Here is a 56,241-nt window from a genome sequence, read left to right as displayed (position 1 = left end):
GTGACCCCATCATTACGAATGATGTGCTCTACCAACTGAGCTAAAGCGGCATTCCAGCGCTGCCCTTTAGTGCCGCCGTAGCCGCTGGGCAACGGGGAACTGCGGGAAGGTGGAGGCCCGAGCCGGAATCGAACCGGCGTGCAAGGATTTGCAGTCCTCTGCGTAACCACTCCGCCATCGGGCCGGAGCGGCGCCAAGTAGCGAGTCGTTTCTCCATGTGCAACGGTTTCTTGGCCGATACGGGCGAGCGTCGGTCTGGACTAAGTCAACAAGTGTAGTCTAGGCACAGCTTCACGTTCCAGATGGAAGGATTAGCCCGTGGCCGACGACAAGCCGAAAATGCAACGGATCGAGGGGCACAGGGAAGAACGCTTCCTCGGCTCCGATGTTTTTTCCAGCGACAGCCGTAACCTGCCCCCACCCAACGGCAGCGGCACGGTGCGGGAGGACGCGCGCGATATCGGCATCTATCACAAGTGCGACGTGGCGGTAATCGGCGGCGGTCCGGCTGGCTGCGCGGCGGCATGGGCCGCGGCCAAGGCTGGTGCGGACGTGTGTCTGCTGGAACGGTACAATTGCCTCGGCGGGCTTTCCACCGGCGGCCTTGTCATGTGGATCGACCGCATGACCGATTGGCAGGGCAATCACGTGATCCAGGGCTATGCGCGCCATTTCATCGACCGGATGCCGCCAGAAGGGGTGGCAGGGCCTCCGCGCGAAGACTGGGGCAGCGCCGATCCCGTGAAGGCGGCCTACTGGGGACAGCGCACCACTGCATTCCACGGCATCGTGCAATGGGCGCCCACGCTGGACCCGGAGCGGATGAAGCTGAACAACCAGGAAATGCTGCTGGAAGCGGGCGTGCGGATCGTCTTCCACGCCTGGGCTGCGCGCCCGCTGGTGGAGGACGGCAAGGCCAAGGGCGCGATTTTCGAGAGCAAGATGGGCCGCCACGCGCTGATGGCGAAAGTGGTGATCGACACCACCGGCGACGGCGACATGTTCGCCCGCGCCGGGGCCGAGTACGAGGACGATATCGAGGAAGGCGACGTCCACCATTCCATGAACACCGGTTGGGTGCTGGGCGGGGTGGACATGGACCGCTGGATCGACTGGAAAGTCCATCATCCGGACGAGCTTCGTCAGTTCATGGAGCGGGGGCGAGAGGAACTGGGCTATTTCCAGACGCCATACGTCAGCTGGCGGCCCGATATCGCGCTGTTCCTTGGTCCCCGGCAGAGCGGCCTCTCGGCGCTGGACGTGGACGACCAGACCGAAGTGGAAATCCGCAGCCACCGGCTGATGGAAGGGCACTGCCAGTTCTTCCGCCGCCACGCCCCGGGCTTCGAGAACGTCTATTCGCTGCAAAGCGCCAGTCAGCTCGGCGTGCGCCACACGCGGCGGCTGGCAGGCGTGGGCAAAGTGCTCCGCAGCCACTGGGCGGAATCCGACCCGCTACCGGACGAAATTGGCGTGTCTCCGTCCCTCAGTCCAAAGTTCCCCGTGGTCTCGGTCGGCTATGGTTCGCTGGTCCCGCGGACGCTGGATGGTCTGCTGGTGGGCGGACGGCACATTAGCTGCGATGCCAACAGCCACGGCTTCATGCGCGAAATCCCGCAGTGCTGGCTTACGGGGCAAGCGGCAGGCGTGGGTGCGGCGCTGGCAGCGGACCAAGGCGTGCAGCCGCGCGACGTGGATGTGGATGCCATTCGCAAGGTGCTGCGCCAGCAGGGTGCGCACCTGCACGACGACGAGGTTGTTGCGGCCGCGCGCCATGCCGAGAGTGTTCCGGCGCAATAGCCAACAGCGCGGCAACCGTATGAGAATGTCTGCAATCACAACGAGGACGGTAACGTTCCGGTAAACTGCGTGCGCCTAGTCTGTCCATTCACACGAAGGGACCGGATTCACATGGCAGCAGGTTTGATGGAGCGTAACGATTTGAACGTGGTGCTTGTGAAAGTGCGCGCGCGAACCGGCGGATCAGTCGACCTGGAAGTCCTGGATGTATCCGCCGGCGGGTGCATGGTGGACTTTCGCGGTTCCGCTGCCCGTCCGGGGGAGCGCGTGCTGGTGACGCTACCCGGCCTTTCCGCCCTTCCGGCAGAACTGGTCTGGGCGGAGGACGGCAAGGCGGGCATTGCTTTCGAAGCCCCGCTGCACGAAACCGTGCTGGAGAGGCTGAGGGGTTTGCTGGGCGGTTAGCCGCAGCGCGTCACTTCTTTTCCGGCACCAGCACGCCGCCCGTTCGCATGGGCCGCACGCTCTCGCGAAAATTGCTGAGGTAGCCGGACGCCTCGATGCGTATGCCGGGCCCGGTGCGCCTGGCTAGTTCCTCGGGTAGCACAGCGAGATCGAGGCTTCGGTCCTTCACCGATACGCGCACGGTATCACCATCGCGCACGAGGCCGATAGGCGCGCCGTCCTCTGCTGCTTCGGGCGATACCTCGGCTACCGTCAGGCCCTTCAGGCACAGACCGGAAAGCTGCCCGTCGGTCACGAACGCGGTGGTCTGGGCAAGACCGGCCGCATCCAGCGCGAAGAGAATGAGCGATGCGCCGCCGCCCATGGCGGGGCCTCCTCTCAGGCCCTGGTTTCGGGCGATAACGACATCGCCGTCCTTGATATCCCCCGCCTCGATCGCGGCCATGCACTCCTTCGTATCTTCGAACACGCGGGCGGTGCCGGTGAATTCTTCCGGCCTGCTGCCATCGCGGATGCCGAGGCGCACGACGGCCGTATCGGCCATGGTGCCCGACAGGATGGCGATGGTCGGGCCTTCGCTGAACGGCTGATCGAGCGGCTGGATGACGTCCGGCCCTTCGATTTCGTAATTGGCCAGATTCTCGCCAAGTGTCTTGCCCGTGCAGGTGAGCGCTTCGGGACAGATGCGAGGCTCCAGGCGTTTCAGGACGGCCCGCGCCCCGCCTGCATCCTCGAACTGCTCGATCCGCACGTCGCCAGTGGGCCGGACGGGGGAGAGCAAGGGCACGTCGCTGAATTCTTCCATGAGGGCAAAAACGTCCACGCCGTTCTCTGCCTCGATGGCGGTTGCCTGCAGGTGTTTGATCGCGTTGATCGACCCACCAACCGCCAGCAGCGTGGCGACGGCGTTGCGGAAAGCCTCGGGCGTCAGGATCTGGCGGGGGCGCAGGTCTTCCCATACCATCTCCACGATTCGCCGCCCGGCGGCGCGGGCGTTGGCCTGCATCTTGGGGCTGTTGCCGCGAACAGGGGCGTTGCCCGGCAAGCACATTCCCAGCGCCTCGACCACGGTGTGCATCGTATTCGCCGTTGCCATCCCGGCGCAGACGCCGGGGCCGCGGATGGCGTTTTCTGCCATGTCGGGGATGGGGAACTTGGGTTCCTTGCCGAAGATCGCGCCGACCTGGCCAGACCACACGTCTTCCACGTCCACCGGCTCGCCGTCGATCTCGCCCGCCTGCTGGTAGCCGCCGATCACGAGGATCGTGGGAATATCCAGCCGCGCTGCCGCCATCAGGTGGCCCGGCGGGGTCTTGTCGCAACTGGTCAGGCAGATCATGCCGTCCAGCATCGCGGCCTCGACCTGCACCTCGATATCGTTGGCGATGATATCGCGCCCGGCAAGGATGTAGCTGCCCGCCCTGTTGGCGCCGGTAATGAAATCCGACGGGGCTGCCGTGCGCACCTCGAACGGCACGCCGCCCGCGGCGCGGATTTCCTCCTTCACCATCTTTGCGATGCCATCGAGGTGGGCGTAGCAGATCGCCAGCTCGCTGCTGGAATTCACCACCGCGATCTTGGGCTTCTCCATGTCCTCTTTCGACAGGCCCAGCGCTTTCCAGTTGGCGCGGCGACCGGGATTGTTGGCATCGAGGCTACGCAGTTTGACCATTCTCGGGAAATCCTATTCGGCAGGTTGGGCGGTTGCGGCGGTCTGGGACTGTTGCAGGCTGCGCGCGAAATAAGCGAGAAGCAGGATGCAGACGACGATCCCGGCAAGGCATCCGGCGGTGAAGATATAGCCTTCGCGCGCGCCTCGTGCTCCTTGCAGGAAGCCGGCGGTCGCGCCGATCCACGGGGCGGCGACAGCGCCGAACTTTGCCATGAAACTGGCCCAACCGCCGCCGAAGCTGCGCACCGCGCTGGGGTAATAGATGCTGGTGATGGAGATAACCGCGGCGTGGCCGGCGCCCACGAAGATCGCGCCGATCAGTAGCAGTCCTGCCAGCGGCGCGCCGCCGGATACGAAACCGAAGCCGACCAGAAGCACCAAGGGAATGCCGATAAGCGGCGCGATGGCAATCCAGCCGGGGCCGCGCTTCTCGGTCAGCGCCAGCAACAGCACGCCGCCGATGGCACCCACCATCCCGCTGGCCGCAGCCAGCCACGCAGCGTCGGTGCGGGCTATGCCCAGCGCTTCCATGAACAATACGCCGTAAGCATTCTTCAGGTAGATCGCGATGCTGGAGAAGAAGTAGGCGAGCCAGATCAGCGGCGTGACGATGAACAGCGCGCCGACGAACAGCTCGCGGAACTTGAGGAGCGGATTTTCGCTGGTGGTGGCCTTGCGTTCGTCGCCAAGTTCGAAGCGCTCGTAGGCTTGCGCTTCGAATGCAGGGTCCAGCCGCGAGAGCATCGGTACGATCTGCGCACGTGGGCGCTCCTTCGCTACCATCCAGCGAGTGCTTTCCGGCAGCATGAAGATAAGCATGAGCGAGAACACACCGGTCATCGCGCCGCAGACCCAGAATATGCCTTCCCAGCCAAGGTAGGGCGCAGTCCAGTTGGCGATGGGCGCGGCGGAGGATGCGCCGAAACTGAAGCCCAGCATGATGATCGTTACCGAAGTCGAGCGCATGGCCTTGGGCATGGATTCGATGCTGAGCGCCCAGACGGGCGCAAGCAGGCCGCCGATTGCAAGGCCGGATATGAAGCGCAGCACGATCAGCATCTCCGGCGTGGAGGCAAAACCCACCAGCGTGGTGAGGATTGCGCTGCCCACCGTGCAGGTAATGATGACCGGGCGCCGCCCGAAAACATCGCCGAGGTAGGCACCGAACAGCGAGCCTACCATTTGCCCGACGAAAGCGGCCATGGTGACATAGGCAGTCATGTCGTCGCTGATGCCCCACTCGTCACGGATGTAGGGCAGGGCATAGGGCAGGGCGGTGAAATCCTGCCCGTCGAAAAAGGTGACGAGGCTGCACAGAATCAGGATGCGCAGCTGGAAACCGTTGAACGGCAGTGTCACACTGCGTCCGCCAAGCGAAAAGCGCGTGCGGCGCACCTCGCCAAGGAAGCTCGCTACGTCCAGAGTGCGTCCGCCGCCATTTTCGGGCGTGCTCGCCATTGCAATCCTCTCCCAAGATTGATTTTGTCCGGGCGAGACTAAACTGCAAGCGAGCCGCGCGCCAGCCCTCGTTTTACCAGTCTGTCAGGCGTCCTCTTCCGCCCAGCCGAGATCGCGCAGATAGTCGTCCAGCGCATCCTGCTGCCGAAAACCGCTGGCCAGTAAGAATGGCTTCGGCGTCGCGAGGCGATAACCGCCCTCCGGCACGGTCTGCACGTAATCGTCACAAGCGGCGCTCGCCAATTTTGCGCGCAGGCGCGACACGTGAACCTCCACGCTGTTCGTCTCTGGCTCGTGGTTGAGACGCCATACGTCGGCTATCAGTTGCCTGCGTGTCACTCGCTCGCCAGGCGTGTCGGCCAGTCGCCAGAGGACCCCGAATTCGCGCGGATGCAGGCCCAGCCAGCGGTTGCCCTTGCGCGCGTCGCGATGGAACAGGTCCAGCGTCAGCGATCCGACATCGCGCCAGCGTGGCAACATGCCAAACATATCGGCGACGCGGCGCGAGCGCGCCTCCAGTTCATGCAGCGCGGTGTCGGCCGACAAGACCTCCGCACATCCCAGCGATAGCAACGCAGCGCGTTCCGCAGGATTCTCGACCCCTAGCAGTATGAGCCGCCATGCAGGACGGTCTGATTCGGCGAGGGCGTGGCGCTGAAGTGGCGAGAGGGCGCGGGTGTCGCAGACGAGGACGTGGCGGCATTCGGCTCGCCAACCTCTCCTGCCGTGGCAGAGGGTCCAGCCGATCCGGCGCAAGTCCCACTGCGCGGGAGGCTCCGGCTCGCCCGCGATCCAGCCGAAATTGGCCATTGTTGCCCCGTCCTACCCACCCTGCGGAGCAAGCCAGCAAGAGTGGCCAGGCACGCCCGCTCGCGCGCGTCATTTCCCCGAAGTGTTGATGCCCATTTCCTGGAAATAGCGTTTTACGTTACGCGCGGCCTGGCGCAGGCGCTGTTCGTTCTCCACCATTGCAATACGAACGTAACCTTCGCCATCCTCGCCATAGCCAACACCCGGGGCCACGGCGACTTCCGCCTTGGTGAGCAATTGCTTGGAGAATTCGAGGCTGCCCATTTCCTTCAGCGCGGGCGGCAGCGGAGCCCAGGCGAACATGCTGGCAGGCGGCGGCGGGATTTCCCATCCGGCACGGCCGAATGCTTCCACCATCACGTCGCGCCGCTTGTGATACATCTCGCGGTTCTTGCCCACGAAGTCCTGCGGTCCGTTCAGTGCTGCACAGGCAGCGGCCTGGATCGGCGTGAAGGCGCCATAGTCGATGTAGCTTTTCACGCGGGCGAGCGCGGAGATCAACGTCTGGTTGCCGACTGCGAAGCCGATGCGCCACCCGGCCATGCCGAATGTCTTGGACAGGCTGGTGAATTCCACCGCCACGTCCTTCGCGCCCGGCACCTGCAGAATCGAAGGCGTCGGCTTGCCGTCGTAGTAGAGTTCGGAATAGGCGAGGTCCGACAGGATCCATACCTTGTGGAATTTCGCCCAGTCGACGAGCTTCTTGTAGAAATCCAGATCGACCACTTCCGCTGTCGGGTTCGACGGGAAATTCACCACCAGGATTGTCGGGCGCGGTACGGTGAAGTTCATCGCCGCTTCCAGCGCTTCCCAGTATTTCTCATCCGGCGTGGTCGGCACTGACCGGATCGAGGCGCCAGCGATGATGAAGCCGAACGTGTGGATCGGGTAGCTGGGGTTGGGCGCCAGGATGGTATCGCCCGGCGCCGTGATAGCAGTCGCGAGGCTGGCGAGCCCTTCCTTGGAGCCTAGGGTCACGACCACTTCATTGTCGGGGTCGAGGTCCACGCCGAAGCGCCGCTCGTAATAACTGGCCTGGGCCTTGCGCAGGCCCGGAATACCCTTGGATTGCGAATAGCCGTGGGCATCGGGGTTCTGGGCCACTTCGCACAGCTTGTCGATCACGTGCTGCGGCGGCGGCTGGTCCGGGTTTCCCATGCCGAGGTCGATGATGTCGCGCCCTTCCGCACGCGCGGCCGCTCGCATCGCGTTGACTTCGGCGATGACATAGGGCGGGAGGCGCTTCATGCGGTAGAATTGCTGGTCCATCTGATCCTTCTCTCGGGTACAACCGGGTTAATAGTGGCGTCTATCTGGCGCAAAGGTGTTGCCAGCGCAACGCAGCAAACGGCCTGGCGTCGCTTCAAGGGCCGGTTTGCCTCCCATTTGCAGCATTTGGCTCTATAAGGGCCGGCCATGGCCAAAGATACCGACACTGGCGAGGAAGCCGCCGACATCTTCACCGAGATGCTGCGCATGCAGGGCGAGGCAGCCCGGCAAATGATGCAGACCTTCGCTCCGCAAGCCGCCCATTCCGTTCCGGACGAGACGGCTATCGATGCAATGGGCGAGGCGATGATGGAGTTCCAGAAGACCTGGCTGCAATTCTGCCTACCGCCCGAACAACGCGGTGCCCCGCTGCTGAGCGATCCAGCAAGTTGGATGGAGGCGCTGCAAAAGTGGTCTTCCGCAAACCCGCTTCTGGATGCCGAGGCGCAGCAAAAATTATGGACCGACGGCCTGCAGCTCTGGAACGACGTGCTGTCGCATTATTCGAATGAAAGTGAAGGCGAGAAGGGCGCAGCGCTGCCTTTCAAGGATCGACGCTTCGCCGATCCGAAGTGGCGCGAGCAGCCGGTTTTCGCGCTGATCCACCAGACCTACCTTTTGTTCGCCGAACGGCTTTCCAAAAGCGTCGACACGGCAGAGGGATTGACCGAGGAAGACCGCGAGAACCTGCGCTTTGCCACCAAGGGCGTGCTCGACGCCATGAGCCCTGCCAACTACCCGATGATGAACCCCGTGGTGCTGGAGCGCACGATGGAAACCCAGGGGGAGAACCTGGTGCGCGGGTTGGAGCGACTGACGCACGACCTGGAGAAGGGCCAGCTAACGCATACCGACACCAGCAAGTTCGTGGTGGGCGAGAACATCGCCTCGACGCCCGGCAAGGTGATCCACGAGACCGAGCTGTTCCAGATCATTCATTACAGTCCCACCACCGACGAGGTGCTGGAGGTGCCGCTGCTGATCTTCCCGCCGTGGATCAACCGGTTCTACATCCTCGATCTGAACGAGAAGAAGAGCTTCGTGCGCTGGGCGCTGGACCAGGGCATCTCGGTGTTCATGGTCAGCTGGAAATCAGCCGACGAGAGCCTCACCCACATCGACTGGGACGATTATATTCTCGCCCAGATCGAGGCAATCGACTTCGTGCGCGAACGGCTGAAAGTGCTGAGCGTCCACACGATCGGCTACTGCGTGGCGGGCACGACGCTGGCGGCGACGCTCGCCGTGCTGGCGCGCCGTGGGCAGGCCGAGAAAGTGAAGAGCGCCACATTCTTCACCGCGCAGGTGGATTTCCGGCACGCGGGCGAACTCAAGCTGTTCGTGGACGAGGGCAAGCTGGAATTCATCCGGCAGGCCAGCAAGGGCGGCTATCTCGACGGGCGATACCTTGCGGCCACCTTCAACATGCTGCGTGGCAGCGACCTGATCTGGAACTACGTGGTCAACCACTACCTGCTGGGAGAGGACTATCCGGCCTTCGACCTGCTTTTCTGGAACGGCGATGTCACCAACCTGCCGGCAAAGTGGCATGCGGCGTATCTGCGCGATCTCTACCGTGACAACCTGCTGGTGGAACCGGATGCCCTTGGCGCGGACGGCACTTCGATAGACTTGCGACGCGTTGCGTGCCCCACCTACATCCAGGCGGGGCGAGAGGACCATATCGCTCCGCCGGAAAGTGTGTTCGAAGCGCTGAAGCATTTCAACGGCCCCAACCGCTTCGTGCTGGCAGGCAGCGGCCACATCGCGGGCGTGGTCAATCCGCCTGCCGCGAACAAGTACCAGTACTGGACCAACGACGGAGAGTTTTCCTCTCTTGAAGAGTTCGTCGAGGGCGCGGTCGAGCATCCCGGAAGCTGGTGGCCGGACTGGGCGCAATGGCTCGCCACGCTGGATAGCACCAAGGTCAAGGCGACGGGCCGCCGCAAGCCCGGCAGCAAGGCCAATCCTGCAATCGAGGACGCGCCGGGCAGCTTCGTGAAGTTGCGCTAGATCCGGTCAAGTACCTGACAACACAAGATTCAGTGCCGTTGTGCACTGCAACATTTTTCCTTGACTTCGCGCCTGCGAAGGTCTATTTGTGCATTGCAACAAGAGGTCGCGGTAGAACGTGATCGCGAACGAATGCAGTGAGACACAAGCGAGGAATTATGGCCGAGTCAGCGTCCAAGACCGAAGACACAGCCGAGAAGGCGCCCGCCGCCGCTACCAAGCCGGCAGAGGTCGAGGCGAAGACGGCTGCCCCCGCCAAGGAGGCTCCGGTTGCTGCCAGGAAGGCAGCACCGAAGAAGCGCGCCGCCAAGAAGGCTGCGCCCAAGAAAGCCGCTCCGGCCAGGAAGCCGGTGGCGAAGAAAACCCCCGCTCCCAAGGCCCGGACTAAGGCCGCTGCGAGCGCCAAGTCCGAACCCACAGTTACCCAGCTCAAGGAAAAAATCATGGCTACCCCGAACTTCGACTACAGCAAGCAGATCACCGAAACGATGACCGAAGCGGTCAACGAAATGCAGGCTCGTACCCAGGCCGCTTACGACAAGAGCACCGAGGCCATGAGCGAGATGACCGATTTCGCCAAGGGCAACGTCGAAGCCATGGTCGAAACCGGCAAGGTGTTCACCGAGTCGCTGCAGGGCATGGGCCAGACGATGGCTGACGAAGCCAAGATGGCCTACGAAACCGCCACTGCCGACATCAAGGACATGGCCAGCATCAAGAGCCCGACCGAGCTGTTCCAGCTGCAGGGCAAGATCATGCGTCGCAACTTCGATGCCATGGTCGCCATGTCGTCCAAGACGACCGACGCGACCATGAAGATGGCGAACGACGTCGCCGCTCCGCTGTCGGCCCGCGTGAACGTGGCCGCCGAGAAGATGTCGAAGGTTGCCTAACGGCTTTCAACAGTTACCGATCGCCGAAACCTCTCCTCTCCCACGGCGATCAGTTGACGGGCCGGGCAGCCAGGCTGTCCGGCCCGAATGCTGTCCGGACCGGATGCAAACCGCGGCGAAATTGCAAAACCGCACTTGCAGCCAGCACATTCGATACGATATTCGCGCAGGAAATGACCCGCACCGATCCCCTTTCTACTGCCCACCGCTGGGCCGTTGTCGCCGCTGACGAGGATGGTGACGAAGGCGGCGTGGGCGACGGCCAGGGGCAGGTCGGCGTCGCTACCAAGACCCGCGCGAAGCCCAAAAAGCCCAGCCAGTACAAGGTGCTGATGCTGAACGACGACTACACCCCGATGGAGTTCGTCGTGATGGTTCTGAAACGCTTTTTCCGCATGGACCTGGAGCAGGCGACCCGCGTCATGCTGCACGTTCACCAGCGCGGCGTGGGCGTTTGCGGCATTTTTCCTTACGAAGTGGCCGAAACCAAGGTGAACCAGGTGATGGATTTCGCTCGGGAAAACCAGCATCCGCTGCAATGCACGCTTGAGAAGGCCTGAGCCTTCGCTCGCCCAAGGCCAAAGCCTGTACAATTCAATACATGACCGCGACAGGATTTGTCGCTAAGGCGCGGGAACCCTAACCCTTCCGCAGCGTCAGACTGGCACGTGTCCCGCTTCATCACCGCTACAGACCGCTATATCTTCCGGCTCGTGATCGTGCCGATGATCGGCGTGTTCGTGCTGGCCGCCAGCCTGCTGCTGCTGGAAAAGATGCTGCGGCTATTCGATTTCGTCAGTGTGGAAGGCGGGCCGATCAGCATCGTGTTCGAGATGCTCATCAATCTCGTGCCCGAATATGCCGGGCTCGCCATTCCGCTGGGATTGCTGCTCGGCATCCTCTTCGCATTCCGTAAACTCGCCATTTCCAGCGAGCTGGACGTGATGCGCGCGGTCGGCTGGTCCTACACCCGGCTGCTGCGCGTGCCGTTCCTCATCACCTTCGCACTCGTCGCGCTGAATTTCGCCATCGTCGGTTTCATCCAGCCGCAGGCGCGTTTCGCCTACGAGGAGATGGAGTTCGAGCTTCGATCCGGCGCGCTGGGCGCTTCGATCAAGGTGGGCGAGTTCAACACCATCGAGGACCGCATGGCCCTGCGGATCGAGGAGAGCGAGGACGAAGGACGCCAGCTGATGGGCATCTTTGCCCGCGTGTCAGACGATGCCGGTCAGGTGCTTTCCATCTCTGCGCGCGAGGGCCGCTTCCTCGCCAACCGGGAAGATCGCAACACCATCATCCTGCGGCTGGTGGACGGGGTGATCGTGCACGACGTGGCCGAGGGGAGTCCGCGCGTGCTCAGCTTCAGCCAGCACGACCTGCCGATAGACCTGCCCGCTATCGAGGAATTCCGCGCTCGCGGAGAGGACGAACGCGAATATGTGCTACCCGAACTGCTGGAGATCGGCTGGAGCCCCGACAGCACGGCGGAGGAACGCGCGGGCAGTCAGGCCAACTTCAACTACCGGATGGTCGAAGTGGTGATGATGCTGATGCTACCGTTCCTTGCCGTGGCGCTGGCCGTGCCGCCCAAGCGCAGCACCTCCGCCCTCGGCGTGTTCCTCTCCATCGTGATCGTCGTCGCCTATCACAAGATCAACCAGTACGGTTCGGAGGTGGCGGAGATCGGCCGGATCGACCCCTTCCTTGCCTTGTGGGGGCCGTTTGCGGTGCTGTTCGCGCTTATCAGCTGGATGTATTATCAGGTCGCCTTCGTTCCCGGCGGACAGGCTATCGGCTTCCTCGAAAGCTTCTATTCCAAGATTGCCCGCCGCCTGAAAAAGCTGATCGGGCGCGACAAGCTGCGCGGGCTGGTGCCGGAAGAGGACCTGCACGAGCAGCAGGAAGAGAACATGCAACGGCAGGGGGGCGCGCCAGGTGCTGCTTGATTTTTTCCCCTCCCGCACGCTGACGATCTATCTGGCGAAGATGTTCGCCGTGCGCATCGTGGCGGTGCTCGCCATGCTGGTGCTGGTGCTGCTGGCGCTCGACATGCTGGGCAAGACGGGAGACATCCTCGCCGTGCCGGGGAACGGCGATTCTGAGGTATGGCTTTATGCCAGCCTGCGCGCGCCGCAGCTTGTCGCGCGGTTCCTGCCCTACTCGGTGCTATTGGCGACGATTATCACGCTGGCCGGGCTGAACCAGAACTCCGAAGTAATCTCGATGAAGGCGGCTGGCCTGTCCGCGCACCAGATCCTCGCGCCGCTGCTGTTGATCGGCATGGTGGTGGCAGTCATTTCTTTCGCTTTCAACGAACGCATCGTCACCCGCGCCACGGCAACGCTCAAAGTGTGGGAGGACGTGGAATACGCTGCCATCCCCGAGGACCGGGAGGCGCGCAGCAATGTCTATTTCAACGACGGCAACGACGTGCTGATGGGCAGCACGCTGTCGGGCCGCGGGGCGGAAACGGTGCTGACCGACGTCACGTTCTACGAGCGGGATGATGGCGGCATGATCACCCGGCAGATCACAGCCGATCGCGCCTCGTTTGCGTCCCCCGGATGGCTGCTGGAAGATGCCTCCGCATTCACCGTGGCGAGCGCGCAGACGCAGGCGATCGACAGCATTACCGTCGCGCCCGGCGTGGAGATCGCGCAGGTCGAATTGCGCCGTGTCGACGCCGATGCGCAGCCGCTCGCCAGCCTTTCCGAAAGTATTGAGGCGCTGCAGGGCGCGGGCCGCCGGACAGGCGAGCTGGAAGCCAAGTGGTGGCACAAGATTTCGGGCCCGCTTTCCGCCGTCCTCATGCCGCTGCTGGGAGCAGTCGCGGGTTTCGGCCTTGCGCGTTCGGGCAAGCTGTTTGCGCGCGCGGTTATCGGCATGGCGCTGGGTTTCGCCTATTTCGTGGTCGACAATGCCGCGCTCGCCATGGGCAGTTTCGGCGGCTACCCGCCGCTGCTGGCGGCATGGGCGCCATTCTTCCTGTTCCTGCTGGTGGGCGAAACTGTCCTGGTCCGCACCGAGGAATGACGGCTGCGGACTGGTCCTTGCGCCTCGCGCGCCCCGAAGATGCCGAACAGTTTGCGGAAGTCGAGGAGGACGCAGCCCGCCTGTTCCTGACAGAGCCGTCGCTGGTGGACATCGCCATGCCCGCTCCGCGCTCGGCAGAGCAGTATCGGGCGATTATCGCCCAGCGCCAGAGCCTGTCCGCTACCAGCGAGGACAATGTGGTTGGTTTCGCCGCCGCGCGGCCCGCCGGGCGCGAATTGCACCTGCACGAACTCAGCGTTGCCCGCGCTTTCCAGCGGCGTGGCATCGGTGCAACCTTGCTGCGCGCCTTGCAGATCGATGCCCGCAACGCAGGCTTCCGGGCAATTACGTTGCACACCTTCCGCGACATTGCGTTTCATGCGCCGTTCTATGTTCGGCACGGCTTCACCGTCATCGATGCACTGGACGAGCATCCGCGTCTGGCCGCCGGACTGGAGGCCGCAACGGAAGCGGGCCTTCCACCGGAGCGGCGGTGTGCGATGATTTGCGAACTGGACTAGGGTCTAGCCTTCGCGCCGACCCATCGTGCTGCGGGCGATGCGGCCGACAAGCGGGATCATCCCCGGATGGCTCGCCTCGGCAAAGGTCGAAGTATCGCCCAGCTTCGCCGAGATGCGCTTATGCGCCTCGTGCAGCGAGTGGTAGGGCATAGACGGCACGAGGTGGTGCAGCGCATGATAACGCAGGCCCACAGGCGCCCAGATGCCCGCGATGAAGCTGGGCACGTTCACGCTGTCGAGATACTGCGCGGTCACGGTCATGGCCTCGCCATCGTTCTCCCACAGGTGCGCCACCAGCGTGCGAAGCTGGTTGAACACGGCGACAGCGGCGGTGATGCCAGCAGCGATCAGCAGCGGCCGCCAGCCCAGCCAGAACGGCGTGGAAATCAGGAACATCGCCCACAGGCTTGCGCCGACCTGCTGGAACAGGAACCAGCCGCGTTCCCTGTCTTCCGCCGGGCGGCGACGGAACGAGGGGTTGATGGAAAGCGCAGACAGGCGCTCCCAGGCGAAGCGGCGCAGGGGCGGCACGATCAGCCCGATGGGCGCGATAATGCCCCAGCGCACGATCAGCGCGACGGGTGCGAGCGCGGCGACCAGCACGAACAGCGGCAGGCTCCACGGCTTCATCAGCGCCAGCGGCATGTATTCCGGGTCCTCGATCGTGCCGTACTTTGTTCGCGCGTGGTGCAGCGTGTGGACGTTCTCGTACATCAGGCTGGGCGTCAGCAGCGGAATGCCGACCAGCAGGTTCCACCCGGCGCGAAAGCCCGGCAGGGCATCGCGGTGCAGGTGACTGATCTCGTGAATGAACAGCAGCGCCCGGTAGAGCGCGAAGACCGAAACGATACCCAGCGCGATGGCAAGCCAGGTGCTTTCCACCAGGATGGCACCAGCCATCGTGGCATAGCCAACGAGGGCGGAGACGATCATGTCCGGCCAGTAGATTTCCGGGCGAGCGGTATTGATGTCGCGCGTCAGTTCAGCCGCCGCGCGAAGCATCGCCTTGTCGTCGGGAATCTGCGCATGCACGCGCCGGCGCTGCACGGGGGCAGCGGCGCTGTCTTGCTCGGGAATGTTGCTCGTCGCTTCCATGGGGCGGCTCTATACTGCAAATTGTCGATAAGGGCGATGGGCCGGGGGTCTACGTTCCGACGCGGGTGGCCAAGTTCTCTTGAGCCGGATTACTTGACAGGGCCTTGATGCATATCAAGAGCGAACGCGATATGAACGAAAGGCCAAGTGTGTGAGCCAGAAGATAGATATTGCCCCGGTTTCCGGCAAGGGCGACCTCGATGCATTCATCGAAATCGCCTTCGAACTGAACAAGGGCGATCCCAACTGGGTGCCGCCGCTGCGCATGGAAGTGCGCGAATTGCTGGACGAGAAGAAGAACCCCTTCTTCGAACACGCCAAGGTGCAGCTGTTCCTGGCACGGCGCGGGGACAAGGTGGTTGGCCGCATTTCCGCGCATTACGACGAACTCGCGCTCGCGCAGCCGCCAGAGCAGGGCAGCGGTCCGGGAACGGGCAACTGGGGCCTGATGGAGGCCTTTGACGAGGCCGTTATGGCCGCGCTGATCGCCCGCGCGGAGGACTGGCTGCGCGAACAGGGCATGACGCGGGTTCTGGCGCCGATGAGCCTTTCTGTCTGGGATGAGCCTGGCCTGCTCACCAAGGGTCACGACCATCCGCCGATGATCATGATGGGCCACCACAACGCGGCGTATCAGGGCTGGGTCGAGGCACAGGGATACAAAACGGCGAAGCGGCTGCTGACCTACGACCTCAGGATCGAGGATGGCTTTCCGCCGCTGATCGACCGGATCGTCGCATCGGGCGAAAAATCCAGTCGCATCCATGTGCGAATGGTCGATACCAAGAATTTCGAGGACGATGCCGCGATCTGCATGGATATCCTCAACTCCGCCTGGTCCACCAATTGGGGCTATGTGCCCTTTACCGAGGCAGAGAAGGTCTATGCCTCGAACAAGCTGAAGCCGCTGACGAAGCAGGGCGCGAACATGATCGCCTTCGTCGACGGGGAGCCGGCTGCCTTCATGCTTTCCTGGCCGGATATCAACCTGAAGATCAAGGATTACGGCGGCAAGCTCTTCCCGTTCAACTGGCTGAAGCTGCTGTGGTGGCTGCGCAACCCGGACTCGCTCAACTGGCGCGTGCCACTGATGGGCGTGGTACCCAAATACCAGAACAGCCGCATGGCCAGCCAGCTCGCTTTCATGATGATCGAGTACATCCGCCGCTATTCAGTGGGTCGCTTCGATGCCGAGAGGGCGGAGGTGGGCTGGATCCTGGAGGACAACCAGGGCATGGTTGCCATCGCCGATGCCATCGGGGCGAAGGTCAATCGCGAGTACCGGCTCTATCATAAGAATCTTTGATTCTGTCCTTTACGTCACGGGGAACTTGGCGGCGTGGAGCAGCGTTGCTTCGCCAGGGTCGTTTCCGAATTCCGGAGCGCCAGCACCCCCTTCGGAGGCCAATGAGCAAGACTGCCGTATCCAGCGCCCGTTCCGGCAAGCCGCGCAAGCAGCCAAAGCTTGGCCGCGTTCTGCTGGTGGAAGACGATGCCGTCCTGGCGATGTCGCTGGAGGATGCCTTGCTGCGTGGCGGTGCCGAGGAAGTGATCATCTGCCACACCATGCAATCGACGATGGAGCAGCTGGAGGACGGCGAGAAGCTGGACGCCATCGTGCTGGACGTGCACCTTGCCGATCGCGACGACGGCTGGGCGTTGGCCGAACTGGTCGATCTGCTCGGCCCGAAGCGGCCCTGGATAGCATTTTCTACCGGCTCGCCCGACGACATCCCCAAGGAAATCGCGCTGATGGGCCCGGTGTTCGAAAAGCCCTACGACCCCGACAAGCTGGTCGAGGTCATGGCCGCAGGGCGCAAACGCGGCCTGTTTTCCCGCCTCCTGGGCTGACACGCAACACTTCGACATTTCAAAGCCGTGTTGGTGCGTGCCACAAGTGTGCCTCTGCACAGCTACTGTCATCCATCGCGAGGCTAAAAAAAAGGCCTCCGATCTTGTGATCGGAGGCCTCTTGGGATCGTATCACCAGCCGCTTGGACGGGAGGGGGGTCTCGGCGGTGACATAGACTAAATGACCGCTGCGAAAAGCGGTTCCCCGCACTTTCAAAAAAAACCGAAAAATGTTCGGGCGACTTTGAAAATCGAAAACAGGCTGTCATTGGATGCGGGTCATTCACAGCTGGAAAATCACGTTGGAAGTGCCACTTGGAACCCAAGCGCATCGCGCGCGTTCACGTGACACCTACAATCGGGAAGGGTTTCTATGAGTATTGGTGCCGAAGTTGCTGCACACCTGCCGTTTCTCCGCCGCTACGCGCGCGCTCTCACGGGCTCGCAGTCGACTGGCGATGCGTTTGTCCAGGCCACGCTGGAAGCTGCACTGGCGGACGAAAGCGTCGCCGACAGCCTGCGTGGCGGACGCGTTCCTCTTTACAAGACATTCAACAAGGTCTGGTCCAGCGCCTACATGGAAGTGGAAAGTGCCGAATCCATCGGCAGCACCCACGAGATTGCCGCGCAGGACCAGCTGAAGCGGATCACGCCCGTCAACCGCCAGGCATTGCTGCTCACCACGGTCGAGGATTTCTCGACCGAGGAGGCAGCCGAAATCATGGACATGAGCGCGGACGACGTCGAGTCACTCGTTCGCGAGGCGATTGCAGAGATTGAGCGCGAAAGTGCAACCAGCGTTCTCATCATCGAGGACGAGCCGCTGATCTCCATGCAGCTTGAAGACCTCGTGAAGTCGCTCGGCCACGAAATCTGCGGCACGGCGGCAACCCGCACGCAGGCGCAGGACGTGGTTGCCGACAAGACGCCGGGCCTCGTGCTGGCCGATATCCAGCTTGCCGACGGTTCCTCGGGCCTCGATGCGGTGGACGACATTCTCGCCATCCAGTCGGTGCCGGTGATCTTCATCACCGCATACCCGGAACGCCTGCTTACGGGAGACCGTCCGGAGCCGACCTACCTCATCACCAAGCCTTTCCAGGAAGACACGGTGCGTGCGGCGATCAGCCAGGCGCTGTTCTTCGGTTCCAGCCGCCCGCTGGACTAAAGGCTTTGCTTCAAGCGTCCCCGGCGGCTTTTTCGCCGGGGCGCTTCCACAGCACCAACCACGCGATCGCCGCAGCGGCAAGGCCGCCCAGCAGGTTCGCCGTCAGTTCCGCCAGGTAGACGGCCTGGGTGCCCAGTGCGCCCCGCAGCAGCCAGGCGAACGGCACCATCACCAGCATCACACGGCTGATCGAAAGGGCTAGCGCGTTGCTGGCCCTGTCTATCGCGTTGAGAGCACCGTTGACGACGATCAGCACGCCGTATCCGGCATATCCCCAGACGGAAATCGCGAGATAGGCGCTTGTAGCTTCCAGCGTCTGAGCTTCGTCGCTGAACAGTTCGGCGAACCACTCCCGCGAAGTATAGAGAACCAGTGCTGCGGCCAGCCCGTAGCCCACGCAGAACAGGCCCGCCTGCACCAGTGCGCGGCGCGCCCTGTCGTACTGGCGCGCGCCCCAGTTCTGGCCGACGATCGCGCCGATGGAGCCGGACAGCGCCAACAATGGCACCACCGCGAAACTTTGCAGGCGGCCGCCCGCGCCGAAACCGGCGACGGCTGCCGTGCCCTCCGCGGCTAGCAGCGAGGTAAGGATGGCAAGACCTGCCGGATTGATCGAATTGGTGAAAGCCGCAGGCCCGGCGACGCGGGTGAGCGCCCTGAGCTGCACACCGATGCGGCAGTTCTTCACAGCCGATGGGCGGAATGGCAGGTCGTGCCGTTCCAGCAGCCAGAAAGCCGCGACGATGCCGACGATCCAGCCGCCGATGGTGGCATAGGCCGCGCCCGCGACGCCGAAGCCCTCGATCCCGAAGGCACCGGTGATCAGGATCGGGTCGAGTATCCAGTTGGCGATGGAGTAGATCACAAGCACGGCCGTGTTGCTCTTGGCCGCACCTTGTCCGCGCAGCACGCCGTTCGCGCCCATCATCGTCATCATCAGCACGAAACCGAAGGCGTAGGGCTTCATGTACTGATCGATCAGCGGCAGTATTTCGGCGTCCGCCTGCATCAGCTGGAACAGCGGCTGGCGCAGCACGAACAGCAGGAGGCCAAGCGTAATCCCGGCGGCCAAGCCCAGCATCAGGCCGAGGTTCGCGCGGGCCAGGGCCCGCTCGTAATCGCCTTCACCCAGCGCGCGGCTGACCACGGAATTGATCCCCACCATCACGCCTACGCCGAGGCTCTGGAGCGCGGTGATGACCGGGAAGATGAAGCTGATCGCCGCCAATTCGTTCGCGCCGAGCTGGCCGATGAAGTAGGCGTCGATCACGCCGACGGACATGATCGCTGCAACGCCGACAATGGCGGGCGTCGTCTGCTTGACGAGGTGACCCGCGATCGACCCGCGCACCAGTTTGGCGCGCGGATTCTCCGGTGCGTCCAGGTTTTCTGCTTCGCTCGCCATGGGCCCCTAAGTGGTAGTCAGCCGTCCAGCGGCAACATGGCCCTAAGCCCCCGTCAGGGTGCGATCAACACCTTGCACTGATCGGTGCGTTTCTTCAGGCTTTCGAACACGTCCGGCGTTTCCGACAGGCTGATGGTGTCCGTCACCAGCAGGCGCGGGGCGAAGGCACCCGCATCCAGGGCGGCAAGCGCGGCCTCGTATTCCGGCACGGTGAAGAATGCGCTTGTCACCAGCTTCACCTGTTTCGACAGCATCACGAAAGTGTTGAGCGTGTCGGGCTTCGTGCACAGGCCCAGCAGAACGATGGTGCCGTCGGGGCGGACCTGCTGCACCGACTGGTCGATCAGGCCGGGAATGCCGACGCATTCGAAAACGATGTCCGCCTCTCCGCCCAGACCCTGCTTCGCGCTTTCAATGGGGTTTTCGGGGTCGACCACGAAGACGTCTGCGCCCATTTCCAGCGCGCGGCCCTGCTGGAACGTGGCAATGTCCTGCACCGCCACTTTGCCTGCGCCGAAACGCTTCGCCCAGAAGGCGACTGCAAGGCCGATGGGACCGGCGCCCAGAACCAGCACCCTGTCGCCCGTTTTCATTCCCGAGAGGTTGATACCGTGCAGCGCCACCGCCAGCGGTTCGATGATCGCGCCGTCGGCCAAGGTCAGGTCGCTGGGCAGCGGCACGCACTGGTTGGGACGGGTCACGGCGTATTGCGCGTAGCCGCCACCCTGCAGGCCGAATTTCTCGCACCATTGCACCGTGCCCTTGCGGCAATGTTCGCATTCGCCACAGCTCATCAGCGGGATCACGGAAACGAGGTCGCCGACCTTGTGGCCCTTTGTATCCTTGCCCAGCGCAACCACTTCGCCGGCAAATTCGTGGCCGAGGATATCGCCGTGCTTGCAGCCGTAAGCGGCGTCCTCGGTCATGTGCAGATCACTGCCGCAGATGCCGCAGCGGCCCACCTCAACCACCAGTTCGCCTTCGCCGGGCGTGGGATCGGGCACGTCCTCGAACGCGAGCGGCTGGTGCAGTCCCTGGAAAGTGACGGCTTTCATCGGTTTCTATTCGGTCCAGATCGGTTGTTCGCCCATGGCGACTTCGGTGGAATTGACGAGGATGAAATCGTCCAGCACGTCAATCGTAGTGGGGAAGGCCGCGCGCACCTTTGCCTGCAGGTCGTCGGAATCGGCGGCATCGGCAACCAGCCCCGGCCACGCGTCGAGATAGCGGTAGGTGAATTCTATCCCGCTGATGTCGTCCGGCAGGCCCGGGCGTGCGTGACCGGCGACAACGATTTCGGGCTGCAATTCTTCCAGACTGTCCATGCTTGCGCGCCAGGCGGCAACGGCGTCGAGGTCATGTTCCCCCAGCCACAGGTGGACCTCGTTGAATACGAGGTCACCCGGCAGCAGGGCGCGGATTTCCGGCACCCAGAGCGCGGTGGAATTGCGGTGATCGCCCTGCATCGGGCCGAGCACGCGCAGTTCGTGGCCCTCCAGCATGATCGTATCGCTCGTCAGCGCGTGCGGGGCACTGGGATAGGCGGGGCCGTTGCCCGCCAGAATAGGACTCCAGCGTTCCACCTTGAACGGCAGGGAACGCCAGATATCGGCCACCACGGTCTCGTGCGCTACGATTTCCGCGTCGGGGAAGGCTTCCTCCAGCACCTCCATCGCGAAGAAGTGGTCGGGATGGTCGTGGGTGACGAAGATGTGCGTCAGATTCTTGCCGCTATCCAGCACCATCGCTGCCACGCGGTGCGCATCGGCGAGGGTGAAGGGCGGGTCGACCAGGACGGCGTCCCGCTCCCCCATGATGAGCGCGGAATTGACGTGGAGCGAGCCTGCACTGGTGCGCAGCACTTCCACCCGAAGCGGCGGTTCCTCGTGGTCGTCCGCAAGGGCAGGGGTGGCAAAGGCCATCGCCAGGCCTGCAATCATGTATCTCAACATTTATTCCCTCCCCTTCTTACGCGCCGCCGACAGTTACTCAGGCGAAATGCGCAGCACAGGCTTCACCACGCTGCCGTCCTCGCTGGCGTGGATCGCCTCGTTGATCTGGTCGAAATCGAAATAGCCGATCAGCTTCTCGAACGGGAACTGGCCTTTCACGTGGTAGTCCAGCAGTTCGTTGAGGAACGGGCCGACATCGCTGTCTCCGCCGAGAATGCCCATCACGCGGCGGCCGCCGCCCATGAATTCGGCTTCGTTGAAGGTAAGGTTGTCGGACGGATCGGACGCGCCGACGATGCCGCAGATGCCCATCGGGGCCAGCAGGCCCCATGCCTCCTGGATCAGCGTGTTGATCCCGGTCGTATCGAATGCATAGCCGAGGCCCTGCGGCACCAGCTCGCGGATCTTGTCCATTGCGCCGTCCTTGCCGTTGAAGGCGTGGGTCGCGCCCAACTCCTTCGCCAGTTCCAGCCGCTTGTCGTTCACGTCGACGGCGATGATCGGGTTCGCACCGGCAATCTTTGCCGCCATGATCGCGGCCATGCCCACCGTGCCCGCACCAAACACGGCGATCGGCATACCCTTGCGCACCTGCATGGAACGCAGCACTGCACCCGCCCCCGTCATCAGGCCGCAACCGATGGGGGCGATGCGTTCGAGCGGGATATCGGCGGCACTGTCGGCGATCTTCACCGTGTTCGCCTCGTGCGCGATGGCGTGGGTGGCGAAGCTGGACTGGCCGAAGAAGTTGGCGTTCATCGGCTCTCCGCCCTTGAACATGACGGGCGAGCCGTCGGCGCGCTTGCCGCTCCAGTTGTGCGGGAAGAAGTTGTAGCAATAGGTCGGCGCGTCGATGGAGCAGCTCGGGCATTCGCCGCAGGAGTTGAAGCTCATCACCACGCGGTCGCCCGGCTTGGCGACCGTTACCGCGCTGCCCACTTCCTCCACGATGCCCGCGCCCTCGTGGCCCAGCACGACAGGGTGAGGGACGGGCAGCTGCTCGTCCCGCACGGCCATGTCTGTGTGGCAGACCCCGCAGGCGACCACGCGGATGCGCAGTTCGTCAGGGCGCAGGTCGTCCAGTTCCACGTCCTCGATCTTGAAGGGTTCGGAATTGCCACGGCAGATTGCGGCGCGTGCGGGGGTGGTCATCGCTTCTCCAGAAATTTACATATTGTCAAATGCACTCGTAACGAGCGCGGGCTAGTCGTTCAATGGCTTGATCGGGCCAAGCTGCATGCCGCCGTCAATCATCACGTGCGCGCCGGTCATGTAGCTGCCCGCGTCACTGGCCAGCAGCAGGGCAAGAGGTTTGATCTGGTAGGTTTCGGCCATGCGGCCCACGGGCACCAGCTTGTCCCAGGCCTCTTTCGCTTTCGGGTTCTTCTTCACCCAGCCATCGCCGATATTGGTGACGAAAGGGCCCGGCGCGATGGCGTTCACGCGGATGCCGAACGCAGCGAGTTCGTAGGCGGAATGGCGCATGAAATGCTTCACGCCCGCCTTTGCCGCCATGTAGGGCACGCCGACGATGGCCTCGTTCACTTCCGCGGCGTTGGAGGAGGTGATGACGATGGAGCCGCCCCGGCGATAGCCGTTGCCCTCGTTCGCCTTCATCACCCGCGCGGCCTCGCGCACGGTGTGGAACACGCCCGTCAGGTTGATGGCGATGGACTTGTCCCATTTGTCCTTGGAATAGACGTCGATCTGGCCATCTGGGTTGCGCTTGTCTTCCGGGCTCCAGAACCCGTCGCCCACGTCGAGGCCGGCATTGGCAAAGGCAATGTCGCAGCCGCCGTAGGCCTTTACGTGGTGGTCGAAGGCGCGGGCCACCTGGTCGAGGTCGGACACGTCGACAGTGTCCCAGCGCACTTCGTATCCTTCGTGCGAGAGCCGGTCGGCCTCCCGCGCGGCACCCTCGGCATCGATATCGGTGATCGTCACCTTGGCGCCCGCTTCGGCCATGGCCTCGGCATAGGCGAGGCCGATGCCGCTTGCGGCGCCCGTCACCAGCGCCGAGCGGCCCTTGATATCGAACTGGTCTAGCGTTCCCGGGGTATCAGACATGCTATTCCTCTCGCGTCAGCCCCGGATCGGCGATCCGGGGAAATTGTCCTGATTACAGATACAACTGACGATTGATCGGTATGCCTTGTTCCTTGCAGTAGCTTTCGTAGTGGTTGATGAACCACCACACGTCGAGCGTTTCCACGTGTTCGCCGTTCTCGTCGTAGAACTCGTTGGCGCCCTGCATCCAGAAGAAGGCCTTCATGCCGTCTGGCTCGTCCGTGACGAGGGTGTGCGCGTGGCCGGGGAATTCGGTGATGAAATCGCCCGGACCGCAAACCCAGTCGTATTCGAGGTAGCGGAATGTGCCTTCCAGCCCGATCGCCCACACCATGCCGCGGTGCTTGTGCGTGCCGATCACGCCCGCGCTCTTGATCCACAGCACGTTGGCGTAGACGTTGTTGCGGACATCGAAAGCCAGGTGCCGGATCGCGGCGTTGTCGCCGAAGGGCACCCACGGGCTCTCCGCCTCGTCGGTGGAGACGTAGGTGCCATCGCGCACGTATTCGTCGATCACGTGCTTGTAGGTCTCGGGCACGTTCACAATCCTGAACGCACCCGCCTCGGCAGCCGTCTTCGCCCCCAGAGACGATTTGGGTTTGGGCTTTTCCTGTGTGGCCACGTCGCTTGCCTCCTTAAAGGTAGAGCTTCTCGTTGATGGGCAGGCCGTTTTCGCGGCAGTATGTCTCGTAGTGGTTCATGAACCAGAACACGTCGGTCGTTTCCACGTACTTGCCGTCGCCGTCGAAGAAATCGATCGGGCCTTGCATCCAGCCGAACAGTTTCACGCCGTCGGCATGTTCGGTCACGAGAGTGTGACTTTCGCCCGGAGTTTCCAGGATCACGCCGTGCGGCGTCGCAACCCAGTCGTATTCCAGATAGCGCACGCTGCCTTCGAGGCAGACCATCAGGATGGTGCCGCGGTGGAAGTGCGTGCCGATCACGCCGGGGCTCTTCACCCACAGGATGTTGGAGAACAGGTTCTGCCGCACGTCGAAAGCGATGTGTTTGATCGCGGCGTTGTCGCCGAAGGGCACCCAGGGGCTTTCCTCGTCGCTGGGCGCATCGATATAGCGGCCGCCGGGGGACGTACGCTTCACAAGGTCGGCGTAGGGGTACTTGATGTCAACGATTTCCTTCTTGTCGGAAGGCGGTGCTTTCATCTGCGTGGCCATTTACTCTCTCCTTTGTTTGTGTCGGTCCCGCTTTGCCGGGACTCGCGTTATCCTGATCCTATACTAACGCGCGTTACGAAGCGACCGCGTCCTTCGTCCGCATCGTGGTGGAGCTCTCCATCAAGAAACCCTCGTAGCCCTTGGCCGCGACCTCGTCGCACTTTGCGCGATAGGCGCCCACGCCGCCGACGTAGGGCATGAACACCTGCCGCCCGTCCTTCGTGTGGCCCTGATACCAGCTGCTGGCGCGGGGAAAGAGCGTGGAGTGGGCGACTTCGTGCGCGTGCTCCATCCACGCGGTTTCGGCCTCGGCCGTCGCCTCGATCACCTGCTGCCCGGCACTGCGCATGTGGGCCGTGCAGCGCGCTACCCATTCCACGTGCTGTTCGATGGAAACGACCACGTTGGACAGCACGGAAGGGCTGCCGGGACCGGTGATGGTGAACATGTTGGGAAAGCCCTCGACAGCAAGGCCGAGGTAGGCGCGCGGGCCGTTGTCCCATTCATCGCGGATGGAGCGTCCGTCGCGGCCGCGAATGTCGATCGCCTTGATCGCGCCCACGCAGGCATCGAAGCCCGTGGCCAGGATGATGACATCGGCAGGATACTCGCCCTTCTCGGCCTTCACCGAACGGGCGGTGACATCGACGACAGGCTCCTCGCGCACGTCCACCAGCGCCACGTTGTCGCGGTTCATCGCCTCGTAGAAATTGACCTCGGTGCAAAGGCGGCGCGATCCCATCGGGTATCCGTGGGGCGTGAGTTTTCGCGCTGTCTCCGGATCGTCGACCAGTTCGGCGATCTTGCGCCGGGCGAAATCGGCAGCGTAGCTGTTCGATTCCTCGTCGAACAACAGGTCTTCGTAGGCTTGCAACAGGCCGGTGGTGCCTGCCTTCCAGGCCTTCTCCAGCCGCTTCTCGCGCGCTTCGGGATCGTCGGCCTTGGCACTGCCTTCCCATGCGCCGTGGAACCAGCCGAGCGGCGATGTGCGCGCCCTCTCCCGCAGTTCGGGATAGCGCGGCAGCAGGTCTTCCAGGTAGTCCTGCGGCAACGGGTGATTGCCCGCAGGCACGGCGAAGTTTGGCGTGCGCTGGAAGACGGTAAGCCGTTTCGCGACCTTCGCGACCTCGCCCACAACCTGGATGCCGGTGGAGCCGGTGCCGAAATGGCAGACGTTCTTTCCCGCAAGGTCGGCGCTGTCGTCCCACATGGCCGAATGCAGCACCTGTCCCTCGAAATTCTCGAGGCCGGGAATGTCGGGCTGCTTGGGCTCGGACAGGGCGCCCGTTGCGAGGATCAGGAACTGCACGTCGTAGGCATCGCCGCCATCGGTTTCGACCAGCCAGCGGCCTTCTTCCTCTTGCCAGCGGGCCGAGGTCACGAGCGTTTGCAGCGCAATGTCGCGGCGGAGGTCAAATCTTTCGGCCACATGTTCGAGATAGCGCAGGATTTCCGGCTGGGCGGCGTAGCGTTCGCTCCAGCGCCATTCGGCCTCCAGCTCGGCATCGAAGCTGTAGCTGTATTCGATGCTGGGAATGTCGCAGCGTGCGCCGGGATAGCGGTTCCAGAACCACGTGCCGCCAACGCCGCTGCCTTTTTCCACCACCTGCGTGGTGAAGCCGTCCTGCCGCAGCTTGTGCAGCATGTAGAGGCCCGCAAAGCCTGCGCCGACGATCAGCGCGTCAAGGCGGCGCGGCTTCTTCATCCGGCATGTCTCGCGAGGAATGCGCCCGCCTCTTCCAGCGCGGCTTTCGCCTGCGGCAGCATGAAGTGAAAGGCATGGAAGACGTGGGGAAGGCCGGGGTGGACCTCCAGTCGCACCATCGTGCCCGCAGCACCGGCGCTGGCGGCAATCGCCAAGGCATCGTCCAGCAGGATCTCTATGGAGCCGACCTGCACCAGCAGCGGCGGCAGGCCGGATAGGTCTGCCTTGGCCGGAGAGGCGAGCGGGTGCGCAGCATCGGCCCCGCCAAGATATCGCTGCGCGCACACCTCGATACCGTGCTTCGTCAGCGAGGGGTCTTCTGACGCCTTGCTATCCAGCGATGCGGCGGTGCAGGTGGCATCTGCCCACGGCGAAATCAGCAGCGCGGCGGCGGGCAGATTATCGGCTTCGTCGCGCAGTTTCAGCATTGCGGCCAGCGCCAGCCCTCCGCCTGCGGAATCGCCGGCAAGCACGATATTGGAGGCGTCTGTCACGCTCGCGACAAGCGCGCGGTAGGCGGCAACGGCATCGTCCACGGCGGCGGGGAAGGGATGTTCGGGGGCGAGGCGATAGTCGAGCACCAGCGCGGGCATCCCGGCGGCGCGGGAAACCTCGCCCGCAAGGCCACGATAGCCCTGCGCGCTGCCGACCACGTAGCCGCCACCGTGCAGGTAGAGCACGGCCTTGCCCGTATCACTGCCGGGCGCGGCCACGCGCAAGGCGGGCACACCGCCGAGGTCGAGCTGCTCGATGGCGAGATCGTCCGCCACCGGCATGGTGGCGAACAGCGCCTCGTAATCGGGGCGCAGGGTGGCAGGATCGGCTGAAAGGTCCGGCCCTCCTGCGCGAAGCCCGGCGATCAGTTCGGCAAGGACGGGATCGGACATGTGCGCTCGCCTCAGGCCGGCTGGGCCACTTCGCCGCGGCGGCGCAGCGCAGCGGGCGCGGTTTCCTTCAGGCCCATCGCGACAAAGCCGCTGATCACGGCCAGCACCATAAGGACGTAGAGGAAGGTCTCAGGCCCGTAGGCGTCGTTGAGCACGCCTGCGAGCGGCGGGCCGAGAACACCGCCCAGCACCTCGCAACTGCCCATCGCCAGCCCCAGCACGGTGGCGTGGTGGATGGGCTTGAAGCTTTCGGAAGGGATCGTCGCCATGAAGATCGGGAAGACGCCGTTCACCATCCAGCCGATGAAGAAGATCGGGATCAGCACCGTGGCATACCCGGAAAGCCCCAGAAGGCCGTCGCCAGCAAACGTCGCCGGATCGAGGTAGATCACGCCGAGCGGCCCGATCAGCGACAGGAACGGCAGGAACACCATCACCGGCTTGCGCCCGATCTTGTCGGAAATGCCTGCCACCACGAAGCTGTAGATCGCGGCTGCAATGCCCAGCGAGCCGACGAGCCAGCTCATCGAGAAAGCGTCCATCCCGCGCGTCTGGACAAGGAAGTTGGGCATGAAGGCCCAGGTGATGACGAAGTGCGCCACCAGCAGCACGCCCACGACCACGCAAATCCACATGTTGCGGACTTTCAGTGCCTCGAGAAAACCGATGCTGGAATGGTGATCGCCCGCCTCGCCCACTTGCGCGGTGACTTCGGCGGCAGGTTCCGGCTCGCGCAGCATGAACCAGATCATCGCTGCGGAAACGAGGCCGGGCAGGGCGGCAAGGTAGAACGCCTCGCGCCAGCTGAAGGCGGTGGCAAAGGCCACCAGCACCACTGGCGCGGCAAAGCTACCAAGCAGGTTGGAGCCAAGGTTCTGCGCCACGCCTTGCGCCAGGCCGCGCCGTTCCGGGTTCACTTCGCTGGCGACCATCGCGTGGCTGATCGGCATGACGCCGCCTTCCGCCGCGCCCATCAGCAGGCGGGCCGCGAAGAGGAACAGGAAGCTGGTGGCAAGGCCGGACAGGAAGCTGCACAGCGAAAACGCGATGGTGGCAATCACCAGCAGGATCTTGCGCTTGCCGAGGCTATCGGACAGGCGGCCCACGAAGAATGCCGCGATCGCCCAGCTGAAGGAAAGGCCGCCTGCCAGCAGGCCGATCTCGGTTTGCGACAATTGCAGGTCCGGCTGCACGAACGGCATCAGCGCGTTGAGCGCCTGCCGGTCGAAGAACACGATACCGAAATTCAGGCTGAGCAGCAGGACCAGCAATGTCTGGTAGGCAGGCGAATTTGTAACCCAGTTGCCCGTTTGCTGCTCTGCGCCCAGCGAATGTGCCTGCTGCGTGGCCATTTTTGTAACAATCCTCTCCCGTGCCGCTTTTCGCGGCTTGCATCGGGGTTTGCCAAGACCTGTGACAAAGTCAATCTAGCGGTGCTATGGGAGCGCACGAATAAAGGGAGAATAGCGATGGCCACGCAGTTGAAGCCGCAGATGGATTGCAGCGCGGAGGAATGGCAGGCGCGGCTGGACCTTGCTGCCGCCTACCGAATCTTCGCGCACCTCGGCTGGTGCGAGAGCATCTACAACCACATCACCCTGCGCGTTCCGGGAACCGATAACCACTTCCTCATCAACCCCTACGGCCTGTTGTGGGAGGAAGTGACGGCATCCAACCTCGTCAAGATCGACGAGGACGGCAACAAGGTTGGCGACAATCCCTATCCTGTGAACCTAGCAGGGTTCACGCAGCACAGCGTGTTCCACAAGAACCTGCCGCACGCCCACGCCATCGTGCACACGCACACGCCCGACACCATGGCCGTCTGCGCTACCGAAGGCGGCCTGCAAGCCAGTAATTTCTATTCGTGCTTCTTCGAAGGAGCCATCGGCTACCACGACTTCGAAGGCATCACCGTGCGTTCAGAGGAAGGCGAGCGGCTGGTGCGCAATGCCGGGAACAACCAGATCCTGATGCTGAAGAACCACGGCCCTGTCGTGATGGGGCGCACGATCTACGAGATGTTCCTGCTCTACTACATGCTCCAGCGCGCGTGCGAAGTGCAGGTGAAGACCGCCGCACTCGGTGCGCCCATTGTGGTGCCGCAACAGGTTATCGAACAGCACCAGCGCGACCGCGACAAACAGTTGACGGACGACTTCGGCAAGCTGGACTTCCAGGCCTGGACGCGCAAGATCGATACGATTGATCCCAGCTGGCGCAACTGACGAGTAACCCCAACCCATGACAGCCCCTATTCCATGACAGCCATGACGGTGAACGAGCGTCCGGTCGATTTCGACATGGACCCCGACACCCCCCTGCTGCACGCCTTGCGCGATGCGGCCAATCTCACCGGTACCAAGTACGGCTGCGGCGTGGGCGACTGCGGGGCCTGCATGGTGCTGGTGGACGGGGAGGCGCTGCGCAGTTGCCTTGTCACCATCGGGGAGGCCGAGGGGCGCTACATCACCACGATCGAAGGGCTGTCGCGCGATCGTTCCCATCCGGTGCAGCAGGCGCTGGTGGCGGAACAGGCGATCCAGTGCGGGTTCTGCACGCCGGGCATCGCCATTGCCGCTGCCAGTCTGCTACGCTCCAACCCGGACCCGACCGAGGCGCAGATCAGGGAGGCGATCCCCAACCTGTGCCGCTGCGGCGTCTATCCGCGCCTTGTCCGCGCCGTGCAGCGAGCAGGGCGCGTTGGGCGCAGGCGCGAAACCATCAGCGCCGCGCCTGCACCGGGTATAGACCCTGCAGACGCGGCGCGTGCCGTTCCGGGAATGCGGGGGGAGGCGCCCGCCCCGGAAGGAGAGGCTACGGACTAGAGTCCCTCCTGGGCCGCGGTCAGAACCGCAGCCGTGCCCCGAGCGAAGCGTTCAGCGGAGCGCCCGGCTGGATGTTGTTGTCGCCGTGAGCGGAGGGGTAATAGTCCTCGTCGAACAGGTTCTCAACATTCAGCTGCAGTGACAGCGTGTCGGTCGCCTCGAAGAACACCGCTGCGTCCACGCGGGTATAGCTGGGCAGCACCACGTCGTTGCTCATGCTGGCGAACTGGTCCGACTGGTGGATCACGCCTGCGCCAAGACCCACGCGGTCCGTCAGGTCATAACGCGCCCAGGCAGTGATCTGATGGTGCGGCACCTGTTGCAGCACCGTGCCGATATCGGTGGCATCGGCGCTGTCGGTGATCTCGCCGTCGAGATAGGTGTAGCCGAGGCTCAGCGAGAGGCTGTCGGTCGGCTTGCCCACCATTCCCAATTCGAAACCTTCCACCTGGCTTTCGCCAACAAGCGTCGTCAGGCTGGTGACCGGATCGACGGACGGCGTGTTGGAGCGGGTGAGGCGGAACACCGCCGCTGTCAGCAGCAGTTCGGTATGCGGAGCCCACTTCACGCCCAGTTCGATGTTCTCGAACGTCTCGGGCTCGATCCCCTCGTCCTCCTGGCCGAGCACGGTGAACTGGTCCCCGGCGGATGGGAGGAAGCTTTCGGCATAGCTGGCGTAGATCGACAGGTTTTCCTGCGGCTTCAGGATCGCGCCGAACCGGGGGCTCCAGCGTTCGTCCACCCGCGCACCGTCGAAACCGGTTCGGATGTCGGTGCTTTCGAGGTCGAACCGGTCGTAACGCACGCCCGCCACAAGTTGCAGGATGCCGATATCGAGCTGTTCCTGCGCATAGAACGACAGGGTGGAAAGCTCGCTGGTGCTGGCGCGCTGGGGCGTCAGCGTGAAGGCAGGCACGGTGATCGTATCCTCTAGGGCGACACTGACGCTGGTGTCCGTGCCATTGTTGAAACGGGCCTGGTCGCGCACCGAATCGGTATCCTGCGATCCGGCTTCGGCGCCGATCAGCAGGGTGTGGCCGAGCGACCCGGTTTCGAACTGGCCGACAAGGTTGACCTGTCCGATCAGGTTCTGCCGGTCCGTTCCGCTTTCATATCCTGCCAGCCGCACCGTATCGGTGGCCACATCGACGCCGGCAGGCACGATGTTGGAATAGAACTTGTCATAGTCGGCGAACATCACGCTGGCGTTCACGCTCCACGCGCCGCTGAAATCGTGCTCCAGCCGTGTGCGCGCCACGTGCACCGCGACATCGCTGAAGTTGTAATCGGCATCGCCGAAGAAGGTCTCGTCGAAGCCGCGCAAGGGTCCGCCGTCGACGCTGGGAAGGCCGCGGTCCACCACGCGCTCGTCATCGTCGTAGGTGTAATAGGCGTAGAGGCGCGTGTCGGGGCCGAGGTTCGCCGTTACCGTAGGCGACACGCCGAAGAAGCGGCCATCGTAGACATCGCGGTGATTGTCGAATTCCTCGTAGGTGCCCGTTACGCGCAAGGCGAGGCTCTCGCTGGCGGGCAGGTTGGCATCGCCGGTGAGGGCGAAGGCCCCGAAGGTGTCGACCTGAGCGCCCACGCTGTATTCGGACATGCCGAACTCGGCAGTCTTGGATACGCGGTTGATCGCACCGCCACCCGCGCCCCGGCCGAAGATCAGCGCATTGGCGCCCTTCAGCACTTCGACCCGGTCCACGTTATACAGCGGGCGGTAGTACTGGGCATCGTCGCGCAGGCCGTCGATATAGAAGTCCGCCGTGGTTTCCTGCCCGCGGATGAACACCTCGTCGCGGTGGCCCTCGCCGGTTTCCAGGCTGACCCCGGGCACGAAGCGCAGCGCATCGTTCAGGGTGGTGACGCCCTGGTCCTCCAGTTGGTCTGCCGTGATCACGGTAACGGCCTGGGGCACGTCGATGATCGGCGTCGGCGTCTTGGTGCCGGTGCTGCCGTCTTCATTGACGTAGGTATCGCGCTCACCGGTTACGATGATGTTGCTGGGCAGGTAGTCGCGCTGTGCCTCTGCCTCGGCGGCTACGTTGGCCAGGGCGGGGGCGGGCAGGGCGGTGACACTGGCAAGCAGGGCGAAGCGGCTGACGGTACGGATAAGAAATTCCCTCACGACTCTATTGAGATTGATTTGCAAGAGCAGCCTCTATTGAGAATGATTATTAGTGACAACAGCAAATGTGGCGTTGGCCCGAAAAAGTTTGCGCGCTAGGGCGTGCGGGCAACGAGACATGGAGGAAGACCCTGTGAAAGCGACCATCTGGCACAACCCGAAATGCAGCAAATCGCGCGCCACGCTGGCGATCCTGCAGGAGCGCGACGGAGTCGAGGTCGAAGTGGTCGAATACCTGAAGAACCCGCCAGCGCGCGAAAAGCTGGCGCAGCTCTATGCCGATGCGGGCATGTCCCCGGCCCAGGGGCTGCGGCTCAGCGGTACGGACGCGAAGGATCGCGGCCTGCCGGAAGCCGATGCCGACACCGTGCTGGACGCGATGGCCGCCGATTCCAGGCTGATCGAGCGCCCGCTGGTGGAGACGGAGAAAGGCGTGCGCCTGTGCCGGCCCGTGGAGAAGGTCGAGGAAATCCTCTGACCGCTATTCGCCTCTGACCGTTATTCGAAGGTCTTGCCCACCGGTTCGCCATCGGTGCCGGTAAGCTGACGGTGAACGGCCGCCAGCACCAGCAGCATGACCGTGGAGAAGCCCATGCTCATCAGGCCGCTGCCGATGGCCATGGCGAACAGGCCGATCTCCTCACCCATCACGCTGAACAGGCTGAGCACCATGCTGACGACAAGCCAGAGCACCATCACGCAGATGACGAGCAGGGCGTAAAAGGCCAGCAGGCGAAAGGAATTACCTTTCGTCAGTCGCCACGAACGCGCCAGCGCGCTGATGGGGTTCATCACCTTCTCGATGGCGATGACGGGAGAGATCAGCGAGAACTTGATCCAGATGTAGACGGCAAGGATCAGGCCGACGAAGGCCAGCAGCGCGGCAAGCGCGGGGTTGATAAGCGCCCCGATTGCCACCAGCAGCAAGGGCACGGCAACCATGACGAGGCCGAAGAGGATCTGTGCGACAAGATACGGCACCAGCGCCTTCAAGCCGAAGCCCAGTGCCTCGCCAACCGTGGGGCGGGATCTGTCAGTCAGCAGCGCCAGCAGCCCCATCACCCCGACCGCCTGGACCAGCCCGAAGACGATATAAATCCACCAGCTCTGGCCGAAATAGTCGCCGAAGACCGCCATCATGTCTTCCGGGCTGGGAGTCTCCCCAAGCGCCTCCAGCTGCATCGTCAGGGCATCCTGGGAAGGCAGCACCAGCGTGGCGATGACATTGGGCAGGAAGAAGAAAACCGCCGCGACGATCAACACCACGTCCTTGTTGGCAGAGAGCAGCGCCATCGCCTCGTTCCAGGCACGTCCAAGGTCCAGTTTCGTCGCCATATTGTCCTCTGTTCCGCAAATGCCCACTTGATAAGCGCCTTCGCACCCGCCACGCAATCGCCAAACCATGACTGACAACAGCAATCTTCCAGATCCATCAATCGAATGGCGCCGATCGCTGGGCCAGGTGCCCTATCGCGAGGCGCTGGCCGAGCAGGAGGCGCGCAACGCGGCGCTGGCTGCGGGCGAGGGGCAGGAACTGGTGTGGATGCTGGAACACCCGCCGGTCTACACCGCCGGAACCAGCGCCGATGCGGCCGAACTGGTCGATCCGCGTTTTGACGTGGTCGATACGGGGCGGGGGGGGCGCTACACCTATCACGGCCCCGGCCAACGTGTGACATACGTGCTGCTGGACCTGAAGAAGCGCACGAAGGACGTGCGCCAGTTCGTCCACGCGCTGGAGAGCTGGGTGATCGCCACTCTCTCCGATTTCGATGTGGAAGCCTTCGCCGTACCCGAACGCGTCGGAATATGGACGCACGATGCCAGCGGCGCGGAAGCCAAGATCGGCGCCATCGGCGTGCGCGTGCGGCGCTGGGTGACGATGCACGGTTTCGCCGTGAACCTCTCGCCCGACCTCTCCCATTTCACCGGCATCGTGCCCTGCGGTATCTCGGAATACGGCGTCACCAGCATGGAAGCACTTGGAAAGACTGTTGCGCCGGAGGAATGGGATGAGGCATTGCTGGCGCGCGCCGGCCAATTCCTCGGCGCCATTTCGCAACCGGAGACCGCCTAAACCATGACCACGATCCGCACCCTGGCCCTTGCCGCGCCTGTGCTGCTTGCCCTCTCGGCCTGTGGGGACGATCCGGCAGTCGATGTGGAGAACGACGGGCGCGAGGCATCGGGGGAAGTGCTGGAGGGCACGATCAGCGACGAGATGCTGCCGCTCGACCAGGTGCGCTCGCAGGCTCCGTTGGCAGAGCCGGAAAAAGGCGTGGAAGGAGGTGCAACTCCCGCTGCGGCTCCCCAGTCGGTTACCGAAGAGGCCCAGCCCGCCGAAAGCGAAGAGCCGGAACCGGCCGAAGAGGCCGAGTAGGTTCCTCCCATGACCGGTCCCCAAACCGGTGAAGACCAGCCCCTGCGCGCGAAAGCCTTGGCACTAGCAGCACTGCTGCTGGGTAACGTGGCGCTCGCCTGCGGTCCTTGGCTGGTGCGACTGGCCGATACCGGCCCGGTCAGCGCCGGATTTTGGCGTGTGGCGCTGGCGCTGCCGTTCCTGTTCCTTCTCGCGGGCATCACCGGCGAACGGCTGGGCGGCATTCCGCGAAAGGCTGTCCTGCTGGTACTGGCGGGCGGCGTCTTCTTCGGCCTCGATATCGCCGCCTGGCACGTCGGCATCGGCGATACCCGGCTGGCGAACGCGGTGCTGTTCGGCAATGCGGGCAGCGTTATCCTGATGGTCTGGGGCTTCGTGGTGCTACGGCGTCTGCCGATTGGGCGCGAGTGGCGGGCGATCATCGCGGCCTTTGCCGGGTCAGCCGTGCTGCTGGGTCGATCGCTCGAACTGTCGACCGCGAACTTCGTGGGCGACCTGTTCTGCCTGCTCGCCGGCCTGCTCTATGCCGGATACCTGCTGCTGTTGCAGGACGCGCGCAAGAGCTTCGGCAGTTGGAGCGTGCTCGCCCTGTCCAGTAGTGCCAGCGTCGCCGTGCTGTTCGTGGTCGCACAGTTATCGGGCGAGCCCTTCTGGCCTACCGACTGGACACCGGTGCTGGTGCTGGCTTTCTCCAGCCAGCTATTGGGACAGGGCCTGCTCGTCTATTCGCTGAAAGCCTTTTCGCCGCTGGTGATCGGCATTGCCTTGCTCACCCAGCCTGCGGTCGCCGCGCTGATCGGGTGGCTGGCATTCGACGAGGTGCTCGTGCCGCTCGACCTTCTGGGCATCGTGCTGGTTGGCAGCGCGCTGGTGCTGGCGAGAATGACCGCGCCAAGGGAACCGCCGCGTCCGCGCGTCAATCCGGTATAGTTCAAGCCTGCTTGAAATCCATCATTACCGCGTCGAACCGGTCCTCCACCTCGCGGCGATCCGGCCCTTCCAGCGCCAGCCGCGCCTGTTCGCGCAACTGCGCCGCTTCTCCCAGCAGCAGCTCGCGCCGCTCCTCGCCCTCGATCGTGAGAGCCGCGTTGCGCAGAGTGTCGAGCATGATCTTGGATGCAATCGGGCTGCTCGCCACCGCGCTGCGGATCGCGCCGAAGCCGCGCTGGACGAAGTGCTTGAAATCGTCCGCCTTGGGGTAGACCGGGCACTTTTCCGCATCGCTGCTGCACACGTCCTTCACCAGCCGCCGCTTGCCAAGGTCCGCCGTGGCCGCGCCCAGCCAGTGGAGCGAGGTGACAGCGGTGAAGGGATCGTTGATGCCCGGTGACAACGCGCGCAGGCCGATTTCCACCAGTTCGTCGATCAGGAATTCCGGGTCCTGCTCCGGCGTGCGGCTGGAGCCTTGCGTGAAGCACTCTCGCAGTTTCTCCATGCACCCCTCGTGGCAGGAGCCGTTGGCGATCTCGAGAATGGGCAGGCCCTTGTGCACGAAGTCCCCGGTGCGCACCAGAAGCGTGATCTCGCACTCGCATTCGCGCGCCAGCTTTTCCATGTCGCCGAAATCGATGAGCTGGATGTAGCCGGCCTTCTCCGCCCGCATGGGGCAGCCGCGCGGCGCACCGTCCGGCGCGTCGCGATCACCGTCGTTGGGATAGGTTTTCGCGATTGCCCCCAGCAGTCGCTCCCCGATATCCTTGATCACATTGTTGATACGGATGCTGGACGGCACGTGGTTGAGGAAGAACACCAGCACCGCGACCGATATCACCATCAGAATGAAAGCGATCAGCAGAGAGAGTTGTGGCACGAAACCGGGCAGGGCCGTGGCAGCAGCATCGGCGGCTGTGGCGGGCTGCTCATCCTCCGCCCGCACGGTGCGCAGCACGGTGAGCGCGAAGACAAACGTGCCGATGAAGGTCGCCAGCGAAAGCTGGTTGCCCTTGTCCTCCATGAAATTGGTGAGCAGGCGCGGGCCATATGTTCCGCTGGCATAGCTGACCGCGACGATAGTGATGGAGAACACGGTGGAGGCGACCGCGATCATGCTGCCCGCGATCACCTGCAACATCGTGGACGCGCCCTCGGGCCGGGCGGGCGCCAGCCACGAGACATCGTTCAGCCACTCGGCATAGCCTGCGCGGTCCGCCGCGATGCAGACGAAGGCCAGCAGCAGCGACGTGAACGCGAACACCGCCGGATAGAACCAGTAATTGGCGTTGAGCCTACGCCACGCCCACAGGATTTCGGCTTTCATGAAAGGGGTAACGCGCGACGCAAGGCGCGGTGCCCCATCCCGTCAAACCCGCCCCAGGTCACCCTTGCCGATCGTGCCGCTGGCCATTTCCAGCATCTTGTCGAGGCTGGCCTTGGCTTTCAGGCGAAGTTCCTCCTCGATTTCGATGCGCGGCTCCAGGTCGCGCAGGCAGAGGTAGAGCTTCTCCATCGTGTTCAGAGCCATGTAGGGGCAGATGTTGCAGTTGCAGTTGCCGTCCGCACCCGGCGCACCGAGAAAGGTCTTTCCCGGCAGTGCCTTTTCCATCTGGTGGATGATGTGCGGCTCGGTCGCCACGATTAGCGTATCGCCTTCGAACGTCTTTGCGAACTGCAGGATCGAGCTGGTGGAACCGACGTGGTCGGCATGGTCGATGATGTGCGGCGGGCATTCGGGATGTGCGGCGATGGGAGCATCGGGATGCTCTGCCTTCAGTTTCATTAGCTCGCGCTCGCTGAACGCCTCGTGCACGATGCACACGCCCGGCCACAGCAGCATGTCGCGGTCGAACTTGCGATTGAGATAGCCGCCCAGGTGCCGGTCCGGCCCGAAGATGATCGGCTGATCTTCCGGGATCTGTTCCAGAATGGTCTCGGCAGAAGAGGAGGTGACGATCACGTCCGACAGGGCTTTCACCTCGGTCGAGCAGTTGATGTAGGTGAGCGCGATGTGGTCGGGGTGCTTGGCGCGGAAAGCGGCGAACTTCTCCGGCGGACAGGAATCTTCCAGGCTGCAACCCGCTTCCATGTCGGGCAGCACCACGATCTTCTCGGGGCTGAGAATCTTGGCGGTATCGGCCATGAACTTGACGCCGCAAAAGGCGATCACGTCGGCATCGGTTTCCGCCGCCTTCTTCGAAAGTTCCAGCGAGTCCCCGACGAAATCGGCAAGATCCTGCAATTCGGGTTTCTGGTAGTAGTGGGCGAGAATGACGGCGTTGCGTTCCTTGCGCAGGCGATCGATCTCTTCGCGCAAGTCAATGCCTGCAGGGATTGCTGTCTGGTCGGTCATCTCTCATGCCCCATTTAGATTGGCGTTTGATCAGGCATATAGAAGCCATGGCGGAATTTGCGAGGGGCTAGCCCGGCACAAGTGCCCGGCTCGCCCGTTTGCAATAGCAGGCCAGTTCCCTATGCTTGCGGCAATTCCCGGCATCGGTGGCCCTGGCATGCGCTTTCTGCGCCGGGCCGTCAGCGTGGCGAGCGAAACAGGAGATACCAGATAGTGACCGAACAGGTACCGACAGCGAATACGGACGATGCGCCGATAAACCCTCCGCTGGTGGACTTGCCGATCAGGACGCACAATCGCGGTTTCTACGACGGCTTCAGCCGATCAGTCACAATTCCGGCCAAGATCATCGTCTCGCTCATCATCATGTGGGCGATTTTCTTCCCCGTCAGCGCGAACGAAACGCTGAACGCGGCCAACAGCACGATCATTTCCACCTTCTCCGGCTGGTATGTCTACGTCACCGCGGCGGTGATGCTGACGGCGCTGGTGCTGGCGGCGCTTCCGCAATCGGGAACCCTGCGCATCGGCAGCCCCGGCGAGAAGCCCGAATTCGGCAAGTTCAGCTGGTTCGCGATGCTGTTCGGCGCAGGCATCGGGATCGGGATGCTCACCTATTCCACCGGCGAGCCGCTCGCGCATTTCCAGAACAACCCCGATATCATTCGCGGCACGGTGGAGCCGCTGAGCGCCGAGGCCGTGCGCCCGGCCTATATCTATACCTTCCTGCACTGGGGGCTGGCGCCCTGGGCCATCTACGGCCTGGTGGGGCTTGCCATCGGTTACGTGTCCTATCGCCGCAACCTGCCACTGACGATCCGGTCCTCGCTTGCCCCGCTGTTCGGCAAGGCCATGTCTGGGGTGCCCGGACACCTGGTGGATATCGTCGCTGTGGTGGCGACGATCCTCGGCGTTGCAACGACGATGGGGCTTGGTGTGGAGCAGTTCGTGGCCGGGCTGAACCGGCTGGGCCTAGGTGACTGGCTGGTCGATACAGAGGGCAGTTCGACCCCTGTCGCCATCATTGCCTCGCTGGTCCTTCTGGTGGGCGCATCCACCATCAGCGCGCTTTCGGGCGTTGGAAAGGGGATCAAGTGGCTCTCCAACATCAACATGGGCCTGTCGTTCGCCTTGCTTGCCCTGTTTGCGGTGGCAGGCTCCGCGCTGCTCAGCCTCGAACTGCTGGGCGTGGGGATTTACGATTACCTCCGCACGCTGCCCTACAATGCCCTCACGCTGTTCTCCGGCGGCACGGAGATCGGCGACGAGCTGGTGCAGTGGCAACTCGACTGGAGCGTATTCTACTGGGCCTGGTGGATAGCCTTCGCGCCATTCGTGGGCATGTTCATCGCCCGCATCTCGCGCGGACGCACGGTGCGCGAATACGTTCTCGGCGTGCTGCTGGTCCCCTCGCTGATGTGCTTCGTCTGGATGACGCTGGTGGGCGGCACGGCCATCGACCTCGAACTGAGCGGTGTGGCTGACGGGGCGATCGTGAACGCGGGCATTTCGGATCAGCTTTATGCCACGATCGCGGTGCTGCTTGACCCCGGTTTTGCATGGGTCGTGTCCGGCCTGGTGGTGCTGCTGCTGATGACCTACCTCATCACCAGCGCCGACAGCGCGATCCTCATCGTCAACACGATCAACGGCGCGGGTGATACCGATGGTCAGCGTCGCCGCCATATCCTGTTCTGGGGTGCAGCGCTGGCTTTCATGGTCGGCTCCATGCTCATCATCGGCGGAATCGACGCGATCCGTATCACCATGATCATCGGCGCATTGCCGTTCTCCGTGGTGGTGGCCCTGATGGCTATATCCATCGTGAAGGCGGTGGTGTTCGACGTGATCCGCAAGCGCCACGGGGTTCCCACTACTGCCGAGGCTTGCGAGGAATGGGAAGCCACGAAGTAGTCCTGAAGAAATAGAGGCAGTATGTAAATCGGCTGTTCGGAAGTTTATCAAGACAAAAGTTATCCATTTCCCGAACGTTACCGGACTATTATAGACTGCGCATAAAGTAAAAAATGGCATTCATTTGAGAACAGAGATTATATCAAATTCGTATTTGACTTATTCTTCCGCTTGTTAACAATTGTTGTTATTATGCAACAAGGATTTTTACCATCCCCATAATCCGCCCGCTAGCGGTGGAAACTTTGACATTATCCCTCTAATCGGATCTCGCACGCGCGCATTTCACAGACCCATGCCGCGCGGCACGCATTTTCGTATCGCTAAGCGCTATCCTGCTGCTGCGCGATCACCCGGAACAGAGGGAAACCCCAAATGTCGAAATACATCAGTGGTGCGTCCATTGGCGCACTAGCTATAGCCATTGCCGCGCCCGTCGCGGCCCAGGAAGCCCAGCCGGCTCCCGCCCCTGCACCCGCTCCCCAGGCCCGCCAGGGCGGCGTTCAAACCATCGTTGTCACCGCCACCCGCCGTCAGGAAGACCTGCAGGATGTGCCGGTTTCCGTGCAGGCGCTCGGTGAAGAAGGCCTCGAAGACCTCAACATCGATACCTTCGAGGACTACCTCGACCAGCTGCCGACAGTCACGGCAGGCGGCAGCGGACCGGGCCAGTCGACTATCTATATTCGCGGCCTCGCCTCGACCACGCCGAACCTGACGACCGCCGGGGTCGCCGGCCTCGCGCCGAATGTCGCACTCTACCTTGACGAGCAGCCGCTGACGCAGCCGGGTCGTAACCTCGACGTATATGCCGCCGATCTCGAGCGTATCGAGGTGCTCTCCGGCCCGCAGGGCACGCTGTTCGGTGCCAGCTCGCAGGCCGGTGTTGTCCGCCTCATCACCAACAAGCCCAGCCTTGCCGGGTTCGACGCAGGCGCCAGCGCTGGCGTCAGCTTCACCGATGGCGGCGACACGTCCTACAAGACCGAGTTCATGCTGAATGTGCCGGTGACGGACACCATCGCCGTGCGCGGCGTGGCCTATCTCGATCACCAGGGCGGCTACATCGATAACGTTCAGGGCACCCGCGACCTCAGCGAGAGCGCGCGTTTCCGTCCTGCGGGTACGGTGCGCGCCAACGGCGTTCCGGTCAGTGCCCGGCGCGCAGGCTTCCAGTCCACCTCCGACCTGTCTGCCGTCGAGTTCCTGCAAACCGACAACTCCGGTCTGGTCGAGGAAGACTTCAACGACACGACCTACGCCGGTTTCCGCGCCACGGCATTGTGGGAAGTGACGCCCGACTGGACGATCACAGTCGCCCATTCGCGCCAGAACCTGGAAAGCGATGGCGTCTTCTTCGCCGATCCCGAACTGGACGGCCTCGACGACCTGGAAATTCAGCGGTTCGAGGACGACCGCCTGGAAGACAATTTCAGCAACACCAGCTGGACCGTCGAAGGCCGTCTCGCCATGCTCGATGTCGTCTACACCGGTGCCTACACCGATCGTGAGACGCAGCAGCGCATCGACTACACCGACTACCTCTTCGTCGGCCAGTACCTGCCCTACTACATCTGCGACGGTTCGGTTTCCTATCCGGGCGATAACGATCCGTCGGGCACCTGCCAGCCGCCCAACAACTACGTCACGTCGGACAGCGATACGACCGTATTCACGCAGGAACTGCGCTTCAGCACCCCTGAAGACTGGCGTTTCCGGGCCACGGCAGGCGGTTTCTATTCCGACCTGCAGCTGGAAGAGCGCAACGACTTCAACTATCCCGGCAATATCGCTGCGGCACCGTTCGGCGGTTTTGCGCCCAACTTCCCGCAGGAAGGCTTCACCAGCGCTCCGGGACCGTTCCCCGAAGCCACGATCTTCCGCAATGATATCCGCCGTACGGATGAACAGATCGGCATCTTCGGCGAAGCCAGCTTCGACATCGTGCCCGACCTGCTGACGATCACGCTGGGTGCGCGCTACTACGATATCGAGGTGGATTTCGAAGGCAGCGCCAACGGTTCGTTCTGTAACGCAGGCGCGGCACAGGATGCCAACGCATTTGGCACCGACCTGAACGACCTGTACGATGGGGACGGTGAATACACCTTCATCGGCAGCTGTAACGCCGACCTGCGCCAGACCTTCACGCTGGAAGACACGCTGGAAGATATCCAGGCGGCCGGTCTCTCCCCAACGCAGGCGCAGCAGGTTTTCAACGCGGTTCGCGCACCTGATGTCGCAGCGACGGACGGGTTTATCTACAAGGGTTCGATCCAGCTTACGCCGACGCCGGATACGCTGATCTACGCGACCTATTCGGAAGGTTTCCGTCCCGGTCTGCTCAACCGTCCGGGCGGTGCCACCACCGCAATCGGCAACGGTGCCACTTTCACCGTGCCGTTCGAGCTGGATACCGACGAGGTGCAGAACTACGAACTGGGCTGGAAGCTCGACCTGATCGACGGCCAGCTGCGGTTCAACGGCTCGGCTTTCTACGTCGACATCAGCCGCCTGCAGACGACGATCTTCGATCCCAGCATCACCAACCTCTTCTTCTCGGACAACGCGGCGAATGCAGAGATCTACGGCATCGAGGGCGATTTCACGGTCGCGCCCTATGCGCTGCCGGGCTTCACCTTTGCCGGAGCCTTCTCGATCCTCGATACCGAAATCACCGAGGTGCTGACGCCGACGGACGACGTGGTGGCGGGCGAGCCGCTTGCCTATGCGCCTGAATTCCAGGGCAACGCGCGCATCCGGTACGAGTGGGACCTGTCGAACACGCTGGAAGCCTATGTCCAGCCGCAGGTGACCTACTCGGCATCGAAGTTCACCGACATCATCGAGATCAACAAGCTGAAGCTGGACAGCTACACCGTGGTAGACCTTGCCGCGGGTATCGTTGCCGACCAGTGGCGCTTCGAAGTCTTTGGTGAAAACCTGTTCGACGAGCGCGCCGAGATTTCCGGCAGTTTCGTGTTCGACCGGGAGCGGATCACGACGAACCGCCCGATGACGGTCGGCGTCAGGGTCTCCTACGACTACTGATCCGCAATGACGGACTGAAATGAAAGCGGCGGGAGCGGACGACGGGTTCGCTTCCGCCGCTTTGCTTTGTTAAGGGCACGCGCATGGATAACCGCGACGAACAACTGGCTCTGGCGCAGAAGGCGATGCAGTCGGGCGACTTCGCGCAAGGTCTCGCGCTGGCCGAAGGCGTACTGGCCGGCGATCCCGGCGACGGCGAGGCGCTATACATGGCTGCCGTCGCCCTGCGTTATTGCAATCGCCACGCAGAAGCCGCGGACATGCTCGCCCGCCTGCACGCCGCCATGCCCGAATACGGCCGCGCCTGGCAGGAGGCTGGGCACCTCGCCCGTTCGCAGGGCAACAGCGCGCAGGCCATCGCCGCCTTCCAGCGCGCGGTGCGGTTCAACCCGGCACTCGATGCCAGCTGGCGCGCGCTTGGCGAATTGCAGGACGGGACGGCGGCGAGGGCCGCGCAGGCCCAGGCGCAGCGCCTCGCCAGCCTGCCGCGAGAGCTGGTGGCCGTCACCCACCACCTGCACGAAGGCCGCGTTCTGCGGGCCGAGGAAATCTGCCGCCATTACCTGCGCGCCAACCCAAAGAGTGTCGAGGGAATGCGGCTTCTGGCGCAGATCGGGATCAAGCTGGGCATTCTCGACGATGCGGAATTCCTGCTGGAAAGCGCCCGCGTGTTTGAGCCCGAGAACGTGCAAGTGCGGCTCGACTACATCGACGCGCTGCGCCGTCGCCAGAAGTTCGACCGGGCGCGCGAGGAGGCGCAGAGCCTCTATGAGAGCGACCCCGACAACCCGCTGTTCCAGTCGCACCTCGCCATCGAATCCATGCAGACCGGCGATTACGACCGCGCCTTCGCCCTGTTCGACAAGGTGCTGGAAAAGGTGCCGGGCGATCCCGCCACGCTCACCAGCCGCGGTCATGCGCTGAAAACCACGGGCGAGACCGGGAAGGCCATCGAGAGCTACCGCGCCGCCTTTGCCACCAAGCCCGACCACGGCGATGCCTGGTATGCGCTCGCAAACCTCAAGACCTATCGCTTCAGCGACGCGGAAATGGCGCAGATGGAGGAGCAGGCGGCGCGGCCCGATCTTGCATTCATGGACCGCGTTCACCTTTCCTTCGCGCTCGGCAAGGCGCACGAGGACCGCGAGAATTACGAGGCCAGTTTCCAGCATTACGAGCGGGGCAACGCCCTGAAACGAGCGCAGACGCGTTACGATGCCGATGCCATGAGTGCCGAATTGGCGAAGCAGCGCGAGGTCTGCACGCCGGAACTGTTCGCGAAGCACGAAGGGGAGGGCCATGACGCGCCTGATCCGATCTTCATTCTCGGCCTGCCGCGCGCGGGTTCCACCCTGCTGGAGCAGATCCTTGCCAGCCATTCGCAGGTCGATGGCACGATGGAACTGCCCGATATTCTCGCACTCGCCCACCGGCTGCGCGGACGCAAGGCGGGGCAATCGAACTACCCTGAAGTGCTGCACGACCTGACGGGCGAGCAGCTACAGAAGTTCGGCCAGCAGTATTTCGAGAATACGGCGATCCACCGTCAGGGCGCGCCCTTCTTCATCGACAAGATGCCGAACAATTTCAGGCACATCGGCCTCATTCACCTGATACTGCCGAACGCGAAGATCATCGATGCCCGCCGTGCGCCGATGGATTGCTGCTTTTCCGGCTTCAAGCAGCTGTTCGCAGAGGGGCAGGAGTTCACCTATGGCCTGACCGAGATCGGTCGCTACTTCGCCGACTATGTCGACCTGATGGAGCACTGGGACGCGGTCTTGCCGGGCAAGGTTCTGCGCGTGCAGCACGAGGACGTGCTCGACGATCCCGAAGGCCAGATCCGCCGGATGCTCGACTATTGCGGGCTGCCGTTCGAGGAAGCCTGCCTCAACTTCCACCAGACCAGCCGCGCGGTGCGCACGGCCAGCAGCGAACAGGTGCGCCAGCCAATCAACCGCAGCGGGCAGGGGGCCTGGGTGCCCTACGATCCGTGGCTGGGAGACCTGCGCGCCGCGCTGGGATTTCCCGGCTAAGCGAGCCGCGCGCCGTCGGGAAGGTCGAAGCCTTTGTCCGGCCCTGCCAGAACGATCGCGCCGTCTGCATCGGGAAAGCCCAGCACCAGTATCTCGGACATGAAAGGCCCGATCTGGCGCGGCGGGAAGTTGACTACGGCCATCACCTTGCGCCCGATCAGCCCTTCTGGCGTGTAGTGATCGGTGATCTGGGCCGAAGACTTCTTCACCCCGATCTCTGCGCCGAAATCGACCCACAGCTTGATCGCGGGCTTGCGCGCTTCGGGAAAAGGCTGCGCATCGACAACGGTGCCGCAGCGGATGTCTACCGCCATGAATTGTTCGAAAGAGATCGTGTCCATGGCCCGTCCCTATGCGGGCGGGAGAGGCGTGTCCAGCAGCGCGCAGGCAGCGGCGAATACGGGGTGGAAACACCGCCGCAAGGGGCCTAGAGGCGGCCAATGATCGGCTCGCTCAATTCGGTGCGCACATTGTTGCTGGCGATCTTCGTCCTGATGGCGGGGAGCGGATTTCTCAGCACGCTTATCGCCATCCGGCTGGAACAGGCGGGGCAGGGCGCGCTGCTGATCGGCCTTGTCGCCACCAGCTATTTCGGCGGGCTGACGCTCGGCGCACTGCGCGTGTCCCCGCTGATTGCGCGCGTCGGCCATATCCGCGCCTTTGCCGCTTTCGTCTCGTTCTATTCCGCCAGTTCGCTAACTTACGCGATCATCGATGCGCCGATGCTGTGGGTGGTGCTGCGCTTTGCCGACGGCTTCGCCATGAGCGGGGTGTTCGTGTGCCTGGAAAGCTGGCTCAACCGCGTGGCGAAGCCCGACAACCGCAGCGCGATCCTGGCAGCCTACATGATCGCGCTCTACGCCGGGCAGGCTGTCGGCCAGTTCCTTCTCAATCTTGGCGACAATTCCCCCGCCCTGCCGTTCATGGCCTCGGCGGTGCTGCTCTCGCTCTCGGTGCTGCCGGTGGTGCTGACGAAGATTCAGCAACCGGTGTTGGAGGAAGTGGCGCCCTTCAGCTTGAAGCGGCTCTACGAGGCATCGCCATTGGGCGTGGTCGGCACGCTGTCCAACGGCGTGATGCTGGGCGCGTTCTATGCCCTTGGCGCGGTGTTCGTGCAGCGCATGGGCCTGCCGCTGTCGCAGATCGCGCTTTTCACATCGTGCGTGATCACTGGCGGCGTGGTGCTGCAATATCCGCTGGGCCGCCTGTCAGACAGGTTCGACCGTCGCCGCGTGATCATCGCCTGCATGTTCGTCACCACCGCGCTCTGCGGCGCGCTTGCTTTCGTGCAAGAGCCGCTGGCGATCTTTGCCGTGGGCGCGCTGTTCGGCGGCTTCTCCTTCGCGCTTTATCCGCTGTGCATTGCCCACTCGAACGACCACCTGGACGAGAGCGAGCGCGTGGGCGCGAGCAGTGGTCTGGTGCTGGTCTATTCCGTGGGCGCGGCGGGCGGACCGATGCTGGGATCTGTCGGCATGGCGACATTGGGACCGCCGGGGCTGTTCGGCGCCATCGGCGTGGTGGCGCTGGGCGGCGCGCTGTTCGGGCTGTGGCGCATGGCGGTCAGCCAGCCGGTGCCCGAAGCGGACCAGCAGGATTTCCAGTCTCTGCCGCGAACCACGCCCATGGCCGCCGTTCTGGAGGACGAGGGCGAAGGCCCCGCCTGATCGCTACCCTTCGTCGGGAAAGCGCACCCGCACTTCCACTTCGCCGAATCCGGCGACTTGCAGCGGAATGGCAAGGTTCTGCCGCACCGCGTCTCGCGCGGCGCTACGGGCGAGGCCCATCACTTCGGGATTGCGGGCAAAATCGTTCGCACGCTCCGCCGCCTGCCGCGAATTGTTGCGGCTGAGCGAGACGGACGCATCGCGGCTGACGTAGAGGCCATCGGTGAAATAGCGCGCCTCGGCCTCGTTGAGGTTGGGCTGCGAGACTTCGAGCGGCGGCAGCGTGACGGACAGGCTCTGGGCCGCTTCGTCCCAATCGAAGTTCCCGCGGTCCATTTCCGACAGGTCCAGGCGGTATTCCACCGTAGCGGGTACGATCATGGCCTGGCGCGATTGCAGCGATTCCACCTCGAACGGGCCGACGCTGGGCGTACTGACGCTTTCGGCCACCACGTCGAACCGGCTGGAAAAGACCGTGAGGGCGTTCTGCTTCTCGAACGCGATCATCGAGGTTGCAACGATATCGCCGCGCTCTTCCGGTCCCCATTTCTCGTAGGCGAGCCAGGCCAGCGCGGCGATCAGCAGCAGGACCACGATCCAAGGCGCGCCTTTCGGCACCGTGCGGGCCGGGGGCGGACCTGCGGGAGGGGGTGCTGCGCCGATGCGCGTGCTCTCGTCGTGTTTCAGGTCGCCTGCCATATGTCCTCAGAACGTTGCACTTCGCCGCGGCGTTCCAGATCGAGCAGGTGGGCGAGCACACTTTGTCCTGCGGCGGGCCAGAGCTTCTCCGAAACGCCCTTGTACATCACCGGAACCAGCGCTGCGATGGAGCGCGCTTCCTCGCCCAGCAGGCGCAGGATCTGGCGCTCGCGCTGGCGGCGATGGCCGATCATCCCGCGCACGAGTTGCTTCGGCTTCTCTATCGCGGGACCGTGGGCGGGATAGTAGATGCGGTCCTGCTCACGCTCGTAGAGCAGGTGCAGGCTGGCCATGTAGTCCGCCATGTCGCCGTCTGGTGGCACGACGACGCTGGTGGACCAGCCCATCACGTGGTCGCCGGTGAACACCGCGCCGCTTTCCTCCAGCGTGAAGCACAGGTGGTTGGAGGTGTGCCCCGGCGTCGCCACGGCGCGCAAGGTCCAGCCGGGGCCGGTCATCGCCTCGCCGTGCTCCATCACCCGGTCCGGCTCGTAGGACTGGTCGAACGGGGCATCCACGCGCGGGGCATCGCTGTGGATGTGTAGCGGCGCGCAGCCGACGATGGGCGCGCCCGTCGCTGCCGCCAGAGGGGCAGCGGCGGGCGAGTGATCGCGGTGGGTGTGGGTGCACATGATCGCGCAGACCTTGGCCTCGCCGATGGCGGACCCGAGCGCGGCGAGGTGCTCCTTGTCCGCCGGACCGGGGTCGATCACCGCCAGCCCTTCATTGCCGCCGACGAGGTAGGTCTGCGTGCCGGTGTAGGTGAAAGGCGAGGCGTTGGGCGCGAGCACGCGGCGCACCAGCGGTTCAAGCTGTTCGGCGCTGCCTGTCGGCCAGGGTTGCGGGGGCAGGGACATGCTGTGCATATGGCGATAAAGGAGAGGAAATCCAATGATCGACCAGTCCATCCTCGTTCTGGATGAAGGCACCACCAGCACGCGGGCCATGCTGTTCGCGCAGGACGGCTGCTTGCGCGGCGTGGAACAGGCGGACCTGACGCAGCACTATCCGCGCTCCGGCTCGGTGGAGCATGACGCGACCGAGATCTGGGAGAAGACGCTCGCCTGCGCGCAGGCAATGGTGGAGCAGGCCGGGGGCGCGGCGCGCATCGCCGCCATCGGCATCACCAACCAGCGCGAGACCGTGGTGGCGTGGGACAAGGCCACTGGCGAGCCGCTGAGCCGGGCAATCGTGTGGCAGGACCGGCGCACCGCCGATCTCTGCGCGCAATTGAAAGAGCAGGGTCACGAGAAGATGGTGCGGGAGCGCACCGGCCTGCTGCTCGATCCCTATTTCTCCGGCACCAAGATGCGCTGGCTGCTCGACAATGACCAGGCCGTGGCGGAGGCAGCGCGAGGCGGCAGGCTGGCGCTCGGCACGGTGGAGAGCTGGCTGGTGTGGAAGCTGACCGGCGGCAACACCCACATAACCGATGCGAGCAATGCCAGCCGCACCCTGCTGATGGCGCTCGATGCTTCAGGCTGGGACGCGGAGCTGTGTGACCTTCTCGGCGTGCCCATGGCCGCGCTGCCGCAGATTACCGACAGCGCGGGCGAACTGGCGCACACCCATGCCGACATGTTCGGCGGGCGTATCCCGATCTGCGGCATGGCGGGCGACCAGCAGGCGGCCACGATCGGGCAAGGGTGCCTGTCACCGGGCCAGACGAAAGCGACCTATGGCACCGGCGCCTTCGTGTTGGGTAACGCGGGGACGTCCCTGCCGTGGTCCGACAACCGGCTGCTGGGGACGGTGCTCTACCAGCTGGATGGCGCGCGGCACTATGCCGTCGAAGGCGCGGTGTTCGTGGCAGGCAGCCTCGTCAAATACCTGCGCGATACGCTGGGTCTGATCGAAAGCGCCGACGAAACCGAGGACCTGGCGCGCTCCGTCCCCGACAACGGCGGTGTCGTGGTTGTGCCTGCGCTCTCCGGTCTTGGCGCGCCGCACTGGCGGCCCGAGGCGCGCGGGATCATTTCCGGCCTCGGCTTCGACACGGGCCGCGCGCATATCGCCCGTGCCGCGCTGGAGGCGATGGCGCACCAGACATACGACCTTGCCAGCGCCTTCGCCGCCGACGGGTGCGAATGGACGGGCCTGCGCATCGACGGAGGCATGGCCGCGAACGACTGGATGGCGCAGGACATCGCCGGCCTGCTCGACCTGTCCGTGACGCGGCCCGATTTCGTGGAGACTACGGCGCTGGGCGCAGCCATGCTGGCAGCGGTGGGCTGCGGGATGAAAGCGGACCTGCAGCACGCGGCAGAAACGATGATTGGCTCATCCCAGCGATTCGAGCCGCGCATGGAAGATGAGGTCCGCCGTCAGCGCCTTTCGCGCTGGGACGAGGCTATCGCAAAGGTCTAGCGGGCGAAGGCGTAGCCCAGCCGTTCGCGCAGGCGATGGACGGCAGCGGGCTGCAATTCGAAGCGCTTTCGCCACGCGCGGTCCAGCCGCTCTATCCGGGCGTAGAACTGGACGGAACGGTCCACCAGGTCGGCGATGTAGGGCGGCAGCAGGGCCAGCTCTTCTTGCGCAGGCTGCGGCTGGGGAGGTGGCAGGCGCCCGTGGTGGCGCAACTGGAACTCGCTGATCTCGCCTGCAAAATAGGCCTTCTGGTTCAGCAGCCACGCGATCGCGTGCATCATCCGCGTGGTGGTGCGCAAGGCCTCGCAACTCATCGCCACGCGGGCGACGCTCGCATCTTCGCCGCCGCTGCGGAAACTGTCGTCCAGGTCGAACGAGGCGCGGGCCTCGTCCGCCAGCAGCAGGGCGTCTTCGTAAAGCGTTTCGATGATCGAGGGCGTTATGGTGGCAGGCATTGTCATGGAATTGCCAGCCTTAGCCAAACCCGCAGGTGCCTGCCACTCGCGGAAAGGTTAATTTCGGCAGCGAATCCGGCCTGTCCCGTTGGGAAACGGTTTTCACGGGAGCGGTTCAGGCGATGATGTCAGGTGTCAGATGATCCTCGATATGGCTGATCTGGTCGCGAAGACGCAGCTTGCGCTTTTTCAGCCGCGCGACCTGCAACTGGTCCGGTCCACCGGCACTCACCAGCGCTTCGATCGCGATGTCGAGATCGCGGTGCTCCACCTTCAGGGCGGCAAGACGCTTGCGCATTTCGTCTTCGGTCATGCTGCCTTCTTCCTGCCTCTCTTTGTACCCGGCAAGTGCCGCGTGGCGGAACATCGGCCTTACAGGGCAATTCGTCGCCGCGCCATTTGGAGAATTAGGAATGTTGTGGTTTCATGACAATCGCGCGGAGGCTGCTGTCTCGCGAGTCGAAGGGCAGTCTGCCGTGCTGGGTCACCACACGGGCCGGGCTTTTACCGGCCCAGACTGTCAAGGAGACTGCCTCATGGAAACTTCGCACGTCCAAGCCCTCCAGCAAAAGCACGAAGGGCTCGACCGTCGGCTACGCGATGAAATGAACCGCCCCTCGCCCGACAGTGCGAAAATCCAGGCACTCAAGAAGCAGAAACTCGCCATCAAGGAAGAGATCGCGCTTCATTGAGGCTCTGAACCAACGGACGACGAACCGACGGACGACGAACGGATGAATTTCCGGCCTTCGCCCCAGATTTAAGAGATGCCGGGGCAAGGTCGGGAATTTGCGGGTTTGCATAATGTGCTATAGGCCGGTCCAGAGATGACCGCCGCCTCTTCCGCCAGACAGATTCTTACCAGCCTCCACGAGGTGATGGCATCGCGCACCCATGCGCAGGCCAAGCTGAACCAGGTGGTGGAAACCATCGGCGAGGCGCTCGATAGCGAGGTCTGCTCGATCTACCTCCTGCGCGAGGGAATGCTGGAACTGTTCGCCACGCGCGGGCTGAACCAGGCCGCCGTGCACGTCACGCGCCTCGGCGTGGGAGAGGGGCTGACCGGCACGATCGCCCAGAACATCGAGACGCTGAACCTGGCCGAAGCGGCCACCCACCCCGAATTCCAGTACCGCCCCGAAACAGGTGAGGAAAGTTTCCACTCCTTCGCCGGCGTGCCGATCGTGCGACGTGAACGGTCCATCGGCGTGCTGACCGTGCAGCATGCCGAACCGCGCAAGTACGAGGAAGTGGAGATCGAGGCGCTGCAGACCACCGCCATGGTGCTGGCAGAGCTCATAAACAATGCAGGTCTGGTCGATGCAGAAGAGCTGGATCGCCTCCCAGAAGCGCATTCCGGCCAAGTCATCATCGATGGTCTGAAACTGGTGAAGGGCCTCGCCATCGGCAAGGCGGTGTTCCACCAGCCGCGCGTCACTATCGAGCAGACCGTGGCCGAGGATACCGAAGCCGAGCGCGAGCGCGTCTATCTCGCTTTCGACCGGATGCGCGAGCAGATCGACAACATGGCGAGCCAGGCCGAATTCGGTGTGGACGGAGAGCACGAGCAGGTGCTCGAGACCTACAAGATGTTCGCCTACGACGAAGGCTGGAGCCGCCGCATCAACGAGGCGATCGATTCCGGCCTGACGGCGGAAGCCGCGATCGAACGCGTGCAGCAGCGCACCCGCCAGCGCATGCGTGAGATTCAGGACCCGCTGTTGCAGGACCGGATGCACGATCTGGAAGATCTGGCCAACCGCCTCATCCGTATCGTGTCCGGCCAGCTCGGCACAGCCGCACAAAAGGGCCTCGCGGCCGATTCCATCCTCGTTGCCAAAAACCTCGGCCCTGCCGAACTGCTGGAATACGACAAGCGCCGCCTGAAAGGCGTGGTGCTGGAACAGGGTTCGCTGACGGCGCATGTGGTGATCGTGGCCCGGGCAATGGGCATTCCTGTAATCGGGCGATGCTCCAACATTCGCGGGCTGGTGCGTGAAGGCGACGAAATGCTGGTAGACGGCGATGCCGGCAAGGTCACGGTGCGCCCGTCCAGCGGCGTGCTGAACGCGTTCGAGGCGCGCTTTGCCCGCAGCAAGGAGAAGAAGGCGAGCTACGCCAAGCTGCGCGATGTGGAGCCTTTCACCCGCGATGGCGAGCGTATCCAGGTTATGATGAATGCCGGACTGCGCGACGACGTGGCCATGCTGGCCATGACCGGCGCCGACGGCATCGGCCTTTATCGCACCGAATTCCAGTTCCTCGTCTCCGCCGCCCTGCCGCAGCGAGAGCGGCAGGCGCGCCTTTACCGCGACGTGCTGGACGCGGCGAAGGGCAAGCCGGTTATCTTCCGCACGGTGGACATCGGCGGCGACAAGTCGCTGCCCTACATCTCCAGCGATAACGCCAAAGAGGACGAGAACCCCGCGATGGGCTGGCGCGCGCTGCGCCTGGCGCTGGAACGCGAGGGGTTGATGAAGGCACAGGCGCGCGCCCTGCTGGAAGGCGCGTCGGGACGCGAACTGAACGTGATGTTCCCGATGGTGTCCGAACCCTGGGAGTTCGACGCCGCCAAGGAAGTGTTCGAGCAGCAACTCGCCTTCCTCAGGTCCCGCAAGCACAAGCTGCCCACCGCGATCAACTACGGCGTGATGCTGGAGGTGCCGTCTCTGGCGGAAACGCTGGACCTGCTGCTGCCCAAGCTCTCCTTCATTTCCATCGGCACCAACGACCTGACCCAGTTCCTGTTCGCCGCAGACCGGGCCAACCCGATGCTGGCGGAGCGGTACGACTGGGTCAGCCCGGCCATCCTGCGCTTCCTGCGCCGTGTCGTGCAGAATTGCGTCGGCTATCCCGTGGACCTTGGCGTCTGCGGCGAGATGGGCGGGCGCAGGCTTGAAGCGCTGGCGCTGTTGGGCATCGGGATCCGCCGCCTCTCGATCACGCCTGCAGGCGTCGGTCCGATCAAGGAACTGGTCCGCAAGGTCGATACCCGTGAAATCGGTCAGGCTATGAGAGAATGGCTGGCCAATCCCCCGCCTGATATGCGCGCGGCCCTGCAGGCCTGGGCGCAGGAGCGCGAAATCGAGGTTGAATAGGCTTTTGCGCCGCACAATCGCTTGACTCTGCGGGGCTTGGTCGATTGGGGTGCGCGCCAAGGGTTCGCAAACAACCCAGCATCATTCCTGCTGGAGCGGTCATGACCGACACTGAAGACGAGACATTGCAAGACAATTCCAACGAAGCCGCGGCAACCGCAGGTGCCAGGCTGCGCGCCGCGCGTGAACGCAAGGGCCTGACGCTGGAACAGGTCGCGTCGGAAACCCGTATCTCGCGTCGCCATCTGGAAAGCCTGGAAACCGCCGACCTGGAGGGCTTGCCCGGCCGCACCTACGTGCTGGGCTTCGCCCGCACCTATGCCAAGACCGTCGGACTGGATCAGGAAGAAATCGTCGGCCTCATGCGCGAGGAACTGGACGAGGCCGCAGTCAACGAACGCTACGAGCAGCAAAGGCGCGGCGGCGGCTCGTTCGAGCCCGGCGATCCCTCGCGCGCGCCGGGCGGTCGGCTCCTGTATTTCTCGCTGTTCGCCGTGGTGATCCTGCTGATCGGCATTTTCTTCGCCGCTCGCGCCCTGTTTGCGCCCGCTGCCGAAATTCCCTCGCTGGTCGAGCAGGAACAGCAGGAGCAGGCCGAAGCCGAAGCGGCACGGCAGGCGGCGCAGCAACAGCAGCCGCAGCAAGCCGTGGCGGAAGAGCCGGACGGACCTGTCGTGTTCACGGCCGAAGGCGAGACCTGGGTGCGCTTCTACGACGGGGAGGGCCGCGTGTTGCAGGAAGGCACCATGCGCGAGGGTGACACTTTCACCATTCCCGCCGATGCGCCCAATCCGCAGATCATCACCGGCAGGCCCGATCGCCTCGCCATCACCATCGGCGGCAGGCCGGTGCGCAAGCTGTCGACCGCAGTCGAGACGATTTCCGACGTGCCGATTTCCGCCGATGCGCTGCTGTCGCGCGAAGGCGGCGTTGCCACCATCGGCTTTGGCCTTGGTACGCCCGCTGCTCCGGCTACTCAGCCTGCGCAATCGAGCGAACCGGCAACGCAGCCCGCGTCGACACCAGCCCCGCAGCCGTCGCGCACCGTTGCGCCGTCCCCCACGTCAACACCCACGCCTGCCCGGACGACGCCTGCCGCCACGGCAACCCCGACGCCGACGGCAACGCCCGAGCCTTCGCCTGCGGCCACCGCGCCGCCACGCGCCGAACCGGCCGAGCCTGGCGAAGGCGGCGTTTCGCCCGAAGTCGAATAGGCGAAGCACCCATATCTTCACGGGGGAAATGCGCATCGCTGCGCCTTTCACGCCCGCGTTAATCGTCTATCTTGGTCGCAACTGGCATGGCCTTACCGTGTCTTTGCGCCGAATATGGATTTGAGGAGAACCTCGGCAATGCTTTCAAGGTCGAAACCGACTTTCACCCTTACGCGCGCCGCCATCTGTGCGGGGATGGTGGCCGTCGCCGTGCCGCTGCCTGCCGCTGCGCAAAGCGATGACCGGCTGCGGCGGATCGAAAGCCAGATCAACGCGCTTCAGCGCGCGGTCTTCCCCGGCGGGGACGACCGGTTCTTCGAGCCGGAAATCACGCCGCAGAGCAATCCCGTGCAGACCACCACGCCGCAACCCACGACGTCGGCCCTGACGGATGTGCTGGCCCGGCTCGACGCGATCGAGCAGCAGCTCGCCCGCTTGACTGCGGCGACAGAGGTGAACGAGAACGCGCTTACCTCCGTCGAAACGCGCCTCGACGCCCTGGAGACGCGCGGCGTCAGCGGGGGCACCAGCGCCTCTGCCGGTTCGACGGGGGCCAGCTCCGGTCCCAGCGGCGTGATCCCGGTGCCGGGCGATGGCGAAGATACCGCGGAACTCGCTCCGGTAGAGAGCGAAGCGGAAGTCGCAGCAGGCCCCACGCCAGCACGCGTGGAAGCAGTGCAGGGCATCGCCAAGCCCGCCACGGGTGACGAGGGCGACGACGAGTACGTTTACGGGTTCCGCCTGTGGGATGCGGGCTTCTATCCCGAAGCGCAGCAGCAGCTCGCGCTGTTCGTGGAACGCTATCCGGATCACTGGCGCACCACCTATGGCCGCAACCTGCTGGGCCGCGCTTTCCTCGACGCGGGCGAGCCGCGCGCCGCCGCGACGCACTTCTTCGACAACTACCAGGCCGATTCCAGCGCCGCCCGCGCGCCCGACAGCCTGCTGTACCTTGCCGAAAGCATGATCGCGCTGGGCGATACCCGCCGCGCCTGCATTGCTCTCGCCGAGTTCGGTGACACTTACCCGGCGCTCGCCGCTGGCCGCCTGCAAACGCAGTACCAAAACCTCGGTGGCCGCGTCGACTGCAATTGACCGCGAACTGGTCGAGCGCTTCAGGCAGGCGCTCGACTGGCTGAATCCGTCCGGCGCAAGGATCGGCCTCGCCGTCAGCGGCGGGACGGATTCGATGGCCATGCTGCTGCTGGCGCACGAGGCGATTCCCGGTGGCTTCGAAGTCGCCACGGTCGACCACGGCCTGCGTTCTGAAGCGAAGGACGAATGCGCGCTCGTGGTCGCTGTCTGCGAAGAGCGCGGGCTGTCGTGCGAGGTGCTAAGCGTGCAGGTCGGCGAAGGCAACATGCAGGCGAACGCGAGAGAGGCGCGTTACGATGCGCTGGGTGCCTGGGCGAGCCGGAGCGAACTTTCAGCCATCGCGACGGCTCATCACGCCGACGATCAGGCCGAGACAATGCTCATGCGGCTCAATCGCGGCAGCGGGGTGGCCGGTCTCGCCGGTGTGCGCCATTCGCAGCCGCTCGGGCAAACCGGCATTCGCATCGTTCGCCCACTTCTTCGCTTCCGCCGAGCGGAACTGGAAGAGGTGGTCGCGGCGGCGGGGCAGCGCGTCGCGCATGATCCCAGCAATGCAGACGACCGCTTCGATCGCGTGCGAATGCGCGGCGCGCTGGCCGGGTGCGAATGGCTCGATACCACCTCGCTTGCCATATCGGCCAGCAATGTCGCCGAAGCCTATGAGGCGCTTCAGGCCTACGCCGCGCTACTCTGGCCGGAAATGGTGACCGAAACACCGAACGGGTTCGTCCTGAGGCCCGGCCCCTCGCGCGAAATGAACAGGCGGCTTCTGGCAGAAGTGATGGAGCGGCTGGGCGGGCGGCCACGCGGCGGGGATGTTGCAAGGCTGCTGCTCCGCCTCGAA

The 56,241-nt window shown here is 63.8% G+C and carries 51 protein-coding genes and 2 tRNA genes (2 of these 53 only partly in view); 27 read left to right on the top strand and 26 right to left on the bottom strand.

Annotation, left to right across the window (positions count from 1 at the left end; translation table 11 throughout):
• Both D4Q51_RS07035 and D4Q51_RS07030 read right to left on the bottom strand, forming a co-directional pair.
• Positions 1–50, bottom strand: a tRNA-Thr gene (locus D4Q51_RS07035) (it extends 26 nt beyond the left edge of the window).
• 60 nt (positions 51–110) lie between these two features.
• Positions 111–184: transfer RNA gene (locus D4Q51_RS07030), tRNA-Cys, on the bottom strand.
• 134 nt (positions 185–318) lie between these two features.
• On the opposite strand from D4Q51_RS07030, the gene D4Q51_RS07025 reads away from it, so the two are divergent.
• Positions 319–1,800: an FAD-dependent oxidoreductase gene (locus D4Q51_RS07025; protein ID WP_240624603.1), complete on the top strand. Its 1,482-nt coding sequence runs from the start codon at positions 319–321 to the stop codon at positions 1,798–1,800.
• Between the two features lie 111 nt (positions 1,801–1,911).
• Complete coding sequence (locus D4Q51_RS07020; protein ID WP_120077018.1) at positions 1,912–2,205, top strand: PilZ domain-containing protein; 294 nt, start codon at positions 1,912–1,914, stop codon at positions 2,203–2,205.
• Positions 2,206–2,215: 10 nt separating this feature from the next.
• On the opposite strand, the gene D4Q51_RS07015 is transcribed toward D4Q51_RS07020, so the two are convergent.
• The 4 genes from D4Q51_RS07015 to D4Q51_RS07000 form a co-directional block, all read right to left on the bottom strand.
• Positions 2,216–3,877 carry a dihydroxy-acid dehydratase domain-containing protein gene (locus D4Q51_RS07015; RefSeq protein ID WP_162925186.1) on the bottom strand — a complete coding sequence of 554 codons (1,662 nt, stop codon included), beginning with the start codon at positions 3,875–3,877 and terminating at the stop codon, positions 2,216–2,218.
• Between the two features lie 12 nt (positions 3,878–3,889).
• The gene (locus D4Q51_RS07010; protein ID WP_120077017.1) at positions 3,890–5,335 is read right to left on the bottom strand and encodes an MFS transporter; all 1,446 of its coding nucleotides are present in this window, start codon (positions 5,333–5,335) and stop codon (positions 3,890–3,892) included.
• Positions 5,336–5,419: 84 nt separating this feature from the next.
• Positions 5,420–6,145, bottom strand: a complete 726-nt coding sequence (locus tag D4Q51_RS15945) for a winged helix-turn-helix domain-containing protein (protein WP_240624602.1) — start codon at positions 6,143–6,145, stop codon at positions 5,420–5,422.
• Between the two features lie 69 nt (positions 6,146–6,214).
• The gene (locus D4Q51_RS07000) at positions 6,215–7,414 is read right to left on the bottom strand and encodes an LL-diaminopimelate aminotransferase (RefSeq protein ID WP_120077016.1); all 1,200 of its coding nucleotides are present in this window, start codon (positions 7,412–7,414) and stop codon (positions 6,215–6,217) included.
• Positions 7,415–7,561: 147 nt separating this feature from the next.
• Between D4Q51_RS07000 and D4Q51_RS06995 the strand changes: the two genes are divergently transcribed.
• From D4Q51_RS06995 to D4Q51_RS06970, 6 genes are all read left to right on the top strand, one after another.
• Complete coding sequence (locus tag D4Q51_RS06995) at positions 7,562–9,427, top strand: PHA/PHB synthase family protein (protein WP_120077015.1); 1,866 nt, start codon at positions 7,562–7,564, stop codon at positions 9,425–9,427.
• A 158-nt stretch (positions 9,428–9,585) separates the two neighbouring features.
• Positions 9,586–10,320: a phasin family protein gene (locus D4Q51_RS06990; protein ID WP_120077014.1), complete on the top strand. Its 735-nt coding sequence runs from the start codon at positions 9,586–9,588 to the stop codon at positions 10,318–10,320.
• 173 nt (positions 10,321–10,493) lie between these two features.
• Positions 10,494–10,880 carry an ATP-dependent Clp protease adapter ClpS gene (gene clpS / locus D4Q51_RS06985; RefSeq protein WP_240624601.1) on the top strand — a complete coding sequence of 129 codons (387 nt, stop codon included), beginning with the start codon at positions 10,494–10,496 and terminating at the stop codon, positions 10,878–10,880.
• A gap of 165 nt (positions 10,881–11,045) precedes the next feature.
• Positions 11,046–12,266: an LptF/LptG family permease gene (locus D4Q51_RS06980; protein WP_120077062.1), complete on the top strand. Its 1,221-nt coding sequence runs from the start codon at positions 11,046–11,048 to the stop codon at positions 12,264–12,266.
• Entirely contained in the window at positions 12,256–13,353 is a 1,098-nt protein-coding gene (lptG, locus tag D4Q51_RS06975; RefSeq protein ID WP_120077013.1) for an LPS export ABC transporter permease LptG, read from the top strand. The genes D4Q51_RS06980 and lptG overlap by 11 nt, the downstream gene beginning before the upstream one ends.
• On the top strand, positions 13,350–13,874 hold the full coding sequence (locus D4Q51_RS06970; protein WP_120077012.1) for a GNAT family N-acetyltransferase: 525 nt from the start codon (positions 13,350–13,352) through the stop codon (positions 13,872–13,874). Before lptG ends, D4Q51_RS06970 begins: the two co-directional genes overlap by 4 nt.
• 3 nt (positions 13,875–13,877) lie before the next feature.
• On the opposite strand, the gene D4Q51_RS06965 is transcribed toward D4Q51_RS06970, so the two are convergent.
• Positions 13,878–14,969 carry a fatty acid desaturase family protein gene (locus D4Q51_RS06965; protein ID WP_120077011.1) on the bottom strand — a complete coding sequence of 364 codons (1,092 nt, stop codon included), beginning with the start codon at positions 14,967–14,969 and terminating at the stop codon, positions 13,878–13,880.
• Between the two features lie 151 nt (positions 14,970–15,120).
• Here D4Q51_RS06965 and D4Q51_RS06960 point away from each other — a divergent pair, with 151 nt between their 5' ends.
• From D4Q51_RS06960 to D4Q51_RS06950, 3 genes are all read left to right on the top strand, one after another.
• Complete coding sequence (locus D4Q51_RS06960) at positions 15,121–16,275, top strand: N-acetyltransferase (protein ID WP_120077010.1); 1,155 nt, start codon at positions 15,121–15,123, stop codon at positions 16,273–16,275.
• Between the two features lie 101 nt (positions 16,276–16,376).
• Positions 16,377–16,820, top strand: a complete 444-nt coding sequence (locus D4Q51_RS06955) for a response regulator (protein WP_120077009.1) — start codon at positions 16,377–16,379, stop codon at positions 16,818–16,820.
• Positions 16,821–17,193: 373 nt separating this feature from the next.
• Positions 17,194–17,988, top strand: coding sequence for a response regulator (locus D4Q51_RS06950; RefSeq protein WP_120077008.1), 795 nt, complete (start codon positions 17,194–17,196; stop codon positions 17,986–17,988).
• Positions 17,989–17,998: 10 nt separating this feature from the next.
• Here D4Q51_RS06950 and D4Q51_RS06945 read toward each other — a convergent pair whose 3' ends face one another.
• The 10 genes from D4Q51_RS06945 to D4Q51_RS06900 all read right to left on the bottom strand — a co-directional run bounded on the left by D4Q51_RS06945 (position 17,999) and on the right by D4Q51_RS06900 (position 28,531).
• Positions 17,999–19,393 (bottom strand): MATE family efflux transporter, encoded by a 1,395-nt coding sequence (locus D4Q51_RS06945; protein WP_120077007.1) that lies wholly within the window; start codon positions 19,391–19,393, stop codon positions 17,999–18,001.
• Positions 19,394–19,446: 53 nt separating this feature from the next.
• On the bottom strand, positions 19,447–20,448 hold the full coding sequence (locus D4Q51_RS06940; RefSeq protein WP_120077006.1) for an alcohol dehydrogenase catalytic domain-containing protein: 1,002 nt from the start codon (positions 20,446–20,448) through the stop codon (positions 19,447–19,449).
• A gap of 6 nt (positions 20,449–20,454) precedes the next feature.
• Positions 20,455–21,345, bottom strand: a complete 891-nt coding sequence (locus D4Q51_RS06935; RefSeq protein ID WP_120077005.1) for an MBL fold metallo-hydrolase — start codon at positions 21,343–21,345, stop codon at positions 20,455–20,457.
• 33 nt (positions 21,346–21,378) lie between these two features.
• On the bottom strand, positions 21,379–22,497 hold the full coding sequence (locus D4Q51_RS06930; protein ID WP_120077004.1) for an NAD(P)-dependent alcohol dehydrogenase: 1,119 nt from the start codon (positions 22,495–22,497) through the stop codon (positions 21,379–21,381).
• Between the two features lie 51 nt (positions 22,498–22,548).
• A complete protein-coding gene (locus D4Q51_RS06925; RefSeq protein ID WP_120077003.1) occupies positions 22,549–23,412 on the bottom strand; it encodes an SDR family NAD(P)-dependent oxidoreductase in 864 nt (287 codons plus the stop codon).
• Positions 23,413–23,464: 52 nt separating this feature from the next.
• A complete protein-coding gene (locus D4Q51_RS06920; protein WP_240624600.1) occupies positions 23,465–24,034 on the bottom strand; it encodes a 2,4'-dihydroxyacetophenone dioxygenase family protein in 570 nt (189 codons plus the stop codon).
• Between the two features lie 13 nt (positions 24,035–24,047).
• Positions 24,048–24,587, bottom strand: a complete 540-nt coding sequence (locus D4Q51_RS06915) for a 2,4'-dihydroxyacetophenone dioxygenase family protein (RefSeq protein WP_120077002.1) — start codon at positions 24,585–24,587, stop codon at positions 24,048–24,050.
• 73 nt (positions 24,588–24,660) lie between these two features.
• The gene (locus tag D4Q51_RS06910; RefSeq protein ID WP_120077001.1) at positions 24,661–26,292 is read right to left on the bottom strand and encodes a flavin-containing monooxygenase; all 1,632 of its coding nucleotides are present in this window, start codon (positions 26,290–26,292) and stop codon (positions 24,661–24,663) included.
• A complete protein-coding gene (locus tag D4Q51_RS06905; protein ID WP_120077000.1) occupies positions 26,289–27,179 on the bottom strand; it encodes an alpha/beta hydrolase in 891 nt (296 codons plus the stop codon). The genes D4Q51_RS06910 and D4Q51_RS06905 overlap by 4 nt, the downstream gene beginning before the upstream one ends.
• Before the next feature lie 11 nt (positions 27,180–27,190).
• Positions 27,191–28,531 (bottom strand): MFS transporter, encoded by a 1,341-nt coding sequence (locus D4Q51_RS06900; RefSeq protein WP_120076999.1) that lies wholly within the window; start codon positions 28,529–28,531, stop codon positions 27,191–27,193.
• A gap of 117 nt (positions 28,532–28,648) precedes the next feature.
• On the opposite strand from D4Q51_RS06900, the gene D4Q51_RS06895 reads away from it, so the two are divergent.
• Together D4Q51_RS06895 and D4Q51_RS06890 are read left to right on the top strand one after the other, a co-directional pair.
• A complete protein-coding gene (locus D4Q51_RS06895) occupies positions 28,649–29,407 on the top strand; it encodes a class II aldolase/adducin family protein (RefSeq protein ID WP_120076998.1) in 759 nt (252 codons plus the stop codon).
• Positions 29,408–29,440: 33 nt separating this feature from the next.
• Entirely contained in the window at positions 29,441–30,007 is a 567-nt protein-coding gene (locus D4Q51_RS06890) for a (2Fe-2S)-binding protein (protein WP_120076997.1), read from the top strand.
• 19 nt (positions 30,008–30,026) lie between these two features.
• Here the strand turns inward: D4Q51_RS06890 and D4Q51_RS06885 are convergent, their stop codons facing one another.
• Positions 30,027–32,135: a TonB-dependent receptor gene (locus D4Q51_RS06885; RefSeq protein ID WP_240624599.1), complete on the bottom strand. Its 2,109-nt coding sequence runs from the start codon at positions 32,133–32,135 to the stop codon at positions 30,027–30,029.
• 133 nt (positions 32,136–32,268) lie between these two features.
• Between D4Q51_RS06885 and arsC the strand changes: the two genes are divergently transcribed.
• The gene (gene arsC / locus D4Q51_RS06880) at positions 32,269–32,613 is read left to right on the top strand and encodes an arsenate reductase (glutaredoxin) (RefSeq protein WP_120077059.1); all 345 of its coding nucleotides are present in this window, start codon (positions 32,269–32,271) and stop codon (positions 32,611–32,613) included.
• 20 nt (positions 32,614–32,633) lie between these two features.
• Here arsC and D4Q51_RS06875 read toward each other — a convergent pair whose 3' ends face one another.
• Positions 32,634–33,470, bottom strand: coding sequence for a hypothetical protein (locus tag D4Q51_RS06875; RefSeq protein WP_120076996.1), 837 nt, complete (start codon positions 33,468–33,470; stop codon positions 32,634–32,636).
• Between the two features lie 67 nt (positions 33,471–33,537).
• Here D4Q51_RS06875 and lipB point away from each other — a divergent pair, with 67 nt between their 5' ends.
• Genes lipB through D4Q51_RS06860 form a run of 3 tightly spaced genes read left to right on the top strand, consistent with a single transcriptional unit; the run spans position 33,538 to position 35,445 of the window.
• Positions 33,538–34,212 (top strand): lipoyl(octanoyl) transferase LipB, encoded by a 675-nt coding sequence (lipB, locus tag D4Q51_RS06870; RefSeq protein ID WP_120076995.1) that lies wholly within the window; start codon positions 33,538–33,540, stop codon positions 34,210–34,212.
• A 3-nt stretch (positions 34,213–34,215) separates the two neighbouring features.
• Positions 34,216–34,515, top strand: a complete 300-nt coding sequence (locus D4Q51_RS06865) for a hypothetical protein (protein WP_120076994.1) — start codon at positions 34,216–34,218, stop codon at positions 34,513–34,515.
• 9 nt (positions 34,516–34,524) lie between these two features.
• Positions 34,525–35,445 (top strand): DMT family transporter, encoded by a 921-nt coding sequence (locus D4Q51_RS06860; RefSeq protein ID WP_120076993.1) that lies wholly within the window; start codon positions 34,525–34,527, stop codon positions 35,443–35,445.
• Position 35,446: 1 nt separating this feature from the next.
• On the opposite strand, the gene D4Q51_RS06855 is transcribed toward D4Q51_RS06860, so the two are convergent.
• Positions 35,447–36,772 carry a DUF2254 domain-containing protein gene (locus D4Q51_RS06855; protein ID WP_120076992.1) on the bottom strand — a complete coding sequence of 442 codons (1,326 nt, stop codon included), beginning with the start codon at positions 36,770–36,772 and terminating at the stop codon, positions 35,447–35,449.
• 42 nt (positions 36,773–36,814) lie between these two features.
• A complete protein-coding gene (gene nadA / locus D4Q51_RS06850) occupies positions 36,815–37,801 on the bottom strand; it encodes a quinolinate synthase NadA (protein ID WP_120076991.1) in 987 nt (328 codons plus the stop codon).
• A 213-nt stretch (positions 37,802–38,014) separates the two neighbouring features.
• On the opposite strand from nadA, the gene D4Q51_RS06845 reads away from it, so the two are divergent.
• The 3 genes from D4Q51_RS06845 to D4Q51_RS06835 all read left to right on the top strand — a co-directional run bounded on the left by D4Q51_RS06845 (position 38,015) and on the right by D4Q51_RS06835 (position 44,802).
• Positions 38,015–39,715: a BCCT family transporter gene (locus tag D4Q51_RS06845; protein WP_240624598.1), complete on the top strand. Its 1,701-nt coding sequence runs from the start codon at positions 38,015–38,017 to the stop codon at positions 39,713–39,715.
• A 375-nt stretch (positions 39,716–40,090) separates the two neighbouring features.
• Entirely contained in the window at positions 40,091–42,766 is a 2,676-nt protein-coding gene (locus D4Q51_RS06840; protein ID WP_120076990.1) for a TonB-dependent receptor, read from the top strand.
• 83 nt (positions 42,767–42,849) lie between these two features.
• Positions 42,850–44,802, top strand: a complete 1,953-nt coding sequence (locus D4Q51_RS06835; protein WP_120076989.1) for a tetratricopeptide repeat-containing sulfotransferase family protein — start codon at positions 42,850–42,852, stop codon at positions 44,800–44,802.
• Here the strand turns inward: D4Q51_RS06835 and D4Q51_RS06830 are convergent.
• Positions 44,799–45,143, bottom strand: a complete 345-nt coding sequence (locus tag D4Q51_RS06830) for a tRNA-binding protein (RefSeq protein WP_120076988.1) — start codon at positions 45,141–45,143, stop codon at positions 44,799–44,801. The genes D4Q51_RS06835 and D4Q51_RS06830 overlap by 4 nt on opposite strands.
• 99 nt (positions 45,144–45,242) lie before the next feature.
• Here D4Q51_RS06830 and D4Q51_RS06825 point away from each other — a divergent pair, with 99 nt between their 5' ends.
• Positions 45,243–46,469: an MFS transporter gene (locus D4Q51_RS06825; protein WP_120076987.1), complete on the top strand. Its 1,227-nt coding sequence runs from the start codon at positions 45,243–45,245 to the stop codon at positions 46,467–46,469.
• Positions 46,470–46,472: 3 nt separating this feature from the next.
• Here the strand turns inward: D4Q51_RS06825 and D4Q51_RS06820 are convergent, their stop codons facing one another.
• Together D4Q51_RS06820 and D4Q51_RS06815 are read right to left on the bottom strand one after the other, a co-directional pair.
• Complete coding sequence (locus tag D4Q51_RS06820; RefSeq protein ID WP_120076986.1) at positions 46,473–47,168, bottom strand: DUF4230 domain-containing protein; 696 nt, start codon at positions 47,166–47,168, stop codon at positions 46,473–46,475.
• Entirely contained in the window at positions 47,153–48,034 is an 882-nt protein-coding gene (locus D4Q51_RS06815; protein ID WP_120076985.1) for an MBL fold metallo-hydrolase, read from the bottom strand. Before D4Q51_RS06815 ends, D4Q51_RS06820 begins: the two co-directional genes overlap by 16 nt.
• A gap of 25 nt (positions 48,035–48,059) precedes the next feature.
• On the opposite strand from D4Q51_RS06815, the gene glpK reads away from it, so the two are divergent.
• Entirely contained in the window at positions 48,060–49,535 is a 1,476-nt protein-coding gene (glpK, locus tag D4Q51_RS06810; protein ID WP_120076984.1) for a glycerol kinase GlpK, read from the top strand.
• On the opposite strand, the gene D4Q51_RS06805 is transcribed toward glpK, so the two are convergent.
• Positions 49,532–49,990, bottom strand: a complete 459-nt coding sequence (locus D4Q51_RS06805) for a DUF1465 family protein (RefSeq protein ID WP_240624597.1) — start codon at positions 49,988–49,990, stop codon at positions 49,532–49,534. The two genes, glpK and D4Q51_RS06805, sit on opposite strands and share 4 nt — an antisense overlap.
• Positions 49,991–50,105: 115 nt before the next feature.
• Entirely contained in the window at positions 50,106–50,303 is a 198-nt protein-coding gene (locus D4Q51_RS06800; RefSeq protein WP_120077057.1) for a YdcH family protein, read from the bottom strand.
• A 223-nt stretch (positions 50,304–50,526) separates the two neighbouring features.
• Here D4Q51_RS06800 and D4Q51_RS06795 point away from each other — a divergent pair, with 223 nt between their 5' ends.
• The 5 genes from D4Q51_RS06795 to tilS form a co-directional block, all read left to right on the top strand.
• Positions 50,527–50,682 carry a YdcH family protein gene (locus D4Q51_RS06795; RefSeq protein WP_120077056.1) on the top strand — a complete coding sequence of 52 codons (156 nt, stop codon included), beginning with the start codon at positions 50,527–50,529 and terminating at the stop codon, positions 50,680–50,682.
• A gap of 135 nt (positions 50,683–50,817) precedes the next feature.
• Positions 50,818–53,088: a phosphoenolpyruvate--protein phosphotransferase gene (ptsP, locus tag D4Q51_RS06790; protein ID WP_120076982.1), complete on the top strand. Its 2,271-nt coding sequence runs from the start codon at positions 50,818–50,820 to the stop codon at positions 53,086–53,088.
• Between the two features lie 101 nt (positions 53,089–53,189).
• Complete coding sequence (locus D4Q51_RS06785) at positions 53,190–54,302, top strand: helix-turn-helix domain-containing protein (RefSeq protein ID WP_205689457.1); 1,113 nt, start codon at positions 53,190–53,192, stop codon at positions 54,300–54,302.
• 138 nt (positions 54,303–54,440) lie between these two features.
• The gene (locus D4Q51_RS06780; protein ID WP_240624596.1) at positions 54,441–55,397 is read left to right on the top strand and encodes a tetratricopeptide repeat protein; all 957 of its coding nucleotides are present in this window, start codon (positions 54,441–54,443) and stop codon (positions 55,395–55,397) included.
• A protein-coding gene (gene tilS, locus D4Q51_RS06775) for a tRNA lysidine(34) synthetase TilS (RefSeq protein WP_120076980.1) crosses the window boundary here: on the top strand, positions 55,375–56,241 show its 5' portion. 93 nt of this gene lie beyond the right edge of the window; only the first 867 of its 960 coding nucleotides appear in the window; it begins with the start codon at positions 55,375–55,377; its stop codon lies off the right edge, out of view. Before D4Q51_RS06780 ends, tilS begins: the two co-directional genes overlap by 23 nt.

This window comes from Aurantiacibacter odishensis (assembly GCF_003605195.1).
Taxonomy (GTDB): domain Bacteria; phylum Pseudomonadota; class Alphaproteobacteria; order Sphingomonadales; family Sphingomonadaceae; genus Alteraurantiacibacter; species Alteraurantiacibacter odishensis.
This window is presented reverse-complemented; position numbering and strand designations above follow the sequence as displayed.

Coding starts and splice junctions, on each gene's coding strand:
- D4Q51_RS07020 (WP_120077018.1), top strand. CDS start 1,912: ATGGCAGCAGGTTTGATGGAGCGTAACGATTTGAACGTGGTGCTTGTG.
- D4Q51_RS07015 (WP_162925186.1), bottom strand. CDS start 3,877: ATGGTCAAACTGCGTAGCCTCGATGCCAACAATCCCGGTCGCCGCGCC.
- D4Q51_RS07010 (WP_120077017.1), bottom strand. CDS start 5,335: ATGGCGAGCACGCCCGAAAATGGCGGCGGACGCACTCTGGACGTAGCG.
- D4Q51_RS15945 (WP_240624602.1), bottom strand. CDS start 6,145: ATGGCCAATTTCGGCTGGATCGCGGGCGAGCCGGAGCCTCCCGCGCAG.
- D4Q51_RS07000 (WP_120077016.1), bottom strand. CDS start 7,414: ATGGACCAGCAATTCTACCGCATGAAGCGCCTCCCGCCCTATGTCATC.
- D4Q51_RS06995 (WP_120077015.1), top strand. CDS start 7,562: ATGGCCAAAGATACCGACACTGGCGAGGAAGCCGCCGACATCTTCACC.
- D4Q51_RS06990 (WP_120077014.1), top strand. CDS start 9,586: ATGGCCGAGTCAGCGTCCAAGACCGAAGACACAGCCGAGAAGGCGCCC.
- clpS (WP_240624601.1), top strand. CDS start 10,494: ATGACCCGCACCGATCCCCTTTCTACTGCCCACCGCTGGGCCGTTGTC.
- D4Q51_RS06980 (WP_120077062.1), top strand. CDS start 11,046: ATGATCGGCGTGTTCGTGCTGGCCGCCAGCCTGCTGCTGCTGGAAAAG.
- D4Q51_RS06970 (WP_120077012.1), top strand. CDS start 13,350: ATGACGGCTGCGGACTGGTCCTTGCGCCTCGCGCGCCCCGAAGATGCC.
- D4Q51_RS06965 (WP_120077011.1), bottom strand. CDS start 14,969: ATGGAAGCGACGAGCAACATTCCCGAGCAAGACAGCGCCGCTGCCCCC.
- D4Q51_RS06955 (WP_120077009.1), top strand. CDS start 16,377: ATGAGCAAGACTGCCGTATCCAGCGCCCGTTCCGGCAAGCCGCGCAAG.
- D4Q51_RS06950 (WP_120077008.1), top strand. CDS start 17,194: ATGAGTATTGGTGCCGAAGTTGCTGCACACCTGCCGTTTCTCCGCCGC.
- D4Q51_RS06945 (WP_120077007.1), bottom strand. CDS start 19,393: ATGGCGAGCGAAGCAGAAAACCTGGACGCACCGGAGAATCCGCGCGCC.
- D4Q51_RS06940 (WP_120077006.1), bottom strand. CDS start 20,448: ATGAAAGCCGTCACTTTCCAGGGACTGCACCAGCCGCTCGCGTTCGAG.
- D4Q51_RS06935 (WP_120077005.1), bottom strand. CDS start 21,345: ATGTTGAGATACATGATTGCAGGCCTGGCGATGGCCTTTGCCACCCCT.
- D4Q51_RS06930 (WP_120077004.1), bottom strand. CDS start 22,497: ATGACCACCCCCGCACGCGCCGCAATCTGCCGTGGCAATTCCGAACCC.
- D4Q51_RS06925 (WP_120077003.1), bottom strand. CDS start 23,412: ATGTCTGATACCCCGGGAACGCTAGACCAGTTCGATATCAAGGGCCGC.
- D4Q51_RS06915 (WP_120077002.1), bottom strand. CDS start 24,587: ATGGCCACGCAGATGAAAGCACCGCCTTCCGACAAGAAGGAAATCGTT.
- D4Q51_RS06910 (WP_120077001.1), bottom strand. CDS start 26,292: ATGAAGAAGCCGCGCCGCCTTGACGCGCTGATCGTCGGCGCAGGCTTT.
- D4Q51_RS06905 (WP_120077000.1), bottom strand. CDS start 27,179: ATGTCCGATCCCGTCCTTGCCGAACTGATCGCCGGGCTTCGCGCAGGA.
- D4Q51_RS06900 (WP_120076999.1), bottom strand. CDS start 28,531: ATGGCCACGCAGCAGGCACATTCGCTGGGCGCAGAGCAGCAAACGGGC.
- D4Q51_RS06895 (WP_120076998.1), top strand. CDS start 28,649: ATGGCCACGCAGTTGAAGCCGCAGATGGATTGCAGCGCGGAGGAATGG.
- D4Q51_RS06890 (WP_120076997.1), top strand. CDS start 29,441: ATGACAGCCATGACGGTGAACGAGCGTCCGGTCGATTTCGACATGGAC.
- D4Q51_RS06875 (WP_120076996.1), bottom strand. CDS start 33,470: ATGGCGACGAAACTGGACCTTGGACGTGCCTGGAACGAGGCGATGGCG.
- lipB (WP_120076995.1), top strand. CDS start 33,538: ATGACTGACAACAGCAATCTTCCAGATCCATCAATCGAATGGCGCCGA.
- D4Q51_RS06865 (WP_120076994.1), top strand. CDS start 34,216: ATGACCACGATCCGCACCCTGGCCCTTGCCGCGCCTGTGCTGCTTGCC.
- D4Q51_RS06860 (WP_120076993.1), top strand. CDS start 34,525: ATGACCGGTCCCCAAACCGGTGAAGACCAGCCCCTGCGCGCGAAAGCC.
- D4Q51_RS06855 (WP_120076992.1), bottom strand. CDS start 36,772: ATGAAAGCCGAAATCCTGTGGGCGTGGCGTAGGCTCAACGCCAATTAC.
- nadA (WP_120076991.1), bottom strand. CDS start 37,801: ATGACCGACCAGACAGCAATCCCTGCAGGCATTGACTTGCGCGAAGAG.
- D4Q51_RS06840 (WP_120076990.1), top strand. CDS start 40,091: ATGTCGAAATACATCAGTGGTGCGTCCATTGGCGCACTAGCTATAGCC.
- D4Q51_RS06835 (WP_120076989.1), top strand. CDS start 42,850: ATGGATAACCGCGACGAACAACTGGCTCTGGCGCAGAAGGCGATGCAG.
- D4Q51_RS06830 (WP_120076988.1), bottom strand. CDS start 45,143: ATGGACACGATCTCTTTCGAACAATTCATGGCGGTAGACATCCGCTGC.
- D4Q51_RS06825 (WP_120076987.1), top strand. CDS start 45,243: ATGATCGGCTCGCTCAATTCGGTGCGCACATTGTTGCTGGCGATCTTC.
- D4Q51_RS06820 (WP_120076986.1), bottom strand. CDS start 47,168: ATGGCAGGCGACCTGAAACACGACGAGAGCACGCGCATCGGCGCAGCA.
- D4Q51_RS06815 (WP_120076985.1), bottom strand. CDS start 48,034: ATGCACAGCATGTCCCTGCCCCCGCAACCCTGGCCGACAGGCAGCGCC.
- glpK (WP_120076984.1), top strand. CDS start 48,060: ATGATCGACCAGTCCATCCTCGTTCTGGATGAAGGCACCACCAGCACG.
- D4Q51_RS06805 (WP_240624597.1), bottom strand. CDS start 49,990: ATGCCTGCCACCATAACGCCCTCGATCATCGAAACGCTTTACGAAGAC.
- D4Q51_RS06800 (WP_120077057.1), bottom strand. CDS start 50,303: ATGACCGAAGACGAAATGCGCAAGCGTCTTGCCGCCCTGAAGGTGGAG.
- D4Q51_RS06795 (WP_120077056.1), top strand. CDS start 50,527: ATGGAAACTTCGCACGTCCAAGCCCTCCAGCAAAAGCACGAAGGGCTC.
- ptsP (WP_120076982.1), top strand. CDS start 50,818: ATGACCGCCGCCTCTTCCGCCAGACAGATTCTTACCAGCCTCCACGAG.
- D4Q51_RS06785 (WP_205689457.1), top strand. CDS start 53,190: ATGACCGACACTGAAGACGAGACATTGCAAGACAATTCCAACGAAGCC.
- D4Q51_RS06780 (WP_240624596.1), top strand. CDS start 54,441: ATGCTTTCAAGGTCGAAACCGACTTTCACCCTTACGCGCGCCGCCATC.